51 protein-coding genes (1 of these 51 running past the window's edge) are annotated in these 57671 nt (G+C 71.0%); 11 read left to right on the top strand and 40 right to left on the bottom strand.

From position 1 onward, the window contains the following. Positions 1–74: the beginning of a hypothetical protein gene (locus tag ABEA87_RS38275; RefSeq protein ID WP_345638226.1), read on the bottom strand. Its footprint begins 121 nt before the window's first position; only the first 74 of its 195 coding nucleotides appear in the window; the start codon lies at positions 72–74; its stop codon lies off the left edge, out of view. A 407-nt stretch (positions 75–481) separates the two neighbouring features. Here ABEA87_RS38275 and ABEA87_RS38270 point away from each other — a divergent pair, with 407 nt between their 5' ends. Both ABEA87_RS38270 and ABEA87_RS38265 read left to right on the top strand, forming a co-directional pair. Continuing rightward, positions 482–1429: an NAD-dependent epimerase/dehydratase family protein gene (locus ABEA87_RS38270; protein WP_345638225.1), complete on the top strand. Its 948-nt coding sequence runs from the start codon at positions 482–484 to the stop codon at positions 1427–1429. A 29-nt stretch (positions 1430–1458) separates the two neighbouring features. Continuing rightward, positions 1459–2637, top strand: a complete 1179-nt coding sequence (locus ABEA87_RS38265) for an NAD(P)/FAD-dependent oxidoreductase (RefSeq protein WP_345638224.1) — start codon at positions 1459–1461, stop codon at positions 2635–2637. A 46-nt stretch (positions 2638–2683) separates the two neighbouring features. Here the strand turns inward: ABEA87_RS38265 and ABEA87_RS38260 are convergent, their stop codons facing one another. Beyond that, positions 2684–3682 (bottom strand): PhnD/SsuA/transferrin family substrate-binding protein, encoded by a 999-nt coding sequence (locus tag ABEA87_RS38260; RefSeq protein WP_345638222.1) that lies wholly within the window; start codon positions 3680–3682, stop codon positions 2684–2686. Between the two features lie 208 nt (positions 3683–3890). Here ABEA87_RS38260 and ABEA87_RS38255 point away from each other — a divergent pair, with 208 nt between their 5' ends. Beyond that, positions 3891–4712, top strand: a complete 822-nt coding sequence (locus tag ABEA87_RS38255) for an SDR family NAD(P)-dependent oxidoreductase (protein WP_345638221.1) — start codon at positions 3891–3893, stop codon at positions 4710–4712. A gap of 119 nt (positions 4713–4831) precedes the next feature. Here ABEA87_RS38255 and ABEA87_RS38250 read toward each other — a convergent pair whose 3' ends face one another. Beyond that, positions 4832–6235, bottom strand: a complete 1404-nt coding sequence (locus ABEA87_RS38250) for an FAD-binding oxidoreductase (RefSeq protein WP_345638220.1) — start codon at positions 6233–6235, stop codon at positions 4832–4834. Positions 6236–6340: 105 nt separating this feature from the next. Beyond that, positions 6341–7498 (bottom strand): glycosyltransferase, encoded by a 1158-nt coding sequence (locus tag ABEA87_RS38245; protein ID WP_345638219.1) that lies wholly within the window; start codon positions 7496–7498, stop codon positions 6341–6343. Positions 7499–7743: 245 nt separating this feature from the next. On the opposite strand from ABEA87_RS38245, the gene ABEA87_RS38240 reads away from it, so the two are divergent. Then, complete coding sequence (locus ABEA87_RS38240; RefSeq protein WP_345638218.1) at positions 7744–8424, top strand: GntR family transcriptional regulator; 681 nt, start codon at positions 7744–7746, stop codon at positions 8422–8424. Positions 8425–8529: 105 nt separating this feature from the next. Here ABEA87_RS38240 and ABEA87_RS38235 read toward each other — a convergent pair whose 3' ends face one another. From ABEA87_RS38235 to ABEA87_RS38155, 17 genes are all read right to left on the bottom strand, one after another. Next, entirely contained in the window at positions 8530–9288 is a 759-nt protein-coding gene (locus ABEA87_RS38235; protein WP_345638216.1) for a maleate cis-trans isomerase family protein, read from the bottom strand. A 75-nt stretch (positions 9289–9363) separates the two neighbouring features. Further along, entirely contained in the window at positions 9364–10407 is a 1044-nt protein-coding gene (locus ABEA87_RS38230; protein ID WP_345638214.1) for an ABC transporter substrate-binding protein, read from the bottom strand. Positions 10408–10719: 312 nt separating this feature from the next. Further along, positions 10720–11967: an MFS transporter gene (locus ABEA87_RS38225; protein ID WP_345638213.1), complete on the bottom strand. Its 1248-nt coding sequence runs from the start codon at positions 11965–11967 to the stop codon at positions 10720–10722. Positions 11968–12072: 105 nt separating this feature from the next. Next, entirely contained in the window at positions 12073–14214 is a 2142-nt protein-coding gene (locus ABEA87_RS38220) for a CoA transferase (RefSeq protein WP_345638211.1), read from the bottom strand. A 76-nt stretch (positions 14215–14290) separates the two neighbouring features. Continuing rightward, on the bottom strand, positions 14291–16405 hold the full coding sequence (locus ABEA87_RS38215; RefSeq protein ID WP_345638210.1) for an acetate--CoA ligase family protein: 2115 nt from the start codon (positions 16403–16405) through the stop codon (positions 14291–14293). After that, positions 16402–16821, bottom strand: coding sequence for a Zn-ribbon domain-containing OB-fold protein (locus ABEA87_RS38210; protein ID WP_345638208.1), 420 nt, complete (start codon positions 16819–16821; stop codon positions 16402–16404). The genes ABEA87_RS38215 and ABEA87_RS38210 overlap by 4 nt, the downstream gene beginning before the upstream one ends. Positions 16822–16854: 33 nt before the next feature. After that, entirely contained in the window at positions 16855–18036 is a 1182-nt protein-coding gene (locus ABEA87_RS38205; RefSeq protein ID WP_345638207.1) for a thiolase family protein, read from the bottom strand. A gap of 251 nt (positions 18037–18287) precedes the next feature. Beyond that, entirely contained in the window at positions 18288–19118 is an 831-nt protein-coding gene (locus tag ABEA87_RS38200) for an enoyl-CoA hydratase/isomerase family protein (RefSeq protein WP_345638206.1), read from the bottom strand. 158 nt (positions 19119–19276) lie between these two features. After that, positions 19277–21484 (bottom strand): tripartite tricarboxylate transporter permease, encoded by a 2208-nt coding sequence (locus ABEA87_RS38195; RefSeq protein ID WP_345638204.1) that lies wholly within the window; start codon positions 21482–21484, stop codon positions 19277–19279. 1 nt (position 21485) lies between these two features. After that, complete coding sequence (locus tag ABEA87_RS38190) at positions 21486–22706, bottom strand: cupin domain-containing protein (RefSeq protein ID WP_345638203.1); 1221 nt, start codon at positions 22704–22706, stop codon at positions 21486–21488. A gap of 35 nt (positions 22707–22741) precedes the next feature. Further along, positions 22742–23866 (bottom strand): type 2 periplasmic-binding domain-containing protein, encoded by a 1125-nt coding sequence (locus tag ABEA87_RS38185; protein WP_345638201.1) that lies wholly within the window; start codon positions 23864–23866, stop codon positions 22742–22744. Between the two features lie 357 nt (positions 23867–24223). Continuing rightward, positions 24224–25402 carry a cupin domain-containing protein gene (locus ABEA87_RS38180; RefSeq protein ID WP_345638200.1) on the bottom strand — a complete coding sequence of 393 codons (1179 nt, stop codon included), beginning with the start codon at positions 25400–25402 and terminating at the stop codon, positions 24224–24226. 157 nt (positions 25403–25559) lie between these two features. Next, positions 25560–26654, bottom strand: coding sequence for a cupin domain-containing protein (locus ABEA87_RS38175; RefSeq protein WP_345638199.1), 1095 nt, complete (start codon positions 26652–26654; stop codon positions 25560–25562). After that, on the bottom strand, positions 26647–28299 hold the full coding sequence (locus ABEA87_RS38170; RefSeq protein ID WP_345638198.1) for an ethanolamine ammonia-lyase reactivating factor EutA: 1653 nt from the start codon (positions 28297–28299) through the stop codon (positions 26647–26649). The genes ABEA87_RS38175 and ABEA87_RS38170 overlap by 8 nt, the downstream gene beginning before the upstream one ends. A 57-nt stretch (positions 28300–28356) precedes the next feature. Further along, positions 28357–30546, bottom strand: coding sequence for a tripartite tricarboxylate transporter permease (locus ABEA87_RS38165; protein ID WP_345638196.1), 2190 nt, complete (start codon positions 30544–30546; stop codon positions 28357–28359). Between the two features lie 70 nt (positions 30547–30616). Then, positions 30617–31699, bottom strand: a complete 1083-nt coding sequence (locus ABEA87_RS38160; RefSeq protein ID WP_345638194.1) for a type 2 periplasmic-binding domain-containing protein — start codon at positions 31697–31699, stop codon at positions 30617–30619. 89 nt (positions 31700–31788) lie between these two features. After that, entirely contained in the window at positions 31789–31956 is a 168-nt protein-coding gene (locus tag ABEA87_RS38155) for a hypothetical protein (RefSeq protein WP_345638193.1), read from the bottom strand. A 302-nt stretch (positions 31957–32258) separates the two neighbouring features. Here ABEA87_RS38155 and ABEA87_RS38150 point away from each other — a divergent pair, with 302 nt between their 5' ends. Beyond that, positions 32259–33242, top strand: coding sequence for an aldo/keto reductase (locus ABEA87_RS38150; protein WP_345638191.1), 984 nt, complete (start codon positions 32259–32261; stop codon positions 33240–33242). Positions 33243–33291: 49 nt separating this feature from the next. On the opposite strand, the gene ABEA87_RS38145 is transcribed toward ABEA87_RS38150, so the two are convergent. From ABEA87_RS38145 to ABEA87_RS38080, 14 genes are all read right to left on the bottom strand, one after another. Beyond that, positions 33292–34062: a maleate cis-trans isomerase family protein gene (locus tag ABEA87_RS38145; RefSeq protein ID WP_345638190.1), complete on the bottom strand. Its 771-nt coding sequence runs from the start codon at positions 34060–34062 to the stop codon at positions 33292–33294. Beyond that, a complete protein-coding gene (locus ABEA87_RS38140; RefSeq protein WP_345638188.1) occupies positions 34059–34808 on the bottom strand; it encodes a class II aldolase/adducin family protein in 750 nt (249 codons plus the stop codon). The genes ABEA87_RS38145 and ABEA87_RS38140 overlap by 4 nt, the downstream gene beginning before the upstream one ends. 11 nt (positions 34809–34819) lie before the next feature. After that, positions 34820–35002, bottom strand: coding sequence for a hypothetical protein (locus tag ABEA87_RS38135; RefSeq protein WP_345638187.1), 183 nt, complete (start codon positions 35000–35002; stop codon positions 34820–34822). A gap of 45 nt (positions 35003–35047) precedes the next feature. After that, positions 35048–36262 carry a Gfo/Idh/MocA family protein gene (locus tag ABEA87_RS38130; protein ID WP_345638186.1) on the bottom strand — a complete coding sequence of 405 codons (1215 nt, stop codon included), beginning with the start codon at positions 36260–36262 and terminating at the stop codon, positions 35048–35050. Then, positions 36255–37505 carry an aromatic ring-hydroxylating dioxygenase subunit alpha gene (locus ABEA87_RS38125; RefSeq protein ID WP_345638184.1) on the bottom strand — a complete coding sequence of 417 codons (1251 nt, stop codon included), beginning with the start codon at positions 37503–37505 and terminating at the stop codon, positions 36255–36257. The genes ABEA87_RS38130 and ABEA87_RS38125 overlap by 8 nt, the downstream gene beginning before the upstream one ends. A 76-nt stretch (positions 37506–37581) precedes the next feature. Then, the gene (locus ABEA87_RS38120; protein WP_345638182.1) at positions 37582–38361 is read right to left on the bottom strand and encodes a class II aldolase/adducin family protein; all 780 of its coding nucleotides are present in this window, start codon (positions 38359–38361) and stop codon (positions 37582–37584) included. Then, the gene (locus tag ABEA87_RS38115; protein ID WP_345638180.1) at positions 38358–39404 is read right to left on the bottom strand and encodes an ABC transporter substrate-binding protein; all 1047 of its coding nucleotides are present in this window, start codon (positions 39402–39404) and stop codon (positions 38358–38360) included. Before ABEA87_RS38115 ends, ABEA87_RS38120 begins: the two co-directional genes overlap by 4 nt. 55 nt (positions 39405–39459) lie before the next feature. Beyond that, positions 39460–40305, bottom strand: a complete 846-nt coding sequence (locus tag ABEA87_RS38110) for an ABC transporter permease (RefSeq protein ID WP_345638179.1) — start codon at positions 40303–40305, stop codon at positions 39460–39462. After that, on the bottom strand, positions 40302–41150 hold the full coding sequence (locus tag ABEA87_RS38105) for an ABC transporter ATP-binding protein (RefSeq protein WP_345638177.1): 849 nt from the start codon (positions 41148–41150) through the stop codon (positions 40302–40304). The genes ABEA87_RS38110 and ABEA87_RS38105 overlap by 4 nt, the downstream gene beginning before the upstream one ends. A gap of 1 nt (position 41151) precedes the next feature. Continuing rightward, on the bottom strand, positions 41152–41487 hold the full coding sequence (locus ABEA87_RS38100) for a hypothetical protein (RefSeq protein WP_345638175.1): 336 nt from the start codon (positions 41485–41487) through the stop codon (positions 41152–41154). Next, positions 41471–42784: a Rieske 2Fe-2S domain-containing protein gene (locus tag ABEA87_RS38095; RefSeq protein WP_345638173.1), complete on the bottom strand. Its 1314-nt coding sequence runs from the start codon at positions 42782–42784 to the stop codon at positions 41471–41473. Before ABEA87_RS38095 ends, ABEA87_RS38100 begins: the two co-directional genes overlap by 17 nt. Before the next feature lie 54 nt (positions 42785–42838). After that, positions 42839–43786 (bottom strand): ABC transporter substrate-binding protein, encoded by a 948-nt coding sequence (locus ABEA87_RS38090; RefSeq protein WP_345638171.1) that lies wholly within the window; start codon positions 43784–43786, stop codon positions 42839–42841. 301 nt (positions 43787–44087) lie between these two features. Next, a complete protein-coding gene (locus tag ABEA87_RS38085; protein WP_345638168.1) occupies positions 44088–44927 on the bottom strand; it encodes an amidohydrolase family protein in 840 nt (279 codons plus the stop codon). 148 nt (positions 44928–45075) lie between these two features. Then, complete coding sequence (locus tag ABEA87_RS38080; RefSeq protein WP_345638167.1) at positions 45076–46083, bottom strand: aldo/keto reductase; 1008 nt, start codon at positions 46081–46083, stop codon at positions 45076–45078. A 362-nt stretch (positions 46084–46445) separates the two neighbouring features. Here ABEA87_RS38080 and ABEA87_RS38075 point away from each other — a divergent pair, with 362 nt between their 5' ends. The 3 genes from ABEA87_RS38075 (at position 46446) to ABEA87_RS38065 (ending at position 48856) form a co-directional block, all read left to right on the top strand. Beyond that, on the top strand, positions 46446–47258 hold the full coding sequence (locus ABEA87_RS38075) for a DeoR/GlpR family DNA-binding transcription regulator (RefSeq protein WP_345638165.1): 813 nt from the start codon (positions 46446–46448) through the stop codon (positions 47256–47258). A gap of 248 nt (positions 47259–47506) precedes the next feature. Next, positions 47507–48562, top strand: a complete 1056-nt coding sequence (locus tag ABEA87_RS38070) for an isocitrate/isopropylmalate dehydrogenase family protein (protein ID WP_345638163.1) — start codon at positions 47507–47509, stop codon at positions 48560–48562. 99 nt (positions 48563–48661) lie between these two features. Continuing rightward, entirely contained in the window at positions 48662–48856 is a 195-nt protein-coding gene (locus ABEA87_RS38065) for a hypothetical protein (RefSeq protein ID WP_345638162.1), read from the top strand. A gap of 40 nt (positions 48857–48896) precedes the next feature. Here the strand turns inward: ABEA87_RS38065 and ABEA87_RS38060 are convergent, their stop codons facing one another. After that, positions 48897–50270, bottom strand: coding sequence for a hypothetical protein (locus tag ABEA87_RS38060; protein WP_345638160.1), 1374 nt, complete (start codon positions 50268–50270; stop codon positions 48897–48899). A 227-nt stretch (positions 50271–50497) separates the two neighbouring features. Between ABEA87_RS38060 and ABEA87_RS38055 the strand changes: the two genes are divergently transcribed. Together ABEA87_RS38055 and ABEA87_RS38050 are read left to right on the top strand one after the other, a co-directional pair. After that, positions 50498–51412, top strand: a complete 915-nt coding sequence (locus ABEA87_RS38055) for a hypothetical protein (protein WP_345638158.1) — start codon at positions 50498–50500, stop codon at positions 51410–51412. 422 nt (positions 51413–51834) lie between these two features. Next, complete coding sequence (locus ABEA87_RS38050) at positions 51835–52716, top strand: DUF6492 family protein (protein ID WP_345638156.1); 882 nt, start codon at positions 51835–51837, stop codon at positions 52714–52716. A gap of 36 nt (positions 52717–52752) precedes the next feature. Here the strand turns inward: ABEA87_RS38050 and ABEA87_RS38045 are convergent, their stop codons facing one another. The 4 genes from ABEA87_RS38045 to ABEA87_RS38030 all read right to left on the bottom strand — a co-directional run bounded on the left by ABEA87_RS38045 (position 52753) and on the right by ABEA87_RS38030 (position 56397). Continuing rightward, positions 52753–53877: a carboxylate-amine ligase gene (locus tag ABEA87_RS38045; RefSeq protein ID WP_345638154.1), complete on the bottom strand. Its 1125-nt coding sequence runs from the start codon at positions 53875–53877 to the stop codon at positions 52753–52755. 90 nt (positions 53878–53967) lie between these two features. Next, positions 53968–54552, bottom strand: a complete 585-nt coding sequence (locus ABEA87_RS38040; protein WP_345638153.1) for a CGNR zinc finger domain-containing protein — start codon at positions 54550–54552, stop codon at positions 53968–53970. A gap of 190 nt (positions 54553–54742) precedes the next feature. Continuing rightward, positions 54743–55633 carry a serine hydrolase domain-containing protein gene (locus ABEA87_RS38035; protein WP_345638151.1) on the bottom strand — a complete coding sequence of 297 codons (891 nt, stop codon included), beginning with the start codon at positions 55631–55633 and terminating at the stop codon, positions 54743–54745. After that, entirely contained in the window at positions 55633–56397 is a 765-nt protein-coding gene (locus ABEA87_RS38030) for a Clp protease N-terminal domain-containing protein (protein WP_345638149.1), read from the bottom strand. The genes ABEA87_RS38035 and ABEA87_RS38030 overlap by 1 nt, the downstream gene beginning before the upstream one ends. A 163-nt stretch (positions 56398–56560) precedes the next feature. Here ABEA87_RS38030 and ABEA87_RS38025 point away from each other — a divergent pair, with 163 nt between their 5' ends. Further along, entirely contained in the window at positions 56561–57577 is a 1017-nt protein-coding gene (locus ABEA87_RS38025) for an SLAC1 family transporter (protein WP_345638147.1), read from the top strand. The last annotated feature ends 94 nt before the right edge of the window (positions 57578–57671 follow it).

The raw sequence follows: 57671 nt of genomic DNA, 5'->3' as shown, positions 1-57671 counted from the left end.
TCGCCGATCTCGGCGGTCACGGTCTCGGGCGTCCGTCCGGTCGCTCGAACCTCGACAACTTCGTGCTCCGCCATGCACATGTCCTTTCACCACGACGTCGACAGGATCTCTGGCCCGCAGCTGAATTCGGGGGGCTCCCAGATCCAAGAGCTGGCGTAACTTCCCGTGGCGCGGGTCGCTCGTTCGACTCCGCGTCAGCGCCTCGTTAGGACTGCAAGATGTAGCTTATAGAAGAAGATTTTAGCTGCGCTGTCAAGACCTACAAGATCCCCGACGGTGTCGTGAGCGACCGCAAACCCATGAGCGACAAGGGTTCTCGGCCAATCGACCGGGCCTGCCGTGGACCGGTGACCGGCCCGAGCGCGGGTGCCGGAGAGCACCCGATGAGGCGTGCGATGTTTGCGTCGAGGTGTTCCGGGGTCGATGTCGAGCCTATAGGCTGCATCTATCGGTCTGGCGCTTTGGCTCGCAAGGAGTCGCGATGATTCTGATTACCGGCGGCATGGGCTTCATCGGCATCCATACCGCCAGACAGCTGGCCCGCGAGGATGAGCTGGTACTCGGCTACAACCGGACCCTCCGGCCGGCCGCCGAACTTCAGGAACTGGTCGGCGCGAAGGTCGCCACGGTCCGGCTCGAGGTGGGCAACCCGTACGCGGTCGCGCGCGCCCTCGCCGAGTACCGGCCCACCAGCGTCGTCCACCTCGCCGTACCGGCGCTCGGCGCCCTGCCACCGGCCGAGGAGTCCCTGGTCAACGTGCAGAGCCTGATGAACGTCCTGGAGTCCGCGCGCAACGCCGGGATCGAGCGGGTCACCGTGGCCAGCTCGCTGGCCGTCTACGCGGGGTTGGCCGGTGGCCCGTTCCGCGAGGACCGCGCCCTGCCGGTCGAGTCGACCTCCGCCACCGGGGCGATGAAGAAGGCCGAGGAGATCCTGGCGCTGCACTACGCCGACCGCACCGGGCTGGACCTGAGGTTGCCGCGCATCGGCCTGACCTACGGCCCGCTCTACCACTCCCTCGCCAATGCGGTCGGGCGGCTGACCCACCTGGCGGTCCGGGGCGCGCTGCCGGACGGGAAGTCGGTCACCTGGACGCCACAGCAGCTGCTCGGCGGCATGGACCTGTGCCATGTGGAGGACTGCGCGCGGGCGGTCGCCGCGATCCACCGGGCGAAAAGCACCGCGCACCGCGTCTACAACGTCGGTGGCGGCGCCTCGATCTCCGCCGACGAGCTGTTCTCAGCGGTCGCCGCCGCGGTGCCGGGCGCGGTCCTGCCCGAGGAGCTCCGCCACACCGGGGCCCGGGAGAACGCCGACGGCTACATGGACATCGGCCGCGTCCGCGAGGAGTTCGACTTCGCGCCGCAGTACGACATCACCGCCGGCGTGCGGCAGTACGTCGACTGGCTGCGCGGGCACGACCTGTAGGCGGCGGCTGCCGCGGAGTGGAGGGATTCATGTCCAACCGGGCCCACATCGTGGTGGTCGGCTCGTCGCTGGCCGGCGTGCGCTGCGCCGAGGCGATCCGGCGCGCCGAGTTCGCCGGCACCGTGACGCTCGTCGGCGCCGAGAAGCACTACCCGCCGGTCGACCGCCCACCGCTGTCCAAGAAGGTCCTGCGCACCGGCGACGACGCCGAGGCGCTGCGGGTCGACGGCGGCCTGGCGGTCGACCTGCTGCTCGGCCGGGAGGCGACCGGCCTGGACCTCGGCGCGCGCCGGGTGTCCCTGGACGACGGCACGGCGCTGGACTACGACGGGTTGGTCATCGCCACCGGCGCCACGGTGCGCCGGCTGCCCGGCACCGAGGGCCGGCGCAACGTCCACGTGCTGCGTACCGTCGAGGACGCCGCCGCGCTGCGCGCGGCGTTGGTGCCCGGGGTACGGGTGGCGGTCATCGGGGCCGGCGTACTGGGCTGCGAGATCGCGGCCACCTGCCGGCAGCTGGAGCTCGAGGTGACGATGATCGACGCGTTCAGCCAGCCGATGCTGCGCGTCCTCGGCCCCTCGGTGGCGCCGCTGCTGGCGGATCTGCACCGGCAGCGCGGTGTCCGGCTGCTGCTGCACCGTGAGGTGCTGGGGTTGCGCGGCGAGCAGGCGGCCGACGCCGTGCTGCTGGACCACGACGAGGTGGTCGAGGCGGACGTCATCGTGGTGGCGATCGGCGCCTTCCCCGAAACCCGGTGGCTTTCGGGCAGCGGCCTGGAGCTGGCCGACGGGGTCGCCTGCGACAGCGAGTGCTTCGCGATCGGCGGAGAGCGGCGGGTGGTCGCCGCGGGCGATGTCGCCCGCTGGTACCACCGACTGTTCCGGCGCACGCTGCGGGTGGAGCACTGGACCAACGCGGTGTCCCAGGGCCTGCTCGCCGGCCGCAACCTGGTCGCGTCGCTGGCGGAGACCGGTGAGATCGCCGCTTACGACGCGCTGCCCTATTTCTGGACGGACCAGTACGACTGGAAGCTGCAGTTCGTCGGCGCCCTGGGTGAGGAGGTGCGGTTCGAGGAGGGCGAACCGGGCGACCGGCAGTTCGTCGCCTCCTACCGCACCGACGGGCGCCTCGTCGGCGCGCTGTGCGCCAACCGTCCCAGCCGGATAGCGCCCTGGCGCTCCCGGATCGCGGCCGAACTGGCCGGCTGAGCACGGCGGTGGCCGCCCGCCACGCGGGCGGCCACCGCGGGACGCCTTACAGCGACAGGGTGCTCGGCGCGAACAGGTCCTTGATGTCCACAAGCCGCTTGGCCAGGCCCTGCTCGACCAGGTACTCCGCCAGCGTCTCCAGCACGACGCCCTGCGCCTGGATGCCGTACGGCAGCGGATCGGCGGCCCGGATGTCGGCGGCGGTCTCGGGCGGCAGGAGGCCCAGCTGCTCCCACGGCTGCAACGCCTGCAGTACCGGCTCGTTGGCCACGCGCTTGGCCTCCAGCATCGCCGAGTAGACGTTCAGCGCCACCCACGGGTGCTTTTCCAGCAGGCTGGCGCGCACGACCACCACGTGGTTCACCGGCAGCAGGCCGGTCTTCGCGTAGTACCGGATGCCCTCCGCGCGCGGATCCGCGAACAGGGTACGCACCCCACCGATGGCACCGGCCTCGCTGCGTGAACGGTCAACCAGGTTGCGGTGCGCGATGTAGACCACGGCGGCGTCGAGCTGCCCGACCCGCAGCATCTCCCCCACGTTCGTGTCGCCGGGGATGTAGCTCAGCTGCACCCCGGTCGGTGGCGCGAACGCGGTGGCTCCGCCGTGGCTCAGCTCGGGCGGGCGCTCCATGAACCAGGTCAGCTGCTCCGGTGCCACCCCGAACTCGTGCAGCAGCGCGCCGCGCGTCCACACCGCCGCGGTCTGCTGGTATTCCGGCACCCCGACGCGCTTGCCGACCAGGTCCGCCGGGCTCTCGATGCCCGCGGCCGTGCGCACCACGACCGCGGTGTGGAAGAAGCGTCGCGTGGTGAAGACCGGGATGGCCACCCAGTCGCGAACGCCCTGCGAGGCGGCGATCGTCATCGAGGACAGCGACATCTCGGAGATGTCGAACTCACCGAACTTGAGCTGGCGCCAGAACATCTCGGACGGGTGGATCGCGCTGACGCTCCAGTCGATCCCCTCCGCGGCCACCCGGCCGGAGTGGATCGGGGCCGTCATCGGGTTGTCCGACAGCGCGACGCTCAATGAAAGTGCACCCATGACACCACTCCTGTCGAAAGGAAGATACGCGAGGGTCTCGACCCGCACAGACATCGTGGTCGAGCACCATGTTATAGGCTGCAGGGATCAATATCCACGGGAAGCGCTGTAGGATATAGGAATCGAGCGGCCCCCGGTGGCCCGGTGCGCGACACCGGCCGCGCACCGGCCCAGCCCCACGCAACCGACGCACAGTGGTTGGAGACTCGTGACTTCCGAGATGGACAACATCGACTGGCAGACCCTTCGGCTACCCGGCATCGGCTCCTCGACGGTGGCGATCGTGCTCGGCGCCGGCGGCGCCATCGGCGGTGAGACGGTGCGGGCGCTGGCGGCCATGGGCGCGAACGTCGCCCTGGTGACCCGCGACCTCGAACGCAGCACCGCGCTCGCCGGCGCCCTGGACGCACCGGGACGGGTGCTGCCCGCCGCCGCCGACCTGGCCACGCCCGGCGACCTGGACCGGATGGTGGCCAGCGTCGGCGACGCGTTCGGCCCGCCCACGGTACTGGTGAACTGCGCGGCGGTCGGCGCGCCGCACAACGACATCACCGCCGTGAGCCGGGACGAGGTCAGCAAGATCTTCGACGTGAACGTGGTGGGTTCGTACGAGGCGGCCAAGTCGGTCGCGCCGGCGATGCGCGCGGCCGGCTACGGGCGGATAGTGAACGTGGCCTCGATCGCCGGCATGCGGGTGTCCCGCGGCGGCGTCGCGTACGGCGTCTCCAAGGCGGCGGTCATCAGCCTCACCGAGCAGCTCGCCGTGGAGTTGGCCGCCGACGGCATCACCGTCAACTCAGTCAGCCCGGGCCAGACGCCCACCAAGCTGCGTGCGGTGGACGAGCAGGCCGGCGCGCCGCAGGAACGGGTGGGTGGATCCACCGACGCCATCCCGCTGGGCCGCCGTGGCCGGCTCGGTGACTACGTCGGCGCGATCCTGTTCCTCAGCTCCTCGCTGGTCGGCTACGTCACCGGCGTCGACATCCCGGTCGAGGGCGGCATCCGCCTGGTGCGCCCCAAATCCTTCTGAGCCGCCGCCCCCTCAGGACGCCGCCCCACTGATCCACGACCTTCCGCCCCGCCGACCTCCCCGCGATCCGTTGGCGGGCGGCGCCTCGCCCGCGCCGCCCGTCACGGACGCGCCGCCCGTCACGGACGCGCGGCCGGCTCCAGGCTGATCACCTTGCCGGGGTTGAAGATGCCGTGCGGATCCAGCGCCGCCTTGACCGAGCGGTGCAGGTCGAGCACTGCCGGCCCGACCTCGTCGCGCAGCCCGCGCATCTTGAGCAGCCCCACCCCGTGCTCGCCGGTGACCGTGCCACCCAGCGCGATGGCGTCGTCGAGGATGATGTCGAAGACCCGCTGGGCGCGTAGGCGCGAGCCCTCGTCGCCGGCCCGGGTGAGGATCGCCGGATGCAGGTTGCCGTCACCGGCGTGTGCCACGTTCGCGATGGTCGTGTCGTGTGCCAGCGCCGCGGCCTCGATCCGTTCGAGCATCTCCGGCACCCGCGAGCGTGGCACGCAGACGTCCTCGGTGAGCACCGGGCCGAGCCGTTCCAGCGCGGGGTAGACCAGGCGGCGCGCCGCGAACAGGGCGTCCGCCTCGGCCTCGTCGCTCGACCGGCCGCTGTCGGTGGCTCCGGCCCGGCGGAAGCAGTCGAGGATCCGCTCGGCCTCGGCGTCGCCGGCCTCCCCCGGCGCGTCGGTGCGGCCGAGCAGAAGCACGTTCGCCCCGTCGGTCAGGCCCAGATGCTTCCAGTCGTCCACCGCCCGGAGGCTGTGCCGGTCCATCAGCTCCAGCGCCGAGGGCACCACGTCGGACGCGCCGATCAGGCTGACCGCGCGCCCCGCCGCCGCCAGGGAGTCGAAGTATCCGACGATGGTCTGCTCGGCCGGGCGCGCGGACCGCAGCCGCACGGTGACCTCGGTGATGATGCCCAGCGTCCCCTCGGAGCCCACGAACAGGCCGCACAGGTCGTACCCGGCGACGCCCTTCGCCGTGCGCCGGCCCAGCCGCACCGCCTGGCCGTCCGCCAGCACCACCTCGACGCCCAGCACGTAGTCGCGGGTGACTCCGTACTTCACGCAGCAGATCCCGCCCGCGTTGGTGGCGACATTGCCGCCGATCGTCGACCACGGCGCGCTTGCCGGATCGGGCGGATACCACAGCCCCAGCTTCGCCGCGGCGGCCCTGAGGTCGTCGTTGACCACCCCGGGCTGAACGACGGCGATCTTGTCGTCCGGGTCGATCCGCAGGATCGACGCCATGCCGGCCAGCGACACCACCACGCAGCCGTCGACCGCGTTCGCGCCGCCTGACAACCCAGTGCCGGCCCCGCGCGCCACCACCGGCACACCGAGCTCGCCGCACACCCGCACCACGGCCCGCACCTCGTCCGTGGTGCGCGGGCGCACCACCGCCAGCGGGGTGCCGTGCGGCGCCCACTGCGCCTCGTCGCGGGCGTAGGACGGCAGGATGTCCGGGTCGTCGATGACCAGGCCGGCACCGACGGCCCGCGTCAGCCGCCCGACGGTGTCCGAGGAAGACAGCATGCGATCGGTCCTGACGGTGGAGGTCGTTGTTGCCCACAGGCTATGAGCGGCGGGAAAGGCCGTCAAGCGACGGAACGACCATGCCGTACCCGGGCGGGGCGGGGGTCAGCCCGCCGACCCGACGGCCTCGATGCGGTCCACCAGCGCGTCGGTGCCCTCCAGGGCGGCATTGTCGTCGCGGACGCGCGCGGCTCCGTCGGCGAGGCTCGATCTCGACCCGTCCGGCCCGGCGCCGCGCGACGACCCGGACAAGTCTTCGCCGAGCGCGGCGGCGAAGCTGGCCCGCAGGTCCGCCACCTCGCCCACCGCCGGCTCCACCACCACACCGGCCCCCGCGCGGGCGACGAGGGCGGCGTTGCGGAACTGGTCGGCCGCCTGCGGAAGGCAGACCGCCGGTACGCCCGCGGCCAGTGCCGCCCAGCAGCTGCCCGCGCCCGCATGATGAATCACCAGGGTGCAGCGCGCGCTCTCCGCCGGCAGGTCGATCCAGTCGGTCACCCGCACCCCGGCCGGCCAGCCGGTCCCCGCCGAGCCCCGGTCGGCGTTGCCCAGCGCCACGACCAGCTCCACTCCCAGCGTGGACGCCGCCCGGGCCGCGGCCCGCAGCCGTTGGTCCGCTCCGGGATGCGGGTAGGTCCCGAGGGTCAGCAGGACCCGAGGGAGCTTGCCGGGCGGCGGCAGGGCGGCCGTGGGGATCGACCACGGGACGTGCCGGTACCGGGCGACGTGCGGCTGCGCGTCGGGCGCCTGCACGGCGGCCGGACCGAGGTCCACGCGCAGATCGGGTTCGCGGGGCGCGGTACCGGCCGCGGCGTAGACGTCGCCGAGGCCGGCCGCCCCGGCCGAGTCGGTGCCGGCCGGCAGCGTGAAGCCCCAGCCGTGCTCGACCAGCGGCACACCCAACGCGGCGGCGACGACCCGGCCGGCGTGCTCCACCGGTTCGGACACGATGAGGTCCGGCCGGAACCGCCGCGCGTCGGCGAGCAGCGCCTCGACCCAGCCGCGCGCGTCGTGCGGGAAGGACAGGGTGGTCGCCCAGGCGAGCCGGTGCGCGGGATCGGGATCCGTCGGCGGTGCGGGCGGGTTGTCCGGTGGCGCCCAGGGGTAGCGCCACAGCCGGATGCCGTCGAGGCCGAGGGACGCGATCCGGTCGCCGGGCGACGCGAGAACCACCTCGTGCCGACGGTCGCGCATCCGCCGCAGGGTGGGCACCAGCGGCAGCACGTGTCCGTACGCGTCGTTGACGGTCACCAGGATTCGCATGCGCCGACAGTACCGGCCCGCGGCGTTGGGCATGCGCACGGATGGCGGGGTTCGAGGCTTTCGGCACGACTGGTCGGGCGATTTCGATCTGGCCATTCCCCGCCCGCGAAAGTGTCAATTCTCCGCAGCCGCACGGCCGCTCTTTTTCCGCGCTCCACGGCGTATATTCAAAGCCTCGATAGTGTATAGGCTCCATGGGTAGGTTCGTCGGCGAACTACCCGGACTCGGCAGGGGGCGGCGCGCTGTGACCATCAGTTCGAGCCAGTTTTCGGGGTACGGGTTCCAGGTCAACTCCTTCGCGGCGATGACCAAGGCCGACCTGGCCTACAGCCGAATTCGGCAGCAGATCCTGAGCGGCGAGCTGGCACCCGACGCGGACCTGGATCAGGAGGGACTCGCCGCCGACCTCGGCCTGTCGACGACCCCGGTCCGGGAGGCGCTGCGCCGGCTGGAGTCCGAGGGCCTCGTGCTGATCAGGGCACATCGGGTCGCCACCGTCTCCCCGCTGTCGTACGACGCCATGGTGAACGTGTACGAGTTGCGGCTGCTGCTCGACCCGGCGGCGGTCGCGGCGGCGGCCAACCAGATCACGGCCGACGATGGCGAACGGCTGCGCACCATGGCCACCGACCATCCGCGCAACCCGGATCCGGTCGCGCATCTGAACTGGAATAGGCACCTGCACCGCTCGATTTACGCGGCGTGCGGCAATCCCATTCTCATCAACATCCTCGATTCGCTGTGGGACATGAGCGACCGCTATCGCATGATCATGGTGAAGGACCGGGCGCAGTCCAGGTCCGCGCGCCAGGATCATCTCGCTATTGTGTCGGCCGTCGCGGACAAGCACGCGGATCGGGCCGCGCGACTGATGTACGAGCACGTGGCCGAATCGCGAGCGCGGCTCCGATCCGTTTTCGAATGAGCGCGCATCCGATCGCTTCGCACGGAAATTCGGGTCGAACTATCGGTGGGGCAACAGGCTTTCGGGGTGGACATGCATCGCATGCCCACCCCGGTCACCCGCCGGTCAGCGGCGCAGCAGCTTGCCGAATCCCTCGACGCGGACGTCCCGCACGCCGGACATCCGCATGCCCTTCCACAGCGTGCACTGCATGCTGGAGATGACGGTGGTGCCGAGCTCCTGCTCCAGGGGCTCGATCAGGTCCACCACCGGGAAGGGCGCGCCCGGGAAGTAGATGGCGTCGACTCCACCGGCCTGCTGGTAGGTCTTCTTGGCCAGCTCGTACCCCATGCGCAGCGGGGCGGCCGTCAGCCGCCGGTAGTCCAGCTCCAGATGGCACATGCTCGGCACCGAGAACCCGGACTTGCGCAGGAAGTCGACCAGCTGGTCGTTGAACGGGTCGGGGAACGGCGTGGCGAGGGCCACCGAGGAGACGCCCAGTTCGCGCAGCGCCTCGACCGCGGCGGTCTGCGCCGTCGAGGTCTGGATCCCGCTGGCCGCCTCGACCTTGGCGGCCAGCTCCTTGTCGGAGCCGAAGCCACCCACCACCACCGTCGGCGAGCCGCCGACGAGGATGCAGTTCGGCTTCTCCTTGGCCAGTTCGCGGGCCGCCCCCTCGGCCCGGTCGATCGCGCTCCACATCTCGTCCGTCGTGATCTGGGTGACGCTGAGGCTGGTCCGCACCATCGTCACCCCGGGGGGCGCCATCCGGTAGAACTGCCGGCTCAGTGACTCATCGACGATGCCCGGGCTCAGAAAGCCGATCCGGGCCCGCCAGCCGTACCCGTTCTCCAGGAGGTTCTCGTCCACGGTCGCGACGCTCACATCGGGTCCTCTCTGTGGTTGCGACAACTCGGTAAGGCCCCTCGGTGCGGGCATTGCCCGCTCTCAGGTGCCCGATCAGCTGGTGGGGAAGCCCGAGGGCACCACCCACTGAGACTGCTCGATCTTGTTGACGTAGGAGTTGTTCATCAGCGTCGCCGGGTCGGCGGTGCTCGGCGGCGACAGGCTCGCCAGCAACTCCTTGAGGTACTCGGTGGGAAACGGCGAGGCCGCCCATCGGTCCCGGTACTGCTCCCAGGTGCCGTCCAGCTGCGCCTGGTCCTTGATGCCGAGGTACTTCTTGAACGCGGCCTCCGAGGCGGCCTTGTCGGTCTTCGCGAGTTGGGTGGCGGCCATGTACCCCTGGATGAACTTGGTCACCAGGTCGGGGTGCTTGGCGGCGAAGCCGCCGCTGACCGCGTACACCGACGGCAGCACGTAGTCCCCGATGTCCATCGTCTTGAGGTGGAACTGGTTGACCGCCTGGATGGTCGTCGGAGGTGAGACCACGGCGGCCTGCACCTTGCCGGTCCCCAGAGACGCCAGCGCCGCGCTGTTCTGGCTCAGGTAGACGATTTTCACGTCCTTGCCGGGGGTCAGATGGTTCGCTATCAGGGCGGCCCGCACGGCGCTGTCCGCGCCACCACCGGGTGTCGTGGTCGCGAGCGTCTTGCCCTTCAGCTGCGCGATGGACGTGATGGAGGGCTGCGTGGCCAGGTAGAACGCGGTGATGCCGTTGGTGAAGATAACCTTGGCGCCCGACTTGGAGGCCAGCACCGAGGCGACCATGTTCGGGCCGTCGCCGCCGATGTCGACCGTTCCGCTGCCGACCGCGGCCGAGGAGGCGGTGGGCGTCAGGACCTTCACCTCCACGTTCAGCCCGTACTTCTTGAACGTGCCGCCGTCCACGCCGACGAAGATGGGCGCGGTGTTGCCCGTGGCGCCCGAGACGCCCACGGTGATCGTCTGCAGCGAGGCGCCGCCGGACCCGTCGCCCGACGACGAGCACGCCGTCGCGGCCAGCGTCAGGGCTGCGCCCGCCGCCAGGAGGGACAGCGTTCGTGGGGTGAGCCTTCGTAGTGGGCTGGCTCCGGGTCTACCGGGCCGCGAGGGATGCGTCATCTGCCTTGCCCTGTCCTTTCGTCACCGGCGGTCCGACGTCGACAAAGCGGTGTCCTGGCCAGCGGTACGCCCGGCCTCGGCTCACGGGGACAGATCTCGCGGTCGTCGCCAGCGCCGAACGGATCCGCCGATCTCATCGAGACATAGCCAGGTGGGTGCGGCGGAAACCCGCCCGCCTCGCGCCGTCCCGCACTGGGGCCTGCGCGATCTCTGTACCCTGCATTATATAGCCTATGTTGGATGCCACTGTAATCCACCGCACCCGGCCTGAACAACAGCTTCGCGCCCGGCAATCGGTGTGCCCCGGCCCGGTCACGGGACGCCGGCCACGACCGGGTCGGGGATGACCGGCTTCTCGTATCTGGCGAAGCGCGGCATCAGCACGGCGATGATGGCTATCCCGACAACGCATCCGATCCCGCCCGACACGACGGAGAACTGCGTGCCGAGCGAGGCCGCCAACCCGGCCTCGCCGTTGCCCAGCCGCGGCCCGACCTGCACCACGGCGGTCTGGATGGACGCGAGCCGCCCGCGCAGCCCGTCGGTGACCTCCTGCTGGAGGATGGAGCTGCGGGCGACGGCAGACACCACGTCCGCGCCGCCGGCTATCGCCAGCAGGATCAGGGCCAGCCACAGCACGCGCACGAAGCCGAACGCCACGATGGCCACGCCCCACAGCGCGATGGCCAGCACCACCGCCCGACCCTGCCGGCGCACCCGCGGAATCCAGCCGCTGAACAGAGCGCCCAGGAAGGCACCGGCCCCCGGCGCGGCGTACAGGTAACCGACGGCCTGCGCCCCGCCGTGGAAGAAATGCACCCCGAGCGCGGGGAACAGGGAGCTGGGCATGCCCAGGATCGTCGCGTTCAGGTCCGCGACAAAGCACCCCTGAATGGCCTGCCGCCCGCGCAGGAAGCGGAAACCCTCGAGGACCGACTGCACGCCGAAGCGGGTGCCGCCGCCGTGCGGCGGCTGCGGCGCGAGGCTGGCCACGGCGACCAGGGCCACCGCAAACGTGGCCGCGTCGGCCCAGAACACCACCCGGATGCCGAAGTCGGCCAGCAGCAGGCCGGCGACGGCCGGCCCGATCACGTAGGCGATCTGTTGCAGCAGAGTGCGCAGGGCGTTGGCGGCGACGATCGAGCCACGGTCGACCAACGAAATCATCATCGCCGTGCGGGTCGGGTTGTCCGCGCCGGAGAAGCCCGCCGCGACCGCCGCGAGCACGTAGAGCGGCCAGATCGCCGGGTGCGACAGGCTCGCGTTGACGGCGAGCGCGAGCGTGCACAGCGCGCCGCCGACATTCGTGTAGAACAGCACGGTCCTGCGGTCCATCGCGTCCGCGATCGAGCCGCCGATGATGGGTCCGACGATCGCCGGCACGATCTGGGCGAGACTGATCAGGCCAACGTCGAGGCTGGAGCCGGTGAGCTGATAGATCTGGTACGCGACGGCGACGACCGTGAGCTGCGAGCCCAACTGGTTGACGGCGTACCCGAGCCAGAGGCGGCGGAATTGCGCACTGTCGCGCAGCGGTGAGGTGTCCATGAACAGAGGCATGCGCCTGCCCACCTTAGGAGTCGTTGCCGGGTCCCGGGATCCGATGGCACCGCCCGCGGCGGCGATCGCGCGATCCGAAACCCTCGCACCGTCCGGCCCGCCGCCTCACGCGTCCGACCACATCTCGAACAGTGGCCTCGATGCCACCGTTCCGGACCCGACGAGATGGCGGACCTCGCGCTCGTCGTACCCGTGCTCGGACAGCAGCGCCGAGGTGTCCCGGCCGGGGTCGGGCGCCGGGTACCCGGGCGACGGCGCGAACCCGGACGCCCAGCCGCGCGGGCGGGACTGGCGCAGCCCGCCCCAGCGGGGATGCTCCCACTCGACGGCCAGCCCGCCCTCGGCCACCCAGGGCCGGGACGGCAGTTCGGCCGAGCCGCGCAGCACCACGCAGCCGAATCCGGCCTCGCGCAGCCGGGCCGCCGCGTCCTCGCGGTCCCGCGCCAGCACGGCGATGTCCCGGGCCCGCCGGAGGCTCTCGGCGCCCGGCCCGCCGGCCGCGCCGTTCACGGACCCGACGCCCGGCCCGGTGGCCGGCGCGATCAGCACGCCGACGAACCCGTCCGGACAGGGCAGCCAGTGCGGCCCGTCCGCGCCCCGGTCCGCACCGCCCTCGAACAGCGGGCTCTGGATGACCGTGGCGGTACGCGCCAGGCTGGCCCCGACGAACTGCGCGGCGCCGGTGGCCTCCCGGCGGCGCAGCGCCAGCAGGATGCCGTACGCGCCGAGCAGCCCGGTGCCGAAGTCGTTGAGCGGGTACGTCACCTGGCCCGGCGGCGTGCCGGGGCCCCAGCCGGGCAGGGCCAGTTGCATGCCGGTGGCCGCCTGCGCGTTGTGCTCCCAGCCGGGCCGGGACGCCCAGGGGCCGCCGACGTCGAACGCGTTGAGCGAGGCGTAGACGATGCCGGGCCGGACCCGGGCCACCTCCTCGAAGCCGAACCCCAGCCGGTCGAGCTTGCCGTGCCGGTAGTTCTCGATGAGCACGTCGGCGCGGGCCAGCATCCGCCACAGCACCTCCCTGCCCTCCTCGCGGCGCAGGTCGAGCAGGATGCTTCGCTTGCCCCGGTTGACCTCGAGCCACCCGTACGGGCTGACCGGGCGCCGCGGGTCGTCCACCTTGATGACGTCGGCGCCGAGGTCGGCGAGGGTACGTCCGCAGGTCGGGCCGGCCAGCACGATGCTCAGGTCGACGACCACCAGCCCGGCCAACGGAGCGCCACCGGCGCCGGCCGGAGCGGGATCCCCGGCGGCCCGCGCCGACCGTGGGGCGCCCGGCGGCGGGGTGCCCGGCGGCGTCTCGAAGACCCGCACGGCCCGCCCGGCCCGCGGCCGCCCACCGTCGGACACCACTATCGCGGCGGCGCGCGCGTGCGGCTCGGCCAGCCACTCGGCGCGGGTCCGGCACTGGGTGCACGATCCGCCCGCGGCGTTGATGTCCCGCTCCCACTCCTCGGCCGAGCGCTCCCGGAACACCGCCTCCAGGCGCTCGCGCCACATCGCCTCGGCCGCCGGGCTGGGCAGCCCGTACAGTGCCTCGACCGCCGGCTGACGCCACTGTGGACGGTCGATCACGTCGATGAGGGTCTCCACGAACCGGCGGTAGGCGCCACCGCTCTGGATGAAGCGCCCGTCCGCGCACTCGTACCGGCCGGCGATGGGCAACCTCGGGCCGGCGATCGGGTCGACCAGGCCGGCGTCCTCGGCCCGGATCAGGCGCCGGGCCACCGTGGTCAGTGCCGCCGCGGCCAGCGGGACCACTATCCGCTGCCCGGCCGGTTCGTCCCCGCCGCCGAGCAGGGCCGCGACGATGTATCCGGCGGCCATGAACGCGCCGAACGAGCTGCCCACCGGAAGCTGTTCGTCACGTGGCCGCCCGCCCGCCCCGTCGTTGAGGCCCAGCTCGGCCGCGACCGCCACGTCGTCGTCCACGCCGGCGGGCTCGGGAGCGGTGCCGGGCGGGTAGACCGGTAGCGCGCAATGGATGAGATCGGGCCGGACGGCGCGCAGGTCGTCGAAGCCCAACCCCGCGGCGGCCGCGCGACCGGGTGCGGCCGCGTCGATGACCACCCGGCACCCGGCCCCCGCGGCGAGCGCCGTGGCACGAACGTCCGGGGCGTCCAGGTCGACCACGCGCGCGCGGGCGCCCTGGTCGGTCAGCAGGCGGGTGAGGGTACGGCCGGCCAGCCTGCGGCCGATCTGGAGGACCCGTACGTCCGCGAGCGGGTCGGACAGCGTCAGGCGATCCACACCCTGCCTCCTTGCTCCTCGGTGCGCGGCTGCTCGGTACACGGCTCGTCGGTACGCGGCTCATCGGTCTGGATGCTCATGGCGTGCGGACCACCACCGCGTCGACGGCGGTGGCGGTACCCCCGTCGAGAATCAGGGGGTTGATGTCGACCTGGGTGACCCCGGCCGGCACGTCCAGCACCCGCCGGCAGAACCGGGTCAGCAGCTCCGTCAGGGCGTCCCGGTAACCGGGCTCATCGGCCTCGGGCACCCCGGCCAGCAGGCCGGCGCGGACCAGTCGCAGGGTGGCCTCCCGGGCCTCGTCCGGGCCGATCGGCGGTACCAGGAGCATCGGTGGCGCCCCGTACTCGACGTCGACGCCGCCCCGGCCCGCCAGAACCACGGGTCCGCAGACCGCGTCGACGCTCATGCCCAGCACCAGTTGCGGCCCGGCGGGAAGCATCCGCTGCACCTCGAAGCCCTGCAGGCTCAGGCCGGCCGCCGTCATGGACCGGGTGATGTCACGGCACGCGTCGCGCACCGCGGCGCCGGTCCGCGCGTCCAGCACCACCCCGCCGGCCCGGCTCTTGTGCGCCAGCCCGGACGCCACGGCCTTGACCGCCACCGGATAGCCCATCCGTTGCGCCGCGACCACCGCCTCGTCCGGCCCCGCGCACACCTCGCCGGCCACGTGCCGCAGCCCGAGGCCGGCGACGACGGGCCAGGCGGCGGCCGGGTCGAGCAGCCTGCCCTCCGGGGGAGCCGCGACGGCGGTGGGCAGCGCGTCGAGTTCGGGCGGTTCGGCCTCGATCCGGCGCCGGGCGGCCGACCAGGCGAGCAGGTTACGCATCGCCAGCAGCGCCGGGCGGTACGACATCAGCAGCGGCACCTCCAGCCGGGCGGCCAGCTCGAACCAGCTCGCGTCGAGCGGCTCGATGGTCCGGCTCAGCAGGATGGGCAGCTTGCCGTGGCCGCGCACGATCTCGACCAGCCGGGTGTAGAGGTCGGTCGCCGCCTCGGTCGGGGCGGGCGGCTGCATGCAACGGAACGCGACCACGCCTATCGCGGCATCGCCGCAGAGCAGTTCGGTGCTGCGCAGGATGGTCTCGCGGGTAAACCCGCCACAGTCCAACGGGTTGCCGATCGTGTCGGGCGCCCCGAGTTCCTCGGCGATCGCGCCGCGCAGCTTCTCGTCCGGTACCGGCAGATCCAACCCCACCTCGGCGCCGAGGTCGGACAGCAGCCCGACGTCGCCACCGGAGACGGTGACCAGTCCGACCCCGCCGTCGCGGTAGCCCCCGCCGTACTCCGCGACGAACAGCGTCTCCAGGAACTCGTCGAGGTCGCCGACCAGGATGACGCCGACCTTGCGGCACAGCGCCTCCCAGCTGCGCCCACCCGAGGCCAGCCGCCCGGCATGGGCCAGCGCGTTGCGTCGCGAGCGATCCGAGCGCCCGGAGCTGAGCATGACGACCGGCTTGCCGGCCGCGGCGAGGGCGGCCAGCGCCCGCGCGGTGCGGCGCGGGTCGTGGATCGCCTCGCAGTACACGCCGACGACCCGGGTGCCCTCGTCCTGGCAGGCGAATTCGAGCGCCTCGACCAGCTCCACGCCGCCCTCGTTGCCGACCGACAGCGCCAGCCGGGTGCCCAGCCGCCAGTGCGCGACGACCGACAGCACCACGTTGAGCATGCCGCTGGACTGGAACGCGAGCGTGACCGGGCCGACCCGCAGCGGCTGCCGGATCCCGTCGCCGGTCCACGCCGAGAAGCCGAAGCCGGGCGCGGTCAGGCCGAGGGTGTTGGGTCCGAGCAGAGCCACGTCCAGCCGCCGGGCGGTCTCCCGCAGTTGCCGCTCGAGCACCTCGCCGTGCTCGCCGCGGCCGGCGAAGCCCTCGGCGAGCACGACGGCGGCCCGGCAGCCGGCCGCGGCGCCCGCGACGAGCGCCGCCACCACCGAGTCCGCCGCCGACACGATGACGGCCACCCCGTCGCGCAGGTCCAGGCCGTCGGCGTCCGGGTGGCAGGGCAGCCCGAGCACGGTGTCGTACCGGGGGTTGATGAGATGCACCGCGTCCATCGGGAAGCCGGCGGCGCGTGCCCCCTCGACCACCATCCGAGTGTGGTGGCGGCGCTCGTTCGCGCCGAAGACCGCCACGTGCCGAGCCTCGACGAACCGCCGCAGCACCGCGCCGCCGGCCGGTCGGTCGCTCACCGGCGGACCGCGGCCGGCACGGCCAGCGGCAGCTTCACCCCGTCCACCTCGCGGATGACGATGTCCACCGGCATCCCGACACGCACCTCCGAGGGCGGGCAGTCGACCACGTTGGTGCCGAACATCGGGCCCTCCGCGAGCTCGATGATGGCGACCACGTACGGCAGCCGGTCGGCCAGCCAGCCCTCCAGGGCGACGTGGTGCACGTTGAACGCGAAGACCGTTCCCCTGCCCGACCCCTCGGTCCACGCCAGGTCCGCCATGAACGGCGCGGCCGGGTGCGGCTGCCGGCAGTACGAGATCGGCCAGTACCAGGCACCGCACACGCCACACCTGGCGAGCAGGAACCTGCCCTCGTTCACACCGTCCCAGAACGCCCGATTGTCATTGTCGATGTTCGGCAATGGAGTTGTCACGCTGACCCCTTTCCGTCATCGCGGCCGGTGCCGTCAGTCCGTACCGAGAACCACTGTGCTGTGCGCCGAGCACATGCCCGGGTTCAGCACCTCGCCGCCGTGCCCGGTCACCAGCGCCGTCCGGCAGTCGGGCAGTTGGCGCGCGCCCGCCCGACCGCGCAGCTGCAGCAGTGCCTCGGAGAACCCAGTCAGGTCGCCGAAGTGGTACGCCGACATCAGCCCGCCGCTGGTGTTCACCGCGACGGTGCCGCCCGGCCCGATCCGGGTGGACTCCAGGAACGCGCCGCCCTCGCCCTTGCCTGCCCAGCCGTAGTCCTCCAGTTGCAGCAACACCTCACCGGTGAAGCAGTCGTAGAACTGCGCGCAGTCGATGTCGGACAGCGTGATGCCGGCCTGCCCGAATGCCTGTTCCTTGGCGTTGCGTACGGCCAGCGAGGTGTAGTTGCCCTTGTCCCACCACAGCTGCGCCATGGCCTCACCGAACCCGAGCCCGCGTACCCAGACCGGGTGCTGCGCGTCGCGAGCCCGGTCGGCACCGGTCACCACCATGGCCACCGCGCCATCCGTCATCACGCACACGTCGTCGCGCCGGTACGGGTAGACGAGGTAGTCCTCGGCCTCGTACTGCTCAAGGGTCAGCGGGCGGCCGTAGTAGCGCGCCTGGGGGTTGAGCTGCGCCCACTCGCGCAGCTGGGTGGCGATCAGGCCGAGGTGGCGCGAGGTGGTGCCGAACTCGTGCATGTGCCGGGAGGCGAACAGGCTGTGGTGGCTGACCGCGCGCAGGTCGCCGAACGGCCGCCCCCAGTACCCCTCCGGCTCTATCCGCACGGTGCCCTTCGCGCCGGTCGCCGCCTTCGCCTGCCGGGACTCCGAGTAGTCCAGCGAGCCTCCCGCGATCACCACGTAGTTCGCGATGCCCCGGTCGATCAGCGCCGAGGCGATGGCGAGCGCGAACGCGCCGCCGGTGCCGCCCCGGCCGATCGGTTGGTAGAAGTCGACGGGCAGGCCGAGCAGCCGACAGAACGCGTCGGACGAGCCGACCCGGCCTCCGCGCCCGGCGGCGGAGCGCACCTCGACGGCGGCGGTGACCTCATCGCGCGCCACCCCCGCGTCCTCGATGGCCACCCGCGAGGCCTCGGCCAGGATCGACCGCATGCTCCGGCCGGTCTGCGCTCCGGTCAACAGGCCCATGCCCACGATTGCCAGCTCCGTCATCTGGACATCCCCTCCACACTCCTGGCGGCGCCCGCCGGGCCGCGAGGCGGCCCCGCCGGTCCGGCTCGGCGCGTCCAGCGCCGCACTTCCGACCGATCTGGCTCGGCGCGTCCAGCGCCGCACTTCCGACCAGTCCGGCGCGGCGCGTCCAGCGCCACACTTCCGACCAGTCCGGCTCGGCGCGTCCAGCGCCGCGCCCCGACCCAGACCAGTCGCCGACCCAGACCAGTCGCCGACCCAGACCGGTCGGGTTACAGGGTCTGCTTTCCCCTGGGTCCCGGGTAGTCGTCCCTGACCCGCATGCTCAACGCCTCCAGCGCCGCCGACGCGTCCAGGGTCAGCTCGAGATCGGCGCGCAGGCGCTTGTTGATGGTCAGCTTCGTCCAGCCCAGCGCCCAGGCCGGACGGGCGAGCAGCTCCCGGACGTAGCCGTCCACAGCGGCCTGAAGCTCGGACGCCGGCACGGCCTTGGTGATGGCGTTCAGGTCGGCCAGCGTCCGGGCGGTCACCGGCCGGCCGGTCATCAGGAACTCCTTCGCCTTGACCAGCCCGAGCTGGGCCGGCCAGAACACGACCCCGCCGTCCCCGGGGACGATCCCGGTCGACGTCGCCGCCCCCGGTACGAAGTGGTGGTTGGCGAGATGGATGTCGGTGATGAAGGCTTCCTCGTCGGCCACGATGAAGTCGCAGGCCATCGCGAGGGACGCGCCGAGCCCCAGGGCGTTGCCGTTGACCATCGCGATGACCGGCTTCTCCATCCGCGTGATCGCGTCCATGATCTGCTGCGTCTCCTGCAGCGCCCGGTAGAGGTGTTCCGGGTCGCTCATCACGCCCTTCTTGAACCGGGACGGCTCGGCGCTGTGCTCACCGCCGGTGAACGGCGCGTAGAAGGTGCCGTCGACCGCGCCCTTGAGCACCAACACGCGGATGTCGTCGTCGCCGCGCATCCGGGTCAGGCAGGTGGCCAGTTCGTGATGCCCGACCTGCTTGTCCGGGGACCTGCCGTCCGGCCAGAGCAGTTCGACGACAGCCACCTGATCGGCCACCCGTACCCCGAGTTGCTGGAAGTCGTATTCAGCCATTCCCGCCCGTCCTTCGTCGATGCGACCCGTCGTCCCCGCCGTTGGCATCCGCGATGCCGGCCGGGAGAGTGTCGCGCTCGCAACGTTCTGTCCAGCGGAAGCATCTGGACCATTTCATATAGACAACAGGCTGTCAACGACGGCGAGCGCCGCCGACCTTACGTGAGGTGCAGGCCCAGCACGGTCAACTGCAGCACGGTGGGCGGCAGCACGATGGCCAGGACGTGCACGAAAATGAGATAGAACATGACCCCGATCAGCAGCGCGTAGAACAGCGCCACGCGCAGCTTCGCCCGGGCCGCGAAGACCAGGTAGACGACCGCGAACGCCATGCCCGCCAGCCCGATGCCGACCACCCGGGTGGCCAGGAAGGTACACAGCAGCCAGGCCAGCATCCAGATCTCGGAGCGCAGCTTCGGCGCGGCCACCCGCTCGACCTCGTCGGCCTCGACCGGCTCGCCGGCCTCGACGAGGGCGGTGGCGGCGGTGCCGGCCAGGGCGGTGCCGGACCCGACCCCGGCACCGACCGCGGTCCCGAGCCCAGACGCGGGCCCAGACGCGGGCCCGAACGCGGGTGCCGCCGCGGGCGGTGGTGTCGACGCGGGCATTGGCGCGGACTCGGGCGGGGCCGCGGCGCCGGCGTCCGGTGCCAGCGCGGCGCGCTGCCGCCGCCGGTACCGCAGTTGCGCGCGCACGCACTCGAGGATGCACAGCACGCCGAATCCGGTCGTCGCGACGCCGACGATCGTCGGGTAGAGCTTGGCGTCCCGGGACCAGCCCTGCGCGGCGAGCACGGCGAACAGCGCCAGCCCGGTCAGGCACACCGAGATGACCAGCGACGGCCAGGTCGCCGCGCCGATGCGCACCGTGCCGTCACCCTCCTGCGCCGGGCGCAGCGCCCGCTGCCGGCGGCGCAGCCGGGTGGACCAGATGAACGTGGCCACCGCGATGGCGATGATGACGATGACGATCGGCCGCTCCAGGAACGCCCAACCGTAGGCCCGCTGCGCGATGAACAGGTTGGGTTCGGCGCTCTTGCCCAGCACGTAGCCGAGGATGACCGGGATGACCGGCCAGTGGTACCGGCCGAGGACCCAGGCGATCAGGCCGGCGACGAGCATCACGACCAGGTCGCCGAACTGGCCGGTGGTCGCCGCGGCACCCACGAACACCAGGAACATCACGAACGGGATGATCAGTCCCCCGCGCAGCTTGGTGATGGCGGCCAGCGGCCGCAGGAAGGTCAGGCACAGCACGGCGCCCAGGATGTTCGACACCACGAGGATCAGGATCATAAAGAACGTGATGTTGAGGTGGTCCTCCAGCATGCTCGGGCCGGGAGTCAGCCCGAGGATGAGGAACGCGCCCAGCAGCACCGCCATCGCACCCGAGCCCGGCACGCCGAACGCCAGGGTGGGGATGAGCGAGCCGCCCTCCTTCGAGTTGTTGCTCGCACCCGGCGCGATGACGCCCTCGATGGTGCCGCGACCGAACCGCTCGGGATGCTTCGACGTCTGCATCGCCTGGCCGTAGGCGACCCACTGTCCCAGCGACGAGCCCAGGCCGGGCGCGATCCCAGTGACCACGCCGATCAGGCTGCCGCGCAGAACGAGGGTCCAGTGCGTCAGGGTGTCCCGCAGCCCGGTGCGCCGGCCGACGTCGGTCATGGTGGTCGTCTTGCCGAGAGTTTCTCGTCTTCGCGCGTGTATCGCGAAAAGCTGCGGTACCGCGAACAGCCCGACCGCGAGCGGGATCAGCGGTACCCCACCGATCAGGTACGTGGAGCCCAGGCCGTACCGGATGATGCCGGTCTGCGCGTCGGGCCCCACGGCCGCCAGCAGCAGGCCGACCCCGCCCAGCACGGCGCCCTGCAGCGGCGAGTCCCCGCTGACCGCGCCCACCATCACCACGCCCAGGATCGCCAGCGTGAACAGCTCACCGGCGTTGATGTGCAGCACGATCGGCCGCATGATCGGCACCGAGATGGCCAGCGCGATCGCGCCTATCACCGCGCCGATGACCGCGGAGTAGGTGGAGGCCGCCATCGCCCGACCGGCCTGGCCCTTGCGCGCCATCGGGTAGCCGTCCAGGATCATCGCCGCGCACTCGGGATGCGCGGGGATGCCGATCAGGATGGAGGTCAGGTCGCCGGCCGTGGTCACCACCGCGTAGAGGCTGAGCAGCAGCGCGAACGCCTCGAAGCTGGACATGTGAAAGGTGAACGGCAGCAGCAGCGACATGGCCACGATCGAGCCGATGCCCGGTAGCAGGCCGATGCCCAGCCCCACGAGCGTGCCGACCAACAACAGCAACAGGACGCTCATCGAACCGAACTGCGAGAACGCCGAGCCGAGCGCACCAAGCATGTCAGGCTCCCTTCGGGCGACCGGTCTGGCTCGGCGCGTCTGGCGCCGCGCCACGATCCGGACCAGTCAAGCCCATCCGCGGCGCGACACCGCGCCGCTCGAGCTGGCGGACGTACTCCCGCCGGATGTGCGGATCCTCGTCCTCGTAGTCGATGCTCCGGCCGCCGTGGTGCACGCTGACCCGCGAGGCGACCAGTTCCTCGCCGGGCGCGCCCCAGCCGTAGTAGGAGCGCCCGCTGCCGTCCCACACCAGCAGGCGCAGGCCCTCCGGGCCGGTGGCGAAGTGCTGGTGGTACCAGTCGCCACCGCCCGGGGCCGCGGAGACCATCCCGACGGCCACGTACTCCTGGCGCTTCACCAGGTGCTCCTGGCCGGTTTCCCACGGGCGCATGCCGGCCTCACGCGGCCACGTGTAGGTGTACCCCTCGCCCTTGACGCAGATGAGCACCGCGCCGGAGGGGTGCCGGTGTGCCTTGGAGTACCGGCCGGGCTCGTGCTGACCGATGAAGCAGAAGAACGCGTCCGTGGCCATGTGCGGCTCCACCCGCCGATACCCGGGCGAGCGCTCGTTGTCCAGCGGCAGCTCGACGTTCACCACGTCCGGTACGAGGTTGGTCCGCCACATTGCCCGGCCACGCACCGGGTCGGGGACGATGTCCTCCGGCGGCCGGTAGTAGTCGCCGTCGTCGGCGAAATCGACGAGCCTCGCCGGATTGTCGAACACGAAGCTCTCGCTGGAGAAGATGTTCATGATGGGTGGCGCGTTGGTACCGGCCAACAGCAGCGCCGGGTCGGATGAGCCGTTGACGATGCGGTGGTTGGCGTTGGGCGGGATGGCGAACATGGATCCCGGGCCCCACTCGAAGCGCTGGACTCGCGGCCCGCCCTCCAGCCACACCTCGGTGGTGCCGCGCCCGTCGACGACGAAGAAGACCTCCTCGTACAGGTGCCTTTCCTGGTTGGTGACGCCGCCGCCCGGCACCTCGATCAGGAACATGCCCCACTGACCGTCCGTGCCGTCGGTCTGGATGAAGGCGCCGTTGCCGCCCAGCCGCGCCCACGGTCGCAGTTCCAGCGCGCGAAGGTCGCGCACGCCTATCCCCCGGTACACCGGGATGTCCTGCTCGGCCATGAACCGCTCGTACGGGCGGGCCGGTCGGCGGTATCGGGTGGTCCCCGCGTAGGTCTGCTCCCCGCTCGGTGCGACGAATGCGCTGCTCACCGGGCAACCTCCTGGTCTGGTCTCGCCGGCACCCTCTACTTCAGACCGCTGTACTTCTTGAACAGCGCCACCTGCTCCGGTGAGCTGTCCAGGAACGCGTTCCACGACTTGGTGGCCACCGTGGCGTCCGTGGTCGCCAGCGGGACGGTGAGCTTCGACTGGGTGAAGGTCTTCCAGCCGTCGCTGGCGGCCATCTTGTTGAACGCGGTCCGCACCGTCGACATGATGTTGTCGGGGGTGCCCTTTCGCGCCGCGAGCACGTAGTTCGAGGTGTTCAGGTTGGCCGCGAGCTGGTAGGTCGTCCACAGTTCGCCGGAGGGCTGCGCGTTGGGGTGCAGCTGCTGATAGATCTCCAGGATCGTCGGCACGTTGGGCGCCAGGGGGCTGCGGACGATCTGCTGCTGGGAGTTCATGATGCCGGTCTGGAACAGCGCGTTGAACTTGCCGCTCTTGACGTACGGCTGGAACGTCTGGTCGTAGGAGGTGTCGGCGGTCTGCGCGGCGTCGGTCTCGCCGCTGAGCATCGAGGTGGCCGCGTCGGCCCCGCCGCCGCTGAACCCGAAGATCTGCTTGATCGGTATGCCGAGCAGGCCGTCGCCGATGGTGGCCGACAGGGCGCCGGTGCCGCCGGCGGAGGTCTCGGCGACCCGCAGCGGCTTCGAGGACTTCTGCAGTGTCGGGATGTCGGTACCCAGGGCGGCTCGGACCGGCTGGACCAGTCCCTGCGGGAAGCCTCCGATCAGCGGCTGGTCCGGAAGGTCGTCGAAGCCCGCGGTCTTGGCGATGTAGCGGGTCGCCATGCCGGCGCCGAAGAACCCGAGAGTCAGGCCGTTGGCCGGTTGCAGGTTGGCCACGTAGTTCAGGCCGACCGACCCTCCCCCGCCGTCCATGTTCTTGACCACCACTGTCGGCTTGCCCGGCAGGAAGTCGCTGAGCTGCGTCGCGGTCAGGCGCGCCAGGACGTCGGCCGAGCCGCCGGCCGCGAACGGGGCTACGAGGGTGATTGTCTTGCCGGCGAAGGTCACCGCGTCCGTGCCGGACGCCGAGGAGCCGCCCGCGCTGCCGCTGCCGTTCACCCCGACGCTGCATGCCGCCAGTACCGTTGCCGCCGCGAGGACGGACACCACCCGGGTCACCGGCGATCTGAGAATACCGTTCATGACTTCGACCGATCCCATCTACGTCTCCGCGGCGCGGGTACCACCGCGCGCCGGGTGCGAGTCATAGGTCATGCGTCACGCGACTGGCCGGATCCCGCGCGGAGAATTCGCCGGCGCGTCCGGTCACACTGTGGTGCGTCGATCCCGCCTCCCAGAGCGGCGGGTTTCGAAATATCTTATATCCTGCAGGTGATAGAGGGAACAGTCGAAAGTCGATCCGTGCCCCGACTCGCGGGGCGCAGGCCGAGCCCGGCAGCACAGCGGCCCGCGCCACCCGCGGCCGGGACCGCCCGCCGCCCGCCGGCACGGGCACGTCGGCCAGCGCGGGCGGTCGGGCGGTGCGGGCGGTGCGGGCGATCAGGCGTAGAGGTCGTCGGTCATGATGGAGGTGCCGCCGTTCGCGGCGAGGTTCCGCTCGAACTCCTCGCGGATGTGCGGATCCTCCTTGCGGTAGCTGATGCTGTTGCCACCGTCCTCGATGTTGGCGTTGGTCCACACCTTGGTCTTGTTGGTCCGCCCGTACTCCTGCGACCAGGTGCCGGGGACTCCACCGGAGAACACCAGCAGCCGCAGGGGTCCGGCGCTGGTGCCGAAGTGCTGGTGGAACCAGGTGCCGCCGCCCGGTGCGGCGGCGACCATGCCGCCCTGCACGTAGTCGACCCGCTCGACCAGGTCCGCGTGGCCGCTTTCCCACGGCCGGGTACCCACCTGGTTCGGCCAGTTGTACGTGTAGCCCGAGCCCTTGACGCAGATGAGCACGGCGCCCGACTTGTGGTGGTGCGCCTTGGAGTACCGGCCCGGCACGTGCTCGCCGATGAAGCAGCGGAAGTAGCCGCCGGCCATGTTCGGCTCGATCCGCCGGTAGCCGGGCGAGCGCTGGTTGTCCAGCGGAAACTCGGTGTCGACGATGTCCGGGATGATGTTCGTCTTCCACATCGCCCGGCCCAGCTCCGGGGTCGCCAGGGTCTCGGTGTTGGGCTTGTAGTAGTCGGCCGAGCCGTCGTAGCGCTCGACGAACGCGAACGGGTTGTCGAACACGAAGTCGAGGTTGTCGAACGTGTTCATCACGGTCGGCGCGGTGTTGCCCACCAGCAGCAGCGCCGGGGTCGACCGCGCGTTGACCAGCTGGAAGCGGGCGTTCATCGGGATCGCGAACAGCGAGTTCTTGTGCCACTCGAACCGCTGGCGCCCCGAGCCGTCCGGCAGGCTCAGCTCGGTGGTCCCCTCGCCCTCGACCACCCAGCACTTTTCCTCGAAGCAGTGCTGCATCGGTTCGGTCGAGCCGCCCGGCGGGATCTCGATGACGTGCATGCCCATCAGGTCGGTCGTGTTGTCCAGGTCGATGAACGTGGCGTTGACGCCCATCCGCGCCCACGGCTTGAGCTCCAACTCGCGCACGTCGTGCACGCCCGGTCCGATGAAAACCGGAATGCCCTCGTCCGCCATGTAGCGCTGGTACGGCGTGGGCTGCCGGTTGACGCGCATCGTCCCGGCGAACGATCCATCCAACGGTTCCTTGAACTGCTCCTCAGACACGGACGCTCCCTTGTGGTCGGCGTGGGCGAAAGGACGCGGGACAGCACGGCTCGGCGCGGGGACCCGCAGTAAAGTCCGCGACGCTGGCCGGCAAAGCTATATCCTATAGAAGATATGAGCGAGGGTCACGGGTCAAGTCCCCGCTGTCCCCGCCGCGTCAGGTCAACTTGGGCGCGATGCTCACCTTGGCCAGCTCGCTGAGGTACAGCTCGCGGATCGCGGGATCCTCGTCCTCATACTCGATCTGCGTCTTGCGCTCCCGGATCTGCTCGCTGCTGGCCGCGAACTGGCTGTTCATCCGGGCCGTCACGGGGTAGCGGTAGTTACCCATCTTGACCGCGAAGTAGCGTGCTGGCTCCCCGCTGACGTTGAAGTGCTGGTGGTACATGTTGTCCGGCGGCGAGTAGACCACGCCGTGGCACCAGTCGACCCGGTGGCGCGTCGTGTCCCCCTCGTACCACAGCAGCGAATAGCCGGCGCCGGTGACCGGGTAGATGTGCGTGCCGCCCATGTGCCGGTGCGCCTTCTTGTACCGGCCCACCGCGATCTCCGACATGTGCGCGTGCAGCACCCCGTCGGCGAGCATGAACTGGATGCCGTTGCTCGCCGTGCCCCGGCGCTCCAGCGGCCGCAGTTCGGCGAAGACCCCCAGATCCGGCACGAAGTTGGTTTCCCAGAAGTTGTGCGTCAGGTCGGCGTGCAGGTCGGACAGGTGCCGCCCCTCGCCGCGGAAGTGACCGGCCGGGCCGCGCAGGCGCTCGGCGAACTCGAAGTCCACATCGAAGATGAAGTCCGCGTTGTGCAGCAGGTTCATCATGATGGGGAACGCGGTGGTCAGCGCGATCCTGGCCGGCTCCCGGCCGCTGGCGTTGAACAACTGGTACCGCGCGTTGAGCGGCAGCGCGAACATGCTCTTCGGGCCCCACTCGAAGCTGTGGCTACAGTCGCGGGTCTCGATGGTGGTGCTGCCCCGACCGGAGATGACGTACGCGACCGCCTCGAAGAGGTGGTGCTGCGGTACGAGCGCCTGGCCGGGCGGCAGGTCGAGCAGCCACAGGTCGAGGAAGTCTCCCCGTCCGGCCACGTTGACCACGGCGCCGTTGACGCCCAACCGCGGCCACGGCGCGACCGGCGCAGTGCGCAGGTCGACCGCGAAGTCCTCGATGAGCGGCACGCCCTCACCCTCGACCCAGTCGCGGTACGCGTTGATCAGAAACCGGGTGTCCGGATCCGCGACCGATGCGTCACTCATGCTGGTGCCCTCCTTCCGTCCACGCGCCGTTCGACGCGGCCTGGCGCGGCGGATCGCCCGGGGCGGTCCGCCCCGCCGCATCGAACAGCAACGACTTGATGACCACCGGGAACACGCCGGCCGGCCAGATGCGGGGCCCGATGTCGACGTAGTCCAGCGGCGCGAACTCCAGGTTGTCCAGGCAGACCAGCGGACCGGGCAGCGCCATCTCCTCGACCAGCAGGGCGCCCAGCGAGGCGGCCAGGTCCCGGTCCAGCAGGATGACCGCGGGCGGCGGCTCACCCGCCGCACCGGCGAACCGGCCGCCGCGCAGGCCTTCGGCGATGCCCTCGGCCAGGGCCCGCAGCCGGGGGTACGACGGCGGGCCGCTCCACCGCAGCGCGATGGCGAACGGGTCGCCGCCGGAGAGGTCGCGCGCCCTGGCCGCCCGCGCGATGGCCGCCGCCACCGCCTCCGGCGCGATGTCGCCGGCGAGGTCGATCCTCGGATGCACGACCGGCAGGTTGCGCAGCGGCAGGGCCGCCCCGGACACGGCCACGGTGTTCCCGGTGACCTGTACCGAGAACTGCGAGGCGCCCACCACCGTGGCGCGGATGCCCTGCCCGGTGTCCAGTACGGGCGCCGCCAGCGCGCCGCGGGCGATCGCCGCCCGGATCTCGGCCGCGATGGCCCGACCGAGGTCGCCGTGGTCGGTGCGGTCCCGGTCGAAGATGTACTCCGCGACCCCGCCGGAGAAGGTCACCGCGTCCGCGCCGGTCATCAGGTCGAAGACCGGTTCCGTGAGCACCAGGTCGGGCCGCAGTTCCGCCGGGCGCCCGGCGGGCACCGCCAGGATCTGCGCCGCGACCGCGGCGGCCAGCGTCCGCTCCGCCTCCGGGCCGAAGAATTCGCCCGGGCGCGGAGCGCCACCCGACCCCGCCCCATCGAGCCCACCCGGCCCCACCCCGTCGAGTTCGCCCGGCGCGGCCAGCGCGCCCGTCGCGGCGGCGACCACCGTCACCCGCCGATCGGCGTCCCAGGCGACCATCCGTCCGCCCACCTCGATCGCGGCCGTCGCCACCACCTCACCGGCCTTGATGAGGGCCAGTTTGGTGGTGCCGCCGCCGATGTCGACGCAGAGCACCGAGGTGCCGTCCCGGCAGGACGCCTCGACCGAGCCCGATCCGTGCGCGGCCAGCAGTGCCTCCAGGTTGTGCCCGGCGGACACGCAGACGAAGTCGCCCGAGCCGCTGGCCACCGCGCCGGCCAGGGCCCGGGCGTTGCGCCGCTTGAGCGCCTCCCCGGTCAGGATGACCGCGCCCGTGTCCACGGCCTCGGGCGCGATGCCGGCGCGGGAGCGGCACTCGCCGACGAACCCAGCGACCGCGTCGGCGTCGATGAGGCCGTCGGCGAGGTACGGGGTGAACACCACGGGCGAGCGCCACAGCACCTCCCGCGACACCACCCGGTACCGGCTGGACAGTCCGAGCGCCTCGCGGCGCAGCCGCACCCGGGAGAACATGAGGTGCGAGGTGGATGAGCCGATGTCCACCCCGACCGAGGTCAGCGTGACGTTGTCCAGCAGGTCGAAGATCCGCCCGGGCATCGCCGGGCCAGCGGCCACCGGCCCGGGCCCGCCCGCGGACGGCGGCTGCGACTCGGTCATCGACGCTCCCTTCGGCTGCGAACGGCGGGTACGGATGGCGGTTGAGGCCGCTGGGCGTCAGATGAAGCTGGGGCCGATCAGCGGGATCGGCATGGCCACATTGAGGACCAGAACGAACAGCACGTAGAAGGCCACGCCCACGGCCGCCGCCATGAGGGCCGAGCGGATCAGGCCGCGCCGGGTGGACATCATGTACCCGAAGACGAAAACGATCATCCCGATGAGGAAGCCGAACCCGTAGCTGAGTGCCGCGGCGACCACGAACCAGCCGAGGCCGGCCAGCGACCGGTTCACCGGAAGCTCGGCCGGGGGCTCGGCGGCCGGGGCCGCGTCCAGCACACCGGTCGCCGTGCCCGCCACCGCCGGTTCCGCGAGCCCCGCGCCGCCGCCCGGCACGCGCGTGCCGCTCGGCTCGGGTACCAACGAATCCGGGGCCGGACCACCGACCGGAGCCGCGGCGTCCGGCACCGCGCCCACACCCACGCCGCCCACGTCCGCGCCCGGGCTTACGCCCGCGCCCGCAGGGGAATCGCCCACCGGCGTGGCGCGGCGGTGACGGGTCATCGCCCGCACCTCCACGCCGATTTCCAGCAGGCCGAGCACCACCAGCAGGCCGCCGATGGCGGTCGGGAACGCCCTCGCCTCCAGCGGCCAGTGCCAGGCCAGGGTCAGCGCGACCGCGCCCAGCACGGTGAAGCCGGCGGCCAGGCCGAGCGATCCCCAGGTCCACGCCCGGCTCGGCCCGTCCGCCTCGGCGACCGTGCCCGACGCCACGGCCCGCCGCCGGGATCGCGACTTGCGCCATGCGGTGCCCACGGCCAGCACGATGGTCAGCGCGAACAGCACGTCGACCACCGGCGAGTGCAGCCAACTGGTCTTGTAGGTGCCGACGCTGATCCACAGGAAGCTCTCCGCGTTGCCGCCGAGCACGAACCCGAGAATCACCGGCACGACCGACCACCCGGCCCGGCGCATGAGCCAGGCCACTACGCCGGTGACGATCAGGGTGACCACGTCGCTCCAGCGCGCCGCCGAGACCGCGCTGCCGATGATGACCAGCGCGCTGACGATCGGCATGAGGGTCATCGCGGGCACCACGCTGATCCGGGCCATCGACTTGAGGAACACGAACGACAGCGCCGCGCCGATCACGTTGGCCAGTACCAGCATCCAGATCATGAAGTAGGTGATGTTCAGGTGCGTGCCGAGCATGGACGGCCCCGGGTTGATGCCGACCACGACGAAGGCGCCGAGCAGGATCGCCATCGCGGCCGAGCCGGGTACGCCGACCGCGATGGTGGGCACCAGCGAGCCGGCCTCCTTGGAGTTGTTCGCCGAGGCGGGGGCGATGACGCCCTCGATGACGCCGGTGCCGAACCGCTCGGGATGCTTGGAGATCTGCGCCGCCTGCCCGTACGCGACCCACTGCCCCACCGCGCTGCCCAGCCCGGGCAGCATCGACATCACCGCCCCGATGAGGCTGCCACGCACCAGCAGCCCGGGGCGGGCCAGCACGTCCTTGACTCCGGTCAGCACGCCGCCGGACAGCTGCGGGCGCTCCGAGACGCCGTGCCGGCCGCGCGCGTGCAGCTCCATGATTTCGGGTACCGCGAAAAGACCCAACGCGATGGCCACCAGCGACAGCCCGTCCAGCAGGCTGAGGCTGCCGAAGCCGTACCGCACGATGCCGGTCTGGGCGTTGGTGCCGACCGAGGCCAGCAGCATGCCGAAGCACGCCGCCACGATGCCCTTCAGCACGCTCTTGCCGCTGAGGCTGCCCACCATGGCCAGTCCCAGCAGGACGATCGCGAACAGCTCCGGCGAGCCGATGTCCACCACCAACGGCCGCAGCACCGGAATGAGCAGAAACAGCATGACCGCGCCGATGAGCGCGCCGACCATGGCGCTGAAGATGGTGGCGCCCAGCGCCCGGGCCGCCTCGCCGCGCTTCGTCATCGGGTACCCGTCGGGCACCAGGGCCGCGCACTCGGGATGAGCCGGTATGCCGATCAGTATCGAGGTCATGTCGCCGGTGATGCTGAACACCGCGTAGGTGCTCAGCAGCAGCGCGAACGCCTCGAACGGCGACATCGTGAGGGTGAACGGCAGCAGCAGCACCAGCACCACCACGCCGCCCAACCCGGGAAGCAGACCGGTGAGCAGTCCGATCACGATGCCCACCATCATCAGCAGCAGCACGCTGCCGTTCGCCACATGCCCCACGCTGTTGAGAAACGCGTCGACCACGTCGTGTCACCCGCCTTCGTCGGTCGCGGTGCGGGCCCGAGCCACGCGTGCGGTCCGGGCCCGCACCGGGCTACTTGCCGTTCGCCGCGTTCTCCAGTGAGGTCAGCAGGTCACCCGAGGTGGCCAACAGGTTCTTCAGCAGCGTGGCCGCCTCCCCGTTGCCGACGCTGACCGCACCACCGAGCGTGGTGTTGAGCTTGGTCTTGACCTTGTCGTCGGCGGCCATCTTGTCGAACCCCTGCCGCAGTGCGGTCAGCGCCGCGGGCGGGGTGTCGGGGCGGGCGCATAGGAACAGGCCCAGCTGCACCATGTCGGCCAGCTTCAGCACCGCGTTCCACTCCGGTCCCGTGGGGGCGTGGCCGAACTGCTGCTGGTACACCTCCTGCAGGGTGGGGAACTCCGACAGCGCGGGCGAGCGGACCAGCGTGTTGTTCGGGCCCGGGTCGCCGACCTGGTAGAACGGGTACACGATGCCCCGGTCGGACAGCGTCTTGTAGGAGCTGAGGTAGGCGCCGGCGGCCGGCGAGGCGGTGTCGGCCTCGCCGCGCTCCAGCGCCAGGGCCACCGGGCCCGCACCGGAGTAGCCGTAGACCTCCTTGACCGGGATGTTCAGCAGCCCGAAGCCGAGGGTCATGTCGATGACGCCGGTGCCGCCCGGCGCGGTGCTGCCCGCCTTCAGCGGCTGCGCGCGCTTTTGCAGCGCCGCGAGGTCGGTGCCGGCGGACTTGCGCACGACCACCACCAGCGGAGCGGTGACGTCGCCGATGATGGGCATCTTGTCCAGCGGGTAGTCGGAGCCGGCCTGCTTGAACATCCAGCGCAGCACCACCGCCGTGTCGGGCAGCGCGAGATTGAGTCCGTCGTTGGGGAACACCTGGGCGACGTTCTTCATCATCACGCTGCCCGCGCCGCCGGCGTTGTTCTTCACCACGACGTGCGGATGGCCGGGGATGTAGTCCGGCAGGTACTGCGCCAGCAGCCGTGCGGTGGTGTCACCGTTGCCGCCGGGCGAGGACTTGGTGGTGATGGTGATGGTCTTGCCCTGGTAGAACGTGGCCGCCTTGTCGCCGGCGGCCCCACCGGCCGAGGAGCCACGCCTGGCGCAGCCGGCCATCCCGACGACCAGCACGAGCGACAGCAGGACGATGCCCATCGGTCGCGCTCGCCCGGATACCCTTGCCCTCACGGTTTCCCCTTCCCCTCGCGTCGGTGGCACCGTGCGGGGACGCGGCAGTGCCGCACTCACGGGCACACCGAACTGTCGTGCCGGAACTGCGCTTGCGCTGCGGCTGTGCCGGAAAAGGCACAGGGTGGCTGATTGAGCATCAGGGCCGCCGGCGGCGGCCTTGCGCCGGTGCGCACCGGCGCGTGCGACAGGTACTCGGTCGGGAGGATCGCGAACAGACCCACCCGCCGACACGGTTCGCGGTGCACCCATCCGGTGACACAACCCCGGCACCGCCGGCGCTGTTCAGGGGACCTGGGCGTCCATGAATTTGCAATAGGCTATAAACGATTTCGGCTCCTGTCAACGACGCCGAGACACCGGGCCGGCATCGAACACCGTCAGTGGTAAGGAATCCTCGCGGTACCAACGCGACACCCGCCGTGGTAGCATCCACGCCTATAACCTGCACAACTGTTGGTCTTACGGTTCCGCGAATGCCGGATTCTTGAGCAGGCCGCGTTCTCGAGCAGGATGGTTGAGCCACATGCGATCACGCACCCTGGGCCAGGGCCTTGTCACGTCGGCGATCGGTCTCGGCTGCATGGGGATGACCCAGCCCCGGGGCGGCGGCGCGGACGAGTCCGAGTCGATCCGCACCATCCGGCGGGCACTCGATCTGGGCGTCACCCTCATCGACACCGCCGACACCTACGGCCCACACACCAACGAGGTCATCGTCGGCAAGGCCATCGCCGGCCGGCGGTCCGAGGTGGTTCTCGCGACGAAGTTCGGCATCGTCAAGGACGCCCAGGGCCGGCGGTCGGTCGACGGCCGGCCGGAGTATGTGCGCCGCTGCTGCGACGCGTCCCTGGCCCGGCTGGGCATCGACCACATCGACCTGTATTACCAGCACCGCATCGCGAGCGACGTTCCGGTCGAGGAGACCTGGGGCGCGATGAGCGAGCTGGTCGCGGCCGGCAAGGTGAGGTATCTGGGCATCTCGGAGGCGTCCGCGGCGACCGTCCGGCGCGCTCATGCCGTGCACCCCGTCGCCGCCTCGCAGAACGAGTATTCGCTGTTCACCCGCGAGCCCGAGAGCGAGCTCATGCCGACGCTGCGCGAGCTGGGCATCGGGCTCGTCCCGTACAGCCCGCTGGGCAAGGGGTTGCTGTCCGGCGCCATCGGGGCGGACGCGACGTTCGACACGAAGGACAGCCGCGCGATCAACCCGCGCTACCAGGGCGACAACATCGGGCGCAACGTGGCCGCCATCGAGCCGCTGCGCGAGCTGGCCCGGGCCAAGGATCTGACCGTGGCGCAACTCGCCCTCGCCTGGCTGCTGCGCCAGGGACCCGACGTGGTGCCGATTCCCGGAACCAGGAGCGTGTCCCGGCTGGAGGAAAACGCCGCGGCGGTAGCGGTCGAGCTGACCGGCGAGGACGTCGCGCGGATCGGCGCGCTGCTACCGCCGGGCATCGCGGCGGGCGACCGGCGGGCCGCCGAACCGATGGTCAACGCCGGCGCCTGAGGGGTTGGCCGGGTCCGGGTCGCGCGGACGCGGCCCGGACCCCGCCGCCTCAGCCGTCGAGCAGGTCACGCAGCAACCGGCCGTACCCGTCGATCTTCACCCCGGCGGTGGCGCCCGACATCCGCAGGCCCTTCCACAGCGTGCACTGCATGCTCGACACGACCGTGGTGTTCAGCTCGCGCTCGAGCCGGTCGATGATGTCGGCCACCGGGAACGGCGCACCGGCGAAGTAGATGCCGTCGGCCCCGCCGGCCGCCTCGAACGTGCGCCTGGCCAGCTCGTACCCGGCGCGCAACGGCGCCATGCGCAATTTGCGGTACTCCACGCCGAGGCTGTCCAGGGCCGGCACCTCGAACCCGGACTTGACGAGGAATTCCCGCAGCAGCTCCGGAAACGGGTCGGGGAACGGTGTCACGACTGCGATCCGCCGCATGCCCAACAGGCGCATGGCCTCCACCGCCGCGGACTGGGCCGCGCTCGTCTGGATCCCGGAGGCCCGCCCGATCCGCTCCACGAGCACGTTGTCCGACCCGTACCCGCCGACGACCACGGTCGGCGAACCGCCCAGGATGATGCAGTTGGGCTCGGTGCGGGCCAGCCGCCGGGCCGCGTCCTCCGCCCGGCTGAGCGCCTCGTTGATCTGGTCGGGGGTGATGTCCGTGACGCCGAGGGCGGTACGCACGATGGTCACCCCGGGCGGAGCCATCCGGTAGAACTGGCGCGACGAGGATTCGTCCACCGCGCCCGGGCTCAGGAACCCGATGCGGGCCCGCCAGCCATAGCCGTCCGAAAACAACCTGTCGTCGTCGGTCTGACTCACTCGTACCTCTCCTTCACCGCGGCGGCCGCCGCCATCCGCTCGTAGTGCAGCCACACCTCGCGTTCGGCGAAGCGGGCGCCGGGCGAGCCCGGTACCGGCATCAGCTCCTCGATCTCCTCGGGGCTGACCTGATAGTCGCTGCCGGCCTGGTGCGCCGCCACGCTGGCCGCCGCTATGGTCTGCAGCCGGATGGCCCGCACGGTGGCCTCCTGTACCGTGGCGCCGACCGTCACCACGCCGTGCCCGCGCAGCACGCACGCGTCGTGGCCGGCCATGAACTCCGCCAGTTGGGCGCCCCGCTCGGCCGAGGAAATGAGCCAACTGTGCGGATAGATGGGCGGTGGGTTCACCGCGATGGCCATGGCGCCGGGGTCGAAGGCGCCCATCACCGGGCGCAGCGGGATCTCGGCGATGCCGGCCAGCCAGTTCGACCACGGGTGCACGTGCACCACCGCGCCGGCATCCGGGCGCAGCCGCAGCAGCTGGCCGTGGATGTGCCGCTCGATCGGCAGGCGCATGCTGCCGGGCGGGTCGGTCGGGTCGGGATCGAAGTCCACCTCGGCGATGGCCGTGCGGGTGAACCGCAGCCCCGGCTCCGACTCCAGCCGGCACCGCAGCAGCATCCGCCCGTCGCCCACCCGGGCACTCACGTGCCCCGTGGTCTCCCGTGCCAGCCCGGCCGTGCCAAGGATCCGGCTCGCCGTCGCCACCTGCTCGTACAGTTCCTGCCTGTCCGTCTCGGCCATGCCCACGCCGGTCAGCCCTCCGCTCGCTGGTAGGTCGTCACGATGTCCTGCAGCACGATCTCCCCCTGCCACTGGCAGGTCGCGCACCACACGACGAAGCTGGTCGAGGCGCCCGACCAGTACTCGGCCACGAAGCCGCGGTCGTCGTCGATCGGCGCGCGGCACCGGGGGCAGTGCCATCGGTACTCGGTCACTGGGTTCTCCTGTCACCCGCCCTCGGGGGCGAAGCCGGCGGCGGGTCAGGCCGACGTGATCGGGATCTGTTCGCCGGTCCGGCTGGACTCGCGGATGGCGAGCAGGACCTCCAGGGTGGCTCTGGCCCACCGGCCGTCGTGGGACGGCAGCGGTGCGTCCCGCCGCCAGGCCTCGTAGAGGATGTCGAGCTCCGCCTCGCGCTCCAGTGAGGCGCGCGGCACCGGGATCTCGTGCGCCCCGGTGTCGTCGTAGCGCACCAGCCCGTTGGGGCTCTGCCGCAGGTCGCCCCCGGTGCCGCTGACAATGGTCAGTCCGTAGAACGGATGCCGGCGCCGGGCCGGGTCGGGCGGCGGGCCCGAGCGCAGCCACTGGCCCGCGCGCTCGCCGCCCAACCGCATCGAATCCTTGTACGCCGCCTCCTGCTCCGCGGAGGCGAACGCGCCGATCGTACGGCGGGACGTCGCGTGCGTGTCGGCCGGCCGGGGATCGCCGTTCTCGCCGATCCCGAACGTCAGCTCGCTGCTGTCGAAGTAGCCGTACCCGCTGAACACGATGGTCGCCACCGCCCCGCCGTCGAACGACAGCAGGGCCATGAACCCGCCCTCGGTCGGATGTCGGGGATCGACCGAGCTGGTGACCGCCCGCACCGACCGCACCGGCCGGCCGGCGAGCAGCCGGATGATGTCGACCGAGTGCGGCCCCTGGCGGAACACGGTGCCGCCGCCCTTGGTCGCGTCCAGTTCGTCCGGCAGCCGGCCCCGGTAGAGCCAGTCGGTGTAGTACAGGTTCTGCAGCATGTACACGGAGCCGATGGCACCGGACTCGATCAGCTCCGCCATCTTGAGGATGGGCGCGTCGAAGCTGTGCGTGTGGCCGGCGAGCAGCCGGACCCCGGCGCGCCGCGCGGCGTCGATCATCTGGTCGCACTGCGCGAGAGTCAGCGCCATCGGCTTCTCTACGATGATTTCCTTGTGGTGCGCGGCGACGGTGGTCACGTGCTCGCAGTGGAAGGCGTTGGGGCTGGCCACGTAGACCGCGTCCACGTCCGGCGCCGCCGCTAGCCGCTCCACCGTCTCGTACGCGGGACGGTGATACCTGTTCGCGAACTGCTCGCGCGCGGCGGGGCGCACGTCGCAGCCGGCCACGAGTTCGAGGTGCGGGTGGTCGGCGATCTCGGGAATGATCTGGGTGCTGGCCGTACCGAGACCGACGATGCCCACCCGCATCACGCGTTCCCGCCGGCCGAGCCGATCAGGCATGCGCGGCCGCCTGCCGCAGGTACAGGTCGACGATCTGGTCGAGGATGGGGCTGTACCGCATGCCCGGGCCGCGCTCGATGTCCTCGCGGATGCCTTCCGCGCCCCGGTAGTAGAGCTCCTCCTCCTGCGGCAGCTCGACGATCCCCGACGGCGGCGGCTCGCGGATGACTCCGATCGGGTCCTTGCCCTCCGCCACCTTCGCCATCTCGGACACCAGCAGTTGCCGGTACATCACCACGCCACGGTCCGAGGCGCCCAGATGCTCGGTGGTGCGGTCGGCCACGCGGCCCTGGGTCAGCCAGGCCATCATGTCCTGCCCCTCCACCGTGTCGAGGATGAGCTCACCATTTTCGTCCTGGTAAGGCACCTCGAAGATCGGTACCGAATCCTGTGGCGGGATGTCCACCCCGGACGGGCGGAAGCAGCTGTACCACCAGATCAGCGTGTTCTCGTCGTCCACCGGCACCCGCACCTGGAAGCCGTGGGTGCCGTTGCGGCCCACCCGCAGGATGTTCGGGAACACGATGGGATGCCCCACCCGCCAGGCCTCGTCGTCCTCGGTGGTGCCCTCGACCACGCGGCGCTTGATGATGCCCCACTCGAACTGGTCGAAGCCGATGCGCAGGTGCTTGCGGACGATCTGCGAGGTCGGCGGCTTGCCCTGCTGCTCGTAGACGTAGTTGCCGTAGTGCCCGTGCAGCCACTCGAAGTGCACCGGGTCGAGCGAATTCTCCATGGGCTGCAGCCAGTTGACCGGCAGCACGGTGTAGCCGGCCTGGCGGATGGCGCCGGGCCAGGTGTAGACGTCGAACGGCGGCAGCACCGGGGCCGGGGCCGGGCCGAGGTAGGCGAACAGCAGCCCGCCCAGTTCCCGGACCGGGTACGCGTTGATGCGGACCCGGTCGCGGAACCTGCTGTGGTCGGACTCGGCCGGCTGCTCCAGGCACGCGCCCTCGGGTGAGTACAGCCACCCGTGGTAGGAGCAGCGCAGCCCGTCCGGTCCGGGAATGCCGTAGAACAGCGAGCATCCCCGGTGCTCACAGCGCTCGGCGATCAGCCCGTAGGTGTGCTCGCCGCCGCGGAACAGCACCAGGTCCTCGCCGAGCAGCCGCACGCGCTTGGTCCGCGCCTGCCGTAGCTGCTCGACCCCGGCGACCGGATGCCAGTAGCGCCGGAGCAGGTCGCCCATGGGCGTGCCCGCCCCGACTTCGGTCAGTCGCTTGTTGAGGTGCGCACTGAGCATCGAAAACCTCCCTGGTGGTCGGACTCGCACCCGTCGTCGCGGGCGCGGGAACTCTCCCCGCGCCCTCCCGCGCCGGCTACGGCCAACCCTTCTCGACCGGCACCATCCGGCCGGCGTCCCGCTCCGCGAGCAGTCGGCGGTAGTACCGCCAGCTCCAGTCGGCCCAGCCGTCGTGGACGGCCGCGGCCGTGTCGCCCTGGCTGCTGCTCCCCGAGGAGTCGCCGATCTCCTCCGCGGACAGGTGGATGATCTCCCGGCCGCTGTTGGCCAGCCGCCAGGTCATGCGTGCCGCGCTCTCGTAGGCGATGGCCCGGATCGTGGCCTCCCGCACGGTGGCCCCGGTCGCCACGATGCCGTGCCCGCGCATCAGGCAGACGTGCTTGTCTCCCAGCGCCGCCACCAGGCCCTCCGCCCGCTCCGGGCGATCGATCATCGCGGCGCTGGGGTAGGTCGGGACCCCTTCCAGGATCACCCGGATCGGCGCGTAGTCGTACACCCGCATTGGCAACACCTCCACGCCGGCCAGGCCACACATCAGCGCCCCCGGCGGATGCGCGTGGACCACCGCGCCGATGTCCGGCCGCGCCTCGTAGATCGCCGCGTGGATCGGCCATTCGATCGGAATGGTCGGACCATTTTGGTCGCCGTAGACCCTACCCTCCTTGAAGGCAAGCGAGGCCACCTGCGAGGACCGGGTGAACAACAGCCCCTCCTCATCGGGCGTGCGGCACCTCAGCAGCACCTCGTCGTCGGAGGGGCGGGCACTGACGTGTCCGACCACGTCGTTGAGCACCCCGAACAGGGCGAGGATGCGACAGGCATCGCGCACGTCGTCACGGACCTGCTCGTCGCTCATTTCACCACTCCCAACAGTTGGTCGCCGGTCGCCTTGACCTTCTTGCCGGACGCGCGGCTGACGAAGTCGACCGTGCGCTGCAACTGCTCGGCGGTCAGGGTCGGTTCGGCGGGGGTGACGTTGGCGATCTCCGCCCAGGCGGTGTCGAACACCTGCTTGTCGACCTTGGCGAAGTAGCCCGTGCGTACCGTCTCGGCCGCCTGGTCGGAGTTCGCTTTCAGGTACGCCTCGGCCTGACCGATCGCCTTCACGAATCGCGACGTGACGCTGGCGTGCGACGTGACGTACGAGGCCGATGCGAGCACGGTCTCCGTCGGCGCCTCGTGCAGGTCCGGCAGGTCACCCGCCGGGCAGCTCACCAGTATCTGCGCGCCGGCCTGCTCGATCGCCTCGGTCGTGACGGGCAGGCCGATGGTCATGGCGTCGATCTGGCCGGTCTTCATGGCGGTGATCGCCGCGCTGCTGGCCACCGCCTCCATGTTCAGCTCCGACGGGTCGACGCCGCCGGCCCTGGCCAGGTCGGACAGCACGTAGTACGGCTCGCCGCTGGTCGAGATGACACCGACCTTGAGGTGTTTGAGCGCCTGACCCTTCTGGGCGAGCGTGGAGTTCGCGTTCAGTCCCAGCTGTGCCGCCTTTTTTTTGGAGACGACCACGTCCAGCCCCTCGCCGGTGTTGACCGCCGCGATGCTCACGATCTTTTGTCCCTGCTGGACGGCGTCGAGTTGATGGAACACCGAGCTGAAGCCGAACTGCGCCGAGCCGGACTGCAGCGCGGGCACCGTCGCACCGCCGCCGCTGACCGTGGTGATGGAGACGGTCAGCTTCTGGTCCTTGAAGAACCCCTGTTTCACGGCGATATACAGCGGCGCGTACGAGATGGACGCGGTCGACACCACCACCTTGACGCTGGCCGGCCCGCCATCGTTGCCTGACCCGGACTCATCGTTCGAGCCACCGCAGCCGGCCACCAGCAGCACGGTGGCCGCCGCGACCGCGCAGGCGCCCGTGCGTCTCGCCGGGATACGTTTCAATGCGTTCACTGGGCACGTCCTCACTTGCCAAAGAGTCGGAATGCAAGGCGAACCACGATTCGGCTCAGCTCAGGGCCGTGACGCCCTTGATCTGCAGGGCCCATCGCCGGGTGTACCGGCCGTAGACATAGGTCAGTGCCACGTCGAACACGACCGCTATCACCATGACGGCGAACAGGCCGGCGAACAGGCCGACCGTGTCGAAGGTGTTGGCCGCGTTCAGGATGACGTAGCCGATCCCCGAGTTGGAGGCGATCAGCTCGCCGACGATCGCGCCGACCAGCGCCAACGGGAAGGAGACCCGGATGCCCACGAAGATCCAGCCCAAGGCGGACGGGACGATCAGCTTCAGCACCATCTGCAGCCGGGAGGCGCGCAGCAGGCGCATGGCCTGGATCAGCTTGGCGTCGACCTCCTTGACGCCCTGCCAGGTGTTGTAGAAGACGACGAAGAACACGAAGATGCCGACCATCGCGATCTTCATCGACAGCCCGATGCCGAACCACAGGATGAACAGCGGTCCCAGCGCCACCTTGGGCAGCGCGTACAGGGCGTTGATGTACGGCGACAACAGTCCGGACCACCATCGGCTCATCCCGAGCGCGATGCCGGCGAGCGCACCGGCGACGACTCCGAGCACGAAGCCGGAGATCGTCTCCTCCAGGGTCGTGTAGCAGTTGTGCAGCAGGTATCCGTTGGCCAACCACGAGCCGACCCGCGCCGCGATGGACACCGGCGCCGGCAGGTACACCGGGCTGATGGCCCAGGTCGACACGGCCTGCCACAGGGCGAGCACGATGGCCAGTGGTACGACCCGCAGCAGCACGAACCTCGCCACGGCCGTACCGGGCCGGGCGGCGTCGCGTCCGGCCGCCGGCACCTGCTGGACTTCTTCGACAGTTGCGGTCATGGCGTCGCTCCCGAGGCCGCGGACCTGTGTACGAGCTCCGGGGCGACCAGGGACCAGAGGGTCCGCACGTGCCGCTGGAACTCGGGTGACTCGGTCAGGGACAGCAGGTCCGACCGGTCGCCCAGGTCGTCGATGTTCTCTACGTGGATGACGTGTCCCGGGCCCGGCGAGAAGACCACCACCCGATCGCCCAGCGCCACCGCCTCGGCCAGATCGTGGGTGACGAACAGGATGGTGTTGCCGGTCTGCCGGTGCACGCGCTCCAGCAGGTCGATCTGCATCCTGACCTTCAGCTGGGCGTCCAGCGCCCCGAACGGCTCGTCCATCAGCAGGGTGTCCACACCGGACAGCAGCGCCCGGGCGATCTGCACCCGCTTGCGCATGCCGCCGGACAGTTGGGCCGGGTAGGACGATTCGCGGCCGGCGAGCCCGAAGAGGGCCAGGATCTCCCTGGCCTGCCGGTGGCGCGCCGCCCGTGAGACCCGCCGCAGCTCCAACGGGAGGGCCACGTTGTCCATCACGGTGCGCCACGGAAAGAGGTCATCGCCCTGCGGCAGGTACGCCACGTCGTGGTTGATGGCCACGACGGGCGCACCGTTGTGCCGCACCGAGCCCGTCTCGGGCTCGATGGTGCCGGCGATGAGGTTGAGGACCGTCGACTTGCCACAGCCGCTCGGGCCGACCAGACTGGTGATCTCTCCTCGCGGCGCGTCGAGGGCCACGTCAACGAGGGCCTGGCTGGTCCGCCCGTGCACGGTGAACTGCTTGGACACGCCGTCGATGACCACCGCGCTGCCGGAGGGCCCCGCGCCGTCGTGCGACGGGCCTACGGTTGGGTCGTTCATGTCAGCCCCGATCGGACAGGAGTGCGGCCGCCTGCTCCAGCGCGTCGGCGGCGGCCTGGACCTGATCGGCAGCGGCGCTGTCGTGCGCGGTCTGCAGCAGCCGGTGGATCTCGGCCACGCGTGCCACCGCCGCCGGTGACGACGCGCGGCGGGCCCGGGCCCGCCGCAGGTCGATGTCGGCGATGCTCCAGAGGGTGTCAAGGTAGGTCTCCACCTCGATCTGCTCCTCGAAGCTGGTGGCCCGCAGCAGGCGCCGGCGCACCAGCACGACGTTGTCCGCGGTCAGCTCGCGCAGCTCCAACTCGCGCTCGCCGGTGTGCTCATTCACTGTCGACACTGGCCCACTCCTCGACCTCTTCGAGTTTGGCGGGCAGCGCGTCCGGGTTGTCCGCGCCCTGCCGCTCGCGCCAGAGGTCCTCCCACGGCGTCGAGGAGTCCGCCTCCACGGCCAGCGACCGCAGCCGGTACGACGACGCGTTGTCGCGCTGCGGGGGAAGGGTGCCCTGCTGGACCTGCCGCGCGGCGCGCAGCATCAACCGCCTGGTCGCCACGATGGCCCGGTCGGTCGTGCCCAGGTGCTCCTCGAACCGCCGGCAGACCGGGCCGTCCTGGTCCTCCTGCACGGCCAGATCCTGCACCCGTACGCCGGGGATACCGGTGAACGAGCGGGTCCGCTGCGCCTCGCGGTCGATCAGGTAGTCGTTGCCCAGGTTGCCCAGCGGAATGAAGGTGTCCGGGTCGACGGCGGCGTGCGAGACCCTGCCGCTATTGATCTCCTCCAGCTCGGCCTCGTTCAGCGGCCGGTCGCGCCGCCACGAGACGGTGTATCCCCACATGTTGTGATCGTCGAGCGGGACCGCCGCGGTGAACCGATCGGGCTCGTCCGCGGCCTGTTCGGTAGGGATGATCGTGTAACTGGGCATCATGAACGGGGTGATCCGGTAGTACCTGTTGCCCGAGTCGAGGTTCCGCTTGACCACGACCAGCAGGCCGTGCGGCGCCTCCGCGATGTAGAAGTCGGGGCGGCGCATGTCCTCGGGCGCGAGGATGCCGTTCTCGGGAAGCTGGAACTCCCGGTGCAGGAAATAGTTGTGGGACGAGTCCAGTTCGCCTTCCAGGTTCTGGAAGTAGTTGCACTGCTGCAGGCGTTTGGTGGCGTAGCTGTACCCCTCTGGCAGGAACGTCCAGTCGAAGGCGGGGAACGGCGGGACGTTGTCCGGGTCGCCCAGGTAGGCCCAGACGATCCCGCCCGCCTCATGTGTCGGGTACGCCACCGCGCGCAGCCGGTCCTTGTACGTCGAGTCCGCCGGCTCGGCCGGCATGTCCACACAGGTGCCGTCGACCGTGAACTTCCACCCGTGGTAGACGCAGCGCAGGCCGTTGTCCTCGTTGCGGCCCCAGAACAGGTTGGCGTGCCGGTGCGGGCACCGGGCCTCCAGCAGGCCGACCCGGCCCGAGGTGTCCCGGAAGGCGACCAGCTTTTCCCCGAGCAGGCCCACCCTCACCGGCGTCCCGTCGCGCTCCGGCACCTCTTTCGACAGCAGCGCGGGGATCCAGAAACTGCGGAAGACCGTTCCCATCGGGGTGCCGGGGCCGGTCTGGGTCAAGAGTGCGTTGTCTGCTTCGCTGAGCATCGCGAGGCACTCCAATCTCTTCGGTGAACAGGCCTGGCCCTGGCGGATCGCCGCCTATCCGGCGTCGCCGTCGACCGGCACGAAGAACTCTTCGACGGGCCGCGCTCCGGACAGCAGCCCCATGTGCTTCAGGTACCCGACGATGTCCTCGAGGGCGCGCCAGTTGGCGGTCAGCCCGTACGGAACCGGGTCACGCCCGACCAGGTCCTCGGTCTTCTCCACCCCGTAGTCGTGGCGGGGCCCGGTCGGGCTGTCGTCTCCGGCCAGCACGTCGACGCCGCCCGCGAAGTCATGCAGGAACGGCTCCTTGGCCGCGCGGAACGCCTCGTACAGCCGGCGCCCGCAGTCGGGGTAGCGCTCCAGCAGGGACTCCCGCACGACGATCGTGTGGTGGGGCGGGACGTAGCCCTTGGTCGCGAGCCAGTTCCGCTCGGCCTCTCGGACATCGGGAAACAACGGGCGGATGCCCGGCTCACCGCCGGCCCGGGGGTCGAAGATCGCGTCGACCTCACCAGCCCTCAGCAGTTGGGTCGGGCTGCCCTCGACGGCCCGCGCCGAGTCGGGCAGCTTCTGCTCGGCCAGGTGCTCGTCCCCGGTCACCTGCCAGGTGATCCCGTTCAGGCGGCCCAGGGATTCCAGCAGGATGCCGGTCGACCAGACCACGTCGGTGACCGTGAACGACTTGACCGCGATCCGCGCGCCCGCCAGGTCGGCGACCGACCGCACCGGCGAGTCCTCGCGGACGAACATGCCCACGTGGTCGTACCGTCGCGTCACGAACACCGGCAGCAGCCGCACGGGCAGGCCACGCTCGACGGCGCACAGCGCGGTCGAGATTCCGAATTCGGAAACGTCGTACCGCAGGGTCCTGGCCATCACGCGGAAGGCCGGGAAGATGCCGTTGACCAGGGGGTCGAACTCCAGGTCGAGGCCCTCCGGCCGCACCGCGCCGTCCACGAGGGGACGGGTGTGCGGGTAGCTTGTCAACGCAACCAGTGGCACCTCGACCTCCAGATTTGGTCTTCGCGTGCGCGGTTGTAAGCGGTGATCGCCGGTGGATTTCCGGTGCCGGTAGCCGCTACCAGGCACCCAAGGCTTTCGTAGTCTGTAATCTGTAACCTACGTCGCTGTAACGAGCAATCTACGACGGCCACGCCTCGGATCGCAAGAGTTGCCGGGCGCGATGACCGAGGTCCCGCCGCCGAGCAGGCATGATGGCGCGCCGACTCACCGTCCTGTGTGGACTGTCAGGGCACGGCTAGGCGCACGGCCGGTGGCCGCGTCGCAGTCGATTTTCTCGCCGTCAGATCGCGGCGAGGTCCACCCGCTGGTAGGCCGCCACGTCCGGCTCGATGCCGAGCAGCTTGAGCAGGTTCCCGCCGAGAATCCCGGCCACCGTCTGATCGTCCAGCGCCGCGTATCTGGCGATTTTGGAGATCTCGAAGCCGTAGGGCACCGAGGCACGGTCGGAGCCGAACAGCACGTGGTCCGCACCCAGCGCGCGGACCAGTCGCCCGATGGTCTTGGGGTTGTGCACGCCCGCGCAGTCCACGTAGTAGTTCGAGGTGGGCAGCAGCTTCGCGACCACCATCGTGTCCTCTTCGAGTTCACCGCCGGCGTGCGCGAGGATGAAGTTCACCGAGGGGAAAGACAGCGCCAGGTCGCCGATGAGCGTGGGAGTCGCGTTCCACGGTCCGCCGCTGTGGATGATGACGACCAGGCCGTGCCGCCCGGCTCTTTCCAGTATCGGGTGGATGAAGTCGACGCTGTTGACCGCCGTCGCGCCGAAGTCCTTGAACGGGTGCAGCTTGATCCCCCGCACGCCCCGGGCGGCGTACTGGTCGATCTGGTCGAGGCAGCGGTCGGCGAAGTACGGGTTGATGCGTGCGTACGGGACGATCCTGGTCGGGTACCGCCGCGCCGCCTCCAGCACGTACCCGTTGCCGGAGGTGTAGTCGGTGATGGGCTCGGCCCTGGGAAAGGCCACCGCCATGTCCACACCCGCCTGGTCCATGTCGCGGATCAGATCCTCCGCGTGGTACGCGTCGACGCCGACGTTGGATGTCTGGTATGGCCGGGCTCTGCCCAGATGGACATGGCCGTCGAAGACAAAATGCTCGGTTCCACTCGACGTGACAATCAAGGCCGGCCCGCCTTTCTCGTAGTCTGTAGGCTGCAGAATACGGCGGGCCCGGGACGGATGACAAGATCGAGGCTTGCCGACATCCCGCCCCGTCGGGCAGCACGGACGGAGGAGACCAGGCGATCCCCGGCCTGGTGGCGGGCGCGCGTCAGACGAACTTGCGGGGAATCCCCCACCACAGCTCATCGATGAGCCGAGCGGTCTCGGGGTCGAGGCTGCGGGCGGCGCCGTCGAGTTGCGCGGACAACTGCTCGGGTTTGCTGGCGCCCAGCAGGACGCTGCCCACCGCCGGCCGGCTCGCCACCCACGCGATGACCGTGGCCACCATCTCGGCCGTCCCGGTCGGGCACGCCTTGCGCAGCGCGTCCACGGCCGCGAAGTGCTCGGGCGACCAGTACCGCGACGTGTAGATCTCGCCCATGGAACGGCCGCTGGAGCCCACCTTGACGCTTCCGAAGCGGCCCGAGTTGGGCCCGTCCTCGTACCGGTAACGACCGGTCAGCAGCCCGCCGGCGAGCGCGTTGATGGTCAGCAGCCCGATGCCCTCGTCCAGACACAACGGGACCACCTCCCGCTCGACGTCGCGCATCACCGGGCTGTACTTGAGCTGTGCCGAGATCGGCCGGTGCAGTCCCCAGTGGTCGGCCAGCGCGCACGCCTTGGCGATCAGCCACGCCGGCCAGTTGCAGACGCCGTAGTAGTGCACCGCGCCCCGCTGGACCACCGAATCGAACGCCCGAACCGTCTCCAGCACCGGCGTACCGCGGTCGACCTGATGCGCCTGGAGCAGGTCGATGTGGTCGGTCTGCAGGCGGTCGAGGCTGTCGTCGACGGCCCGCAGGATGTGCCCGCGGCCGAGGCCGCCCGAGTTCAGGCTGCGGGTCATCGGGTAGTTCACCTTGGTGGCGATGACCACCTCGTCGCGCACGTCGCGCGAGGCCACCCACCGGCCCACTATCCGCTCCGCGGCGCCGAGCCGGTCCGGCAGCGACGGGTACGAGTCGGCGGTGTCGATGAGCCTGATGCCCGCGGCGAACGCCCGGTCGAGGATCTCGAAGGCGACCGCCTCATCGGTGCCGTCGCTGCCGAACGACGCGGTACCGATTCCGAGAGCCGTCACCCGTAGCCCCGAGGAGCCCAGCCTCCGTGTGCGCATCACGCGCCTCCCGCCCGGCTTGGTGTTTCCCGCAGAACGATCTCCGCGCTCGATCGTAGAAGGTATGACGGTTAGTCGTCTATCGCCGACGGTCGCCGGGCCGGCTCGCGCGATGTCCCCTCGCGGGCGAACGCGCCTGTGCGATAGTTATCAACCTCTTCGCGCCCCGTCCGGCAATCGAAGAACCCGGGCGGCGGGCACGCGCCCGGGGCGGGCCCATGGGCGGCCGCGCCCGGTGGGGAGATATCGTCGCGAACGGACCACGACGGCGAGAATCGCCTACGGCGAGCCGCTCTGGCCGGAGACTTACCTGGATCCTAGGGGCTCGGTGCGCCCGGGCTCGCGAAGGCGGGAAAAACGCAGTGGGGACTGAGGCGGCCGGACAGACTGCCGCGCACGCACGCCGCGCGCACCTGTTGGGCATGGTGGAGCGGCAGGGCTACTGTACGATCTCGGAGCTCTCGGCGGCGTTGGACGTGTCGGAGATGACCATCCGGCGCGACGTCCAGCGGCTGGCCGACGAGGGCACGCTGCGCAGCGTGCACGGCGGGGTCACCGTCCCGGCGTCCCAGTCGGTCGGCGGCCCGGACCTGCGCGCCCGGTCGGCCCGGATGCCCGCCGCCAAGCGGGCGATCGCACGCGCCGCGATGTCCCTGCTTCCGTCGCACGGGGCCGTCGCCCTCGATGCCGGCACCACCACGCTGGAGTTCGTCAAGGCGCTGCCGCCGGACATCGCGCTGCACGTCGTCACCGCCTCGCTGCTGGCCATCAACGCCCTGTTGGGCCGGCCCAACGTCGAGGTGACCAGCCTCGGCGGGACCCTGCGCCACCGCTCGCAGTCGTTCGCCGGCCCGGCCACCCTGGCCGCGCTCAGCGAACTGCGGGTACGCACGCTGTTCCTGGCCGCCACGGCGGTGTCGGCCGACGCCGTCTACTGCGGCAACCACTTCGACGCGCTGACCAAGCGGCATCTCGTCGAGGCCGCCGACGAGGTGGTGCTGCTCGCCGATTCGAGCAAGTTCGCCGCCTCGGCGATGGTACGGGCGTGCTCGCTGGACCAGGTGGACACCATCGTCACCGACGACGGGTTGAGCGAGTCGGCCCGCGACGCACTGGTGGCACATCACGTCAATGTGGTAATGGTCGATCCGTCCGGTGCGGACACCCAGTCCTGATATTCGACCGGGACACCCGCCGGGCCGCCGCCGCATAGGCTGACGTAATTCTCACACCTCGTGTTAGCAAATTGACATGCTTGGGGATCCCCCCTAACCTCATGATCACCTCGTCCGGCCCTACGACCACCACCCCGCAGCCGTCCACGCCGGGGCGCAACCGGTTCTCGTGCACAGCGCCGCGCCCGGCCGCGGGGAATTCGCGCATCGTTCGCCCGTCCTAGACGTATCTCGAAGGAGCGCCATTCATGTCCCGTGTCCACTCCATCGCCGCGATCGCCGGAGACGGGATCGGCCAGGAGGTCATGCCCCCGGCCGTCGCGGCCGTCGACGCCTGCGGCCGCCGCCACGGTTTCACCGTCGACTGGACGCACTACGACTGGGGTTCGCAGCGCTACCGGGAGACGGGCTACCTGATGCCCGAGGACGGCATCGAACAACTCAAACGCCACGATGCCATCCTCTTCGGCGCCGTCGGCGCGCCGGACATCCCGGACACGACCACCCTGTGGGGACTGCTGATGCCCATGCGGCGGCAGTTCAACCAGTACGTCAACCTGCGCCCGGTGCGGCACATCGCCGGCGTGCCGTCCCCGCTCGCCGACCCGGCCGGCATCGACATCGTGGTGATACGGGAGAACGTCGAGGGCGAGTACTCGGAGGTCGGCGGCCGGGGCGGCCCCGACGGCGACGGGTACGCGGTCCAGGCGTCCCGGTTCACCCGGGATGGCGTCACGAGGGTGGCCGCCTACGCCGCCGAGTTGGCCAGCAGGCGCTCCGGGACACTGACGTCGGCCACGAAGTCCAACGGCATCCTGCACACCATGCCGTTCTGGGACGAGCACGTGGCGCGGGTCGCGGCCGGCTACCCCGACCTGAAGCTCAGGTCGGTGCTCATCGACGCGTTGGCGGCGGCGCTGATCCTGCGGCCCCGCGACTTCGACGTCATCGTGGCATCCAACCTGTTCGGCGACATCCTCTCCGACCTCACCGCCGCGCTGGTCGGTTCGCTGGGCTTGGCGGCGAGCGCGAACCTCAACCCCGAACGCGCCTTCCCCTCCCTGTTCGAGCCCGTACACGGCTCCGCGCCGGACATCGCGGGCACCGGCGTGGCCAACCCCGCCGCGATGCTGTACGCGGCCGCGATGATGCTCGACCACCTGGGCGAGACCGACGCGGGTACCGCGCTGACCGAGGCGGTGGACGCGACGCTGCGCGACGGGCCGCGCTCGCGGGACCTGGGCGGCGCCGCGTCCACGGCGGAGGTGGCCGCGGCCGTCACCGACCGCCTGACCCGGGCGTAGCGGCACCGGCGGCGGCGCGGGCCCGCTCGGCGGGGCACCTCGCCGAATAGATTACCGCCGGCCCCGATCACACCGGGTCACGTTCGACGGGGGTACCTGATGGACTGGGGCACGATCTCGGAGTTGGCCACCGCCGCCGGCACGCTGGTACTCGCACCGGGTACGGGTGCGCGCCGGTCACGCGCGGGCGGCCAGCGCATGATCACCCGCTTCGTGCTCACCCCGATCGGCGACGACGACTGGCTCGCCGCCATGGCCCGCCACCGGCACCTGGACCGCGCCGAACCCCGATAACGGTCGAGGGCCGCCCCGCACGGGACGGCCCTCGACCTTGTCAAGCGACGGGCCAGCCGCGCGCGTTGCGCACCGCGACCACCGTCGCGCCCGGGTCGACCGCGGGGCCGTCCGCCTGGCGTGCGGGGTACGACTCGCCCGGCCCGACGAAGACGCCCTGAATGTCGATCAGGATGTCGACGTTGCCGGCGAAATTGTAGGCGTTGTACTGCCACGCCTCGTTCCCCCGCACGATCTGCGCCGTGTTGGCCACGGTCGATCCCTTGGCCGGGTCCAGGTTGCTGGTGGGCGGCTGCCCGTCGCCCACCTCCCAGATCGTCAGGTAGGTGTCGGCGGTCGGCGCGACGGCGGTGACGTTGGCCGCCAGCCCCCCGACGTTCGAGAACGAGCTCGGCGCCGTGAAGGTGCCGAGGTGCTTCGGGCCGAACGTCCCGGCCCCGCCGAGCCCGGTACGGGTGTCGGCGATGCGCACCGGGTCGATCGCCTCGAACCGCGCACCGTCGGCGGTCGCGTCTTCGTAGTAACCCACGAGGTCGACGAGGACATTGGTCTTGCTGCCCAGCGCGTTGTAGATGCCGATCTCCGGCTCCCCGGCGCACGACGGATCGATGGTGCAGGAGGACGTGGGCACGATGGCGGTGTTCGCCACGGTCTTGCCCGCGCTGAAGTTGAGCGTGGAGCTGGTTGTCGGCGGATCGCCCTGCCCGTCCCACGCGGTCAGGAAACCGCTTCCGGTCGGACCCACCGCCGTCACGGTCACCACCAGCGCCTGGACGTTCGGGTAGTAGGCGGGGTCGAAGAAGCCTGCCGCCAGTTCCAGCGAGGACCCACCGGACAGCGTCTTGCCGTCGTTGCGGGTGTCCTCCAGGCGCTGCTCGTGGTCGGCGAGATCCCGGTACTCCAGGCCGGCGCCCAGGGTGGCGGCGGGCGTGTTGTCCGCGGCGTAGAAGCCGACCACGTCGGCGATGATCTGCACGTTGCCGGCGTGGTTGTAGATGTCCACCTCGCCGTTCGGGCCGACGCTCACGGTCGCCTCGTTGGCCCCGGTCCAGCCGGCCGGGAAGTCGAGGTCGGAGACCGTGGGGCGGGCGTCGCCGTCCGGCCAGAGGGTGAGGTAGCTGGCGGCGGTCGGGCTGGTGACCGTCACATTGAGCACGACCGCCGACACGCCGCTGGACGGCACGCCGCCCCGGCCGTCGACCTGCAGCCGCACGACGCCGCCGGGGCCGACCGGCCCCTGCGCGCCGTTGCCGACCCGGGTGTCGAGCATCCGGTTGGTGGCCAGTGGGTAGTAGGCACCGGCGCTGTCGATGACGGCAGCGTGCGGCGCCGCCGCGATGGCGATGGCGGGTGGGATCGCCAGGGTGGCGGTGAGGGTCGCGATCGCGACGATAGCGACGCGTGACGCGCGCATGGGGCCCCCGATGGTGAGGAGTCGTCGATGGGACCGGATGAAGGTAGGTGATCAACCTCCGTGAGGCGATGGCGGGGCCACGCGGAACGTACTCATCGACAAAAGCCGGCGCGGGCGCCGTCGTCCGTCCCGGCCGCACCGTCCCCGCCGCACCGTCCCCGCCGCACCACCGCCCCTCGTGATCCCTCGATCGGGTACCTTTCGCGGGACGACGAGGAGGTCCGCCGGTGAACGCCGACCCGACCACGAACATGATGGTTTTCCTGCTGGCCCGCGGCGAGGGCGAGCACGCCATGGCGGCCGGCCCGACCCAGGCCGACGACTGCGCGCGGCGGGCCTGGGCGCAGGTGTCGCGGGAGTACCAGGCGCGGCCCGACGAGGTCTCCGAGATCTACAGCGAGTGGGAGGTCTCGGACGACGACAACCACTTCATCGCCGTGACCTTCCCGCGGGCGAGGCTGTCGCACAGCTTCTCGCGGCCCACCAACGGCGACTGGGCGTCGGCGTTCGCCAGTGCGGGGCAGGCGATCCAGCAGGCCCAGCAGCGGCAGGAGGCCCAGGACGCGGTCGGCCGGATGGAGCACGTTCGGGAGCACGGCGAGCTGCTGCCGGTGCTGTGGAGCGCGTCGGCGCCGAACACGCCGCTGATGCGCTCGACCATGCCGTACTGGGCGCTGGTCCAGGAGCGGCTGTTCTTCGCGTTGGCCACGGTCGGGCAGACCCCGAACGGCAACATCGGCATGAACCACCTGACCAACGAGGGTCACCGGCAGGCCGGCTCGCCGCCGCTGCCCGAACTGTTCGGGCAGGCGGCCGACGGGCTGCGGCGCGGGCTGCGGATCGACTCCCACGCCGCGGAGCAGGGCCAACTGCTGACCATGCGCCGGGCGGGCGGCATGGCCGCCTCGGCGGTGGCGCTGCCCGACTTCCATCAGCGGATGTCGCAGTTGCTGGGGGACGAGCGGATCGTCGTGGCGCTGCCCGGCCCGGACGAGCTGGCCGTCGCCGGGGCCGGGTCGGGCTGGCCGGAGACGCTGCGGCAGATGGTGCTCTCCTCGCCGTACCCGACCAACGAACTCGCCCCGTCGCTGCTGCTGATCGACCGCTCGGGCATCCAACTGCTGGCCGAGCGCGGCCAGTAGCGCGCTAGATCCAGGGGCACCCTAATGAGGACACCGCGGCCGGTAGGTGGCGCTGTCCCCCGCCGTTTGCCGTAGGGTCCCCGTCATGGCCGACGCCGCCATTCTTCCCGGCCGACTGTTCGGGCCGGCCGCGCCGCTGCCCTGGTTCGCCGGGGAGGTGGCCGCGTCCTCGTCCGTCTGATCGAGCCACCCGCCGGTCCCGGGCGCCCTCCTGGCGCTACGGATTGAAGCTGTCAAGTTACGGATAGCCGCTCCGGCCGAACTACCGATGCCGGGTCCGCGCGGGTGGGTGACTATCTACGGGACACCGATTCGCGCTGACCGCCTGCCCGATCCCGCCGACCGCACCTCCGGTCCATCGTGGACGGACGGCGTCCGCCCGCAGACCCGACGATCAGCCGATGAATGGGAGCCCGCCGTCCATGAGCGAACTGGCCGTGATCACGCCGAGCTTCCGGGGCGATGCGGAGATCTTCGCCGATCTGCACCGGTCGGTCCTTGAATTCACCCCGGACGACACCGTGCACCACGTCTTCGTTCCGGAGAGCGACAAGCCGCTGTTCTCGCGGTACGAGGGGCCACGCTGCCGGATCTTCACGAGCGCCGAGCTGATGCCGCGGCGCTACGTGCGCATCGGCAAGGGCGACTCCTACGTCAACGCGCGGCGGCCGTGGCCACCGGTACGCGGCTGGATCACTCAGCAGGCCATCAAGATCGCTGCCGCCGGGCGGCTGGACGCCGACGTGGTGCTCGTGGCCGACTCCGATGTGGTGCTGGTGCGGCCCGTGAACGCGCGGCGGTTCGAAAGCGGCGGGCAGCGGCTGCTGTACCGCGAGGACAACGGGGTCAACGCCGGCATGGAGCGCCACCTGATCTGGCATCGGGTGGCGCGTGAGCTGTTCGGGTTGCCCGCCGCGCCCCCTCCCCCGCTGCCCGACTACGTGTCGTCGTTCAACTTCTGGGAGCCGGCCGTGGTGCGCGCGATGCAGCAGCGGATCCAGGAGACGACCGGGCGGGACTGGCTCGACGCGTTCACCGCGCAGCTGCACATCTCGGAGTTCATGATGTACGGCATCTTCGTCGACGAGGTGCTGTCCGCCGGAGGCCCCCGGCCAGCGGCCGACAACGCGGTGTGCCACAACACCTGGCAGACCACCCCGATGGGCCACGACGAGGCGATCGCGTTCGCCGACCGCCTCGGCCCCGACGCGGTGGCCATGATGATCTCCGCCAAGTCGCACACGCCGCTGGACATCCGGCGGTCCGCGATCCAGCGCTGCGCGACGATCGTCAAGTCCGGCTGACCGGGCCCTCCTCCGCCCGAACCGGCGCGGAAGGCGTCAGCCCTCCTCGGTCTCCCGGATCACCTCGTTGACCATCTCGACGAAGGATCCGCCGCGGCGCAGTACCGCGCGCTGCCGCTGGGCCGAGGTGCCTCGCCGCAGCAGCGCACGGGTCAGCTCGTCGGCCGTGTCCCAGTCGCCGTGGTGCTCCAGTTCGGGGCGCAAATGGTCGAGCAGCGCGCGGACCGCCTGCCGGGCCGGGACGGCGGCGGCGCCCAGCGGGTCGACCAGTTCCCCGCTCAGCCCGGAACGGGCGGCTCGCCAGGTCGCCGCGCGCAGCATGACCGTGCGGACCTCCGGTAACGGCTTGCCGGTCGCCTCCTCGCGGGCCGCGGCGGAGACCAGCGCCCGGCCCAGCACGGCGAGCAGGATGACGTCGTCCAGCAGCGGGCAGGCGTCGGCGACGCGGATCTCCACGGTCGGGTACCGGGCGGATGGGCGGACGTCGAAGTAGATCATCCCGGGATCGCTGATCACGCCGCTGAGCATCAGCGCGGCCACCGTGTCGTCGTACTCCCGGGCACATGTCACCTCGGGTAGCGGCCCCACGGTGGGCCACCGGGAGATCGCCACCGTGCGGTACGACGCGTACCCGGTGTCCACCGCATGGAAGGTGGGCGAGCCGGCGGACAGCGCGAGCAGCACGTGCAGCCAGCCCTGTATCCGCCGGGCGACGCGCACCGCCAGGTCCCGGTCCGGCACGCCGACCTGCACCTGGCAGGCGCACACCTGCTGCTCCTCGACGAGTTGCCGGTACTCGTGCGCCAGCCACTCGTAGCGCGGCTTCGGGTACACCCCGGCCGCGGCGATACCGGACGCCGGCACGGTACCGCTGGCCACCGCCGCCAGACCCAGCCGGTGCGCCGCGGCGATCAGGTCCCGCCGCCGCTGCGCCAGGTCGCGGCGCAGCGCGTCGATGTCCCGGTGCACCCGGCTGGCCGTCTCGATCTGCGAACGGTGCAGTTCGGGCTCCACCTCGGCGGGTGCCCGCACGATGCGCGGCGCCGTCGGCGCGAGGGCGCCGGTTTTCGGATCGACGAGGTGGAACTCCTCCTCGACCCCGATCGTGGTGGCCACCTCGTCACCAGCGGCCGGATCAATCCGGCGATCAACGTCGGTCACTGCAGAATGGTAAGTCGCAGAAAATTCCGGGCATAGCGCCACGCCGGAAGGGGCGGCCGTCCGAGTCGCGACGGGCGTGAACCGCCCGCGTCAGGCGATCGGCCGGCTCTTGCGCTGCCGGTACGCGCGCATCGACGACCGGGAGCCGCAGTTGGGGCTGCAGTACACGGCCGAGCCGTTGCGGGTGCGGTCGAAGAACGCGAGGTGGCAGGTCAGATCCCGGCATGCCTTGATCCGCTGCCAGGCACCCGTCTGGGCGAGCTCGGTGAGCGCGGCGAGCAGCGAGCCGAAGACGCCCGGCACCCCGCCCTGGGCGGGCCGCAGCGCCACGCCGCCGGCACCCACCACGCTGACCAGCGGGTACCGCTCGGCCAGGTCGCCCAGGTGACGCTCGGCGTCACGCAGCCGCTCGGCGTCGGGGTCTAGGTCGCCCGAGTGGACCAGCAGCAAGCTCAGCAGCGCGTCGCGCAGTTCGCGCGCGGTGGCCGAATCGGCGTCGGTCACGTGCGCGGTCGGGTCGTTCAGGCCGCCGCGGTCCATCCACGCCCGCAGCCCGTCCGCGTCGCCCAGCCTCTCCCGGTACCCGGCGGTGTTGGCGCGCGTGTTGACGAAGCCGATGACCAGATCCGCGGTCGCCGGCTGGACCAGTGGGCTCGATTCGGTCCGGTTCGGCACGGCCACCTCCTACTGACTCGAGGGCCGCGCACTAACCGGATTGACGGGCAACCCGAGCCGGGCCATCGGGTTCCATGTTAGGTCTCATTCAAAGACGCTGCCAACAACGACCGGGCGGCGACCCGAGATCGGCCGGGCTCTCGGGGCCGGATCGGACAACCGGTCCAAAACCTCACCCGGTCCGCGCGTTTCAGGCCCAGTCACTGCGCAGGATGAGCTGGCCGATCCGGGCGAACTCGCTGTGGGTCACCCCTTGGATGGCGACGTCGGCGCCGGCGTTGTTGCGGGCGATCGCCAGTTCGTCTGGGACGGCGACCCGGTGCACCACGACGAGGTCCCGCTCGGGAACTCCGAGCAGGAACTGGCCGAAGTTGCCGATCGACATGAAGGCCTGGCCCTGGGAAAGCCGGGGCAGCCACCACTGATAGCCATAGTTCTTCGCGTACGGCGTCAGGCTCTGGGTCAGCCACTGCCGCGGGACCAGGCCACGTCCCCCCGCCAGCACGAGGAGCCCGATCCGGGCCAAGTCGCGGGCGGAGAGGAACAGGTGGTGGGCCAGGTGCCGCGAGATCTCCGGGCGGCCGAGCAGGCGTTGGCGGGCGGGGTCGAAGTCCTGGAACCCGAGCGGCCCGGCCAGATCCTCGGCGACCGCGTCGAACACCCGCCGGCCGGTCTGCCGCTCGTAGATCGTGCCGAGGGCGTTGGCGTCCCACGCGGTGTAGTGGAACTCGGTGCCGGGCTCGACCGTGCCCCGTTCGGGGAGTAGCGCTTCGAGGCCGGTCGGGCTCGCGGCCGGGTGGTAGACGCCGGAGCGACCGGTCAGCAGGTCATGGACGGTGGCTCGGCGCTCGCGCGGCAGCAGGCCCTGGACGTCGTCGATGCCGAGGTCTTCCAGGGTGCTCTGCAGGGTGATGACGCCGTCGGTGACCGGGCGTCCATAGAGGAGGGAGAGGATGCTTTTGCGGACCGAAGCCAGGTAGCTGACTTCGGTGGGGTCGCCGTACTCGTAGACGGTCTTGCCGTCCTTGATGACCATCAAGCAGGTCGTGGGGAGGGAGTCGAGGGCCTTGGACAGTTCCATCAGGCACTTCCCTGCAGATAGCGGTTGAGGTGGTCCTTGATCTGGCGGGCGGCGGCGGCGCGGGTGACACCGTGGGCCGCGAGGAGCTTGCCGGCCGAGCTGGCCGGGTTACGGAGCAGGCCGAGGAGGAGATGAGCGGCGGCCACCTCGTGCCCGGAGGCGTGGGCTTCGGCGGCCGCGGCGTCCAGGGCGCGGCGGGCGTCGTCGGTCAGCAGGGCGGACGTGTCCACTTCCGCTGCGCCGGCCGTGCTCGTCGCGCTGGCCGACGCAGCCGGCACGGTGCCGGTCATCGGGGTGAGGGCGGTGCGAAGTGCCCCGGGCGGGGCACCGAGGGCGGTGAGGGCCTTGACGGCGAGCCCGCCGGTGTCGTCGAGGATGGCCAGGAGCAGCTGCTCGGTGCCCAGGGCGTCCCGGCCGCGGGCGTACCGCGTGGCGGCATGAAGGCAGGCCATGGCCCGGGGCCCGAAGTCCGCCAGCGCGCCGGCGGCGGTGAGCTCGGCGAGCGTGAGCCGGGAGATGTACGGCGCATACCGCTGCTGCGCGGCCTGGCGGCTGATGCCCTTGCGGGCGCCGATGTCGGCCCAGGAGAAGCCCTCGGCCCGGGCCTGCTCCACGAAGTAGCCCACCAGCCGCTCGCCCAGCACCGACAGCTCCGCGGCCAGCCGCTCGGCATCGTCGAGCTGGGCCAACGGATCCCGAGGGCGATCGATGCCGCGGAGGATGACTTGACCGACGAGATCTCTGAGCTGCGGCACATCCGGCACACAAACAGAATAGTTGACGGCACGAAGGTGTCAACCATCTTCTTGACACCGTCGATCGGGGACGACCGCCACAAGGCGGTGGTTACCGTCGAACCTGTGACGGGCTCAACAAACCGCCCCTGATCACTTGGTGGTTGCGTTCTAACTGCTTACAGTCGCAACCATGAGCGCACCACGCATCCCTCTGAACTTCTTCGGCATGCCCTTCGGGATCGCCGGCCTGGCCGGCGTCTGGCTGACCGCCAGCGAGCAGGGCGATGTCACCCACTGGGTCGGCGAGGTCATGCTCGCCGTGGCCGCCGCCGTGTGGGCGGTCACGATCGGCTTCTACCTGGCGCACGCCGCCACCCACCGCGGGCGGCTGGCCGCCGACCTCGTCGATCCGGTCGCCGGGCCGTTCGCGTCACTGGCCCTGATCACCCCGATGCTGCTGGCCAGCGAGGGCGTGGCCCCGCACGCGGGCGGGGCCGGCACCGCGCTCGTGGACGTGTTCCTCGCGCTCACGGTCATCCACGGCGCCTGGTTCACCGGGCAGCTCATCTACCGCGACCTCGACTTCGACCGGCTGCACCCCGGCTACTTCCTGCCCACCGTCGCGGGCGGGTTGGTGGCGGCGGCCACCGCCGGGCAGGTCCACCAGGAGCGGCTGGGCATGGCGATGCTCGGCTACGGCCTGATCTGCTGGATCATCCTCGGCTCCCTGATCCTCGGCCGGCTGATCTTCCGCCCGGCGCTGCCGGCGGCGCTCCTCCCGACCATCGCGATCGAGGTGGCCCCCGCCGCGGTGGCCAGCCTGGCGTACTTCTCGCTGCGCGGCGGCCGGATCGACACCTTCGCGGCCGTCCTCGCCGGGTACGGGGTGCTGATGGCCCTCGCCCAACTGCGGCTGCTGCCGGCTTTCCTGCGGCTGCGGTTCGCCCCGAGCTTCTGGGCCTTCACCTTCGGCTGGGCGGCCGTGGCCAACGCGTCGCTGCACTGGATCGAGTGGGGCGCCCCGGCGGGCCACACCGCGTACACCTACCTGGTGCTGGCCGCGATCACCGCGCTGGTGGGCGGCATCGCCGCCCGTACCGCCCTCGCCCTGGTCCGCCGCCAACTGCTGCCGCCGGCGGCGGCGCCATCGACCGGGCCGACGGCGGCGCCGGCCACCCGGGTCCCCGAGCCGGTCGCGGCGGCGTGAGACAACCGGCCGGCCCCGCTCGACGGGCCGGCACGACGGAGCCGCGCCCCGATCCGATGCGAACATCGGATTGGGGCGCGGCCGGCGGTGGGGT

The organism is Rugosimonospora acidiphila (assembly GCF_039543385.1).
Lineage (GTDB): Bacteria > Actinomycetota > Actinomycetes > Mycobacteriales > Micromonosporaceae > Rugosimonospora > Rugosimonospora acidiphila.
Note: the sequence above shows the minus strand (reverse complement) of the source record. Positions and strands in the feature narration are given on the sequence as shown.

What these genes read in the sequence shown, in the direction of transcription:
- ABEA87_RS38270 (WP_345638225.1), top strand. Translation starts at nt 482, where the DNA reads ATGATTCTGATTACCGGCGGCATGGGCTTCATCGGCATCCATACCGCC.
- ABEA87_RS38265 (WP_345638224.1), top strand. Translation starts at nt 1,459, where the DNA reads ATGTCCAACCGGGCCCACATCGTGGTGGTCGGCTCGTCGCTGGCCGGC.
- ABEA87_RS38260 (WP_345638222.1), bottom strand. Translation starts at nt 3,682, where the DNA reads ATGGGTGCACTTTCATTGAGCGTCGCGCTGTCGGACAACCCGATGACG.
- ABEA87_RS38250 (WP_345638220.1), bottom strand. Translation starts at nt 6,235, where the DNA reads ATGCTGTCTTCCTCGGACACCGTCGGGCGGCTGACGCGGGCCGTCGGT.
- ABEA87_RS38245 (WP_345638219.1), bottom strand. Translation starts at nt 7,498, where the DNA reads ATGCGAATCCTGGTGACCGTCAACGACGCGTACGGACACGTGCTGCCG.
- ABEA87_RS38230 (WP_345638214.1), bottom strand. Translation starts at nt 10,407, where the DNA reads ATGACGCATCCCTCGCGGCCCGGTAGACCCGGAGCCAGCCCACTACGA.
- ABEA87_RS38225 (WP_345638213.1), bottom strand. Translation starts at nt 11,967, where the DNA reads ATGCCTCTGTTCATGGACACCTCACCGCTGCGCGACAGTGCGCAATTC.
- ABEA87_RS38205 (WP_345638207.1), bottom strand. Translation starts at nt 18,036, where the DNA reads ATGACGGAGCTGGCAATCGTGGGCATGGGCCTGTTGACCGGAGCGCAG.
- ABEA87_RS38200 (WP_345638206.1), bottom strand. Translation starts at nt 19,118, where the DNA reads ATGGCTGAATACGACTTCCAGCAACTCGGGGTACGGGTGGCCGATCAG.
- ABEA87_RS38195 (WP_345638204.1), bottom strand. Translation starts at nt 21,484, where the DNA reads ATGCTTGGTGCGCTCGGCTCGGCGTTCTCGCAGTTCGGTTCGATGAGC.
- ABEA87_RS38185 (WP_345638201.1), bottom strand. Translation starts at nt 23,866, where the DNA reads ATGAACGGTATTCTCAGATCGCCGGTGACCCGGGTGGTGTCCGTCCTC.
- ABEA87_RS38175 (WP_345638199.1), bottom strand. Translation starts at nt 26,654, where the DNA reads ATGAGTGACGCATCGGTCGCGGATCCGGACACCCGGTTTCTGATCAAC.
- ABEA87_RS38170 (WP_345638198.1), bottom strand. Translation starts at nt 28,299, where the DNA reads ATGACCGAGTCGCAGCCGCCGTCCGCGGGCGGGCCCGGGCCGGTGGCC.
- ABEA87_RS38160 (WP_345638194.1), bottom strand. Translation starts at nt 31,699, where the DNA reads ATGGGCATCGTCCTGCTGTCGCTCGTGCTGGTCGTCGGGATGGCCGGC.
- ABEA87_RS38150 (WP_345638191.1), top strand. Translation starts at nt 32,259, where the DNA reads ATGCGATCACGCACCCTGGGCCAGGGCCTTGTCACGTCGGCGATCGGT.
- ABEA87_RS38140 (WP_345638188.1), bottom strand. Translation starts at nt 34,808, where the DNA reads ATGGCCGAGACGGACAGGCAGGAACTGTACGAGCAGGTGGCGACGGCG.
- ABEA87_RS38130 (WP_345638186.1), bottom strand. Translation starts at nt 36,262, where the DNA reads ATGCCTGATCGGCTCGGCCGGCGGGAACGCGTGATGCGGGTGGGCATC.
- ABEA87_RS38125 (WP_345638184.1), bottom strand. Translation starts at nt 37,505, where the DNA reads ATGCTCAGTGCGCACCTCAACAAGCGACTGACCGAAGTCGGGGCGGGC.
- ABEA87_RS38120 (WP_345638182.1), bottom strand. Translation starts at nt 38,361, where the DNA reads ATGAGCGACGAGCAGGTCCGTGACGACGTGCGCGATGCCTGTCGCATC.
- ABEA87_RS38110 (WP_345638179.1), bottom strand. Translation starts at nt 40,305, where the DNA reads ATGACCGCAACTGTCGAAGAAGTCCAGCAGGTGCCGGCGGCCGGACGC.
- ABEA87_RS38105 (WP_345638177.1), bottom strand. Translation starts at nt 41,150, where the DNA reads ATGAACGACCCAACCGTAGGCCCGTCGCACGACGGCGCGGGGCCCTCC.
- ABEA87_RS38095 (WP_345638173.1), bottom strand. Translation starts at nt 42,784, where the DNA reads ATGCTCAGCGAAGCAGACAACGCACTCTTGACCCAGACCGGCCCCGGC.
- ABEA87_RS38080 (WP_345638167.1), bottom strand. Translation starts at nt 46,083, where the DNA reads ATGCGCACACGGAGGCTGGGCTCCTCGGGGCTACGGGTGACGGCTCTC.
- ABEA87_RS38070 (WP_345638163.1), top strand. Translation starts at nt 47,507, where the DNA reads ATGTCCCGTGTCCACTCCATCGCCGCGATCGCCGGAGACGGGATCGGC.
- ABEA87_RS38065 (WP_345638162.1), top strand. Translation starts at nt 48,662, where the DNA reads ATGGACTGGGGCACGATCTCGGAGTTGGCCACCGCCGCCGGCACGCTG.
- ABEA87_RS38060 (WP_345638160.1), bottom strand. Translation starts at nt 50,270, where the DNA reads ATGCGCGCGTCACGCGTCGCTATCGTCGCGATCGCGACCCTCACCGCC.
- ABEA87_RS38050 (WP_345638156.1), top strand. Translation starts at nt 51,835, where the DNA reads ATGAGCGAACTGGCCGTGATCACGCCGAGCTTCCGGGGCGATGCGGAG.
- ABEA87_RS38035 (WP_345638151.1), bottom strand. Translation starts at nt 55,633, where the DNA reads ATGGAACTGTCCAAGGCCCTCGACTCCCTCCCCACGACCTGCTTGATG.
- ABEA87_RS38025 (WP_345638147.1), top strand. Translation starts at nt 56,561, where the DNA reads ATGAGCGCACCACGCATCCCTCTGAACTTCTTCGGCATGCCCTTCGGG.